This is a genomic window from Paenibacillus xanthanilyticus (genome assembly GCF_042682185.1).
GTDB lineage: Bacteria > Bacillota > Bacilli > Paenibacillales > Paenibacillaceae > Paenibacillus_Z > Paenibacillus_Z xanthanilyticus.
In genome coordinates, this window is the sequence record NZ_JBHUHA010000001.1 from 1,205,632 (window position 1) to 1,263,302 (window position 57,671).

General features: G+C 58.9%; 49 protein-coding genes (2 of these 49 only partly in view). 16 read left to right on the forward strand and 33 right to left on the reverse strand.

Going from position 1 to position 57,671, the window contains the following annotated elements; translation table 11 throughout:
- The 4 genes in view from ACFSKT_RS04995 to ACFSKT_RS05010 are tightly spaced (at most 31 nt apart) and all read left to right on the forward strand, a layout consistent with a single transcriptional unit that may run on beyond the window.
- A protein-coding gene (locus ACFSKT_RS04995) for a glycosyltransferase (RefSeq protein ID WP_377718955.1) crosses the window boundary here: on the forward strand, nucleotides 1–1,482 show its 3' portion. The gene continues 546 nt to the left of window position 1, outside the view; 1,482 of the gene's 2,028 nt are visible here — the last part of the coding sequence; its start codon lies off the left edge, out of view; its stop codon occupies nucleotides 1,480–1,482.
- Nucleotides 1,439–3,247, forward strand: coding sequence for a glycosyltransferase (locus ACFSKT_RS05000; protein WP_377718956.1), 1,809 nt, complete (start codon nucleotides 1,439–1,441; stop codon nucleotides 3,245–3,247). The genes ACFSKT_RS04995 and ACFSKT_RS05000 overlap by 44 nt, the downstream gene beginning before the upstream one ends.
- 31 nt (nucleotides 3,248–3,278) lie before the next feature.
- Nucleotides 3,279–5,153 (forward strand): tetratricopeptide repeat protein, encoded by a 1,875-nt coding sequence (locus tag ACFSKT_RS05005; protein ID WP_377718957.1) that lies wholly within the window; start codon nucleotides 3,279–3,281, stop codon nucleotides 5,151–5,153.
- 27 nt (nucleotides 5,154–5,180) lie between these two features.
- Nucleotides 5,181–6,221: a glycosyltransferase gene (locus ACFSKT_RS05010; protein ID WP_377718958.1), complete on the forward strand. Its 1,041-nt coding sequence runs from the start codon at nucleotides 5,181–5,183 to the stop codon at nucleotides 6,219–6,221.
- Between the two features lie 69 nt (nucleotides 6,222–6,290).
- On the opposite strand, the gene ACFSKT_RS05015 is transcribed toward ACFSKT_RS05010, so the two are convergent.
- From ACFSKT_RS05015 to ACFSKT_RS05045, 7 genes are all read right to left on the reverse strand, one after another.
- Nucleotides 6,291–7,028 carry a class I SAM-dependent methyltransferase gene (locus ACFSKT_RS05015; RefSeq protein ID WP_377718959.1) on the reverse strand — a complete coding sequence of 246 codons (738 nt, stop codon included), beginning with the start codon at nucleotides 7,026–7,028 and terminating at the stop codon, nucleotides 6,291–6,293.
- A gap of 91 nt (nucleotides 7,029–7,119) precedes the next feature.
- On the reverse strand, nucleotides 7,120–7,245 hold the full coding sequence (locus ACFSKT_RS05020; RefSeq protein ID WP_377718960.1) for a hypothetical protein: 126 nt from the start codon (nucleotides 7,243–7,245) through the stop codon (nucleotides 7,120–7,122).
- A 24-nt stretch (nucleotides 7,246–7,269) separates the two neighbouring features.
- Nucleotides 7,270–8,394, reverse strand: coding sequence for a glycosyltransferase family 4 protein (locus tag ACFSKT_RS05025; RefSeq protein ID WP_377718961.1), 1,125 nt, complete (start codon nucleotides 8,392–8,394; stop codon nucleotides 7,270–7,272).
- A complete protein-coding gene (locus tag ACFSKT_RS05030; protein ID WP_377718962.1) occupies nucleotides 8,391–9,119 on the reverse strand; it encodes a glycosyltransferase family 2 protein in 729 nt (242 codons plus the stop codon). The genes ACFSKT_RS05025 and ACFSKT_RS05030 overlap by 4 nt, the downstream gene beginning before the upstream one ends.
- A gap of 31 nt (nucleotides 9,120–9,150) precedes the next feature.
- Nucleotides 9,151–10,347 (reverse strand): tetratricopeptide repeat protein, encoded by a 1,197-nt coding sequence (locus tag ACFSKT_RS05035; RefSeq protein ID WP_377718963.1) that lies wholly within the window; start codon nucleotides 10,345–10,347, stop codon nucleotides 9,151–9,153.
- A 186-nt stretch (nucleotides 10,348–10,533) separates the two neighbouring features.
- On the reverse strand, nucleotides 10,534–12,027 hold the full coding sequence (locus ACFSKT_RS05040) for a UxaA family hydrolase (RefSeq protein ID WP_377718964.1): 1,494 nt from the start codon (nucleotides 12,025–12,027) through the stop codon (nucleotides 10,534–10,536).
- The gene (locus ACFSKT_RS05045; protein ID WP_377718965.1) at nucleotides 12,020–13,516 is read right to left on the reverse strand and encodes a tagaturonate reductase; all 1,497 of its coding nucleotides are present in this window, start codon (nucleotides 13,514–13,516) and stop codon (nucleotides 12,020–12,022) included. Before ACFSKT_RS05045 ends, ACFSKT_RS05040 begins: the two co-directional genes overlap by 8 nt.
- A 215-nt stretch (nucleotides 13,517–13,731) precedes the next feature.
- Here ACFSKT_RS05045 and ACFSKT_RS05050 point away from each other — a divergent pair, with 215 nt between their 5' ends.
- Nucleotides 13,732–14,577 (forward strand): helix-turn-helix transcriptional regulator, encoded by an 846-nt coding sequence (locus ACFSKT_RS05050; protein ID WP_377718966.1) that lies wholly within the window; start codon nucleotides 13,732–13,734, stop codon nucleotides 14,575–14,577.
- A gap of 13 nt (nucleotides 14,578–14,590) precedes the next feature.
- On the opposite strand, the gene ACFSKT_RS05055 is transcribed toward ACFSKT_RS05050, so the two are convergent.
- Entirely contained in the window at nucleotides 14,591–14,737 is a 147-nt protein-coding gene (locus ACFSKT_RS05055) for a hypothetical protein (RefSeq protein ID WP_377718967.1), read from the reverse strand.
- A 255-nt stretch (nucleotides 14,738–14,992) separates the two neighbouring features.
- Here ACFSKT_RS05055 and ACFSKT_RS05060 point away from each other — a divergent pair, with 255 nt between their 5' ends.
- On the forward strand, nucleotides 14,993–15,208 hold the full coding sequence (locus tag ACFSKT_RS05060; protein ID WP_377718968.1) for a hypothetical protein: 216 nt from the start codon (nucleotides 14,993–14,995) through the stop codon (nucleotides 15,206–15,208).
- Between the two features lie 186 nt (nucleotides 15,209–15,394).
- On the opposite strand, the gene ACFSKT_RS05065 is transcribed toward ACFSKT_RS05060, so the two are convergent.
- From ACFSKT_RS05065 to ACFSKT_RS05080, 4 genes are all read right to left on the reverse strand, one after another.
- A complete protein-coding gene (locus tag ACFSKT_RS05065) occupies nucleotides 15,395–16,294 on the reverse strand; it encodes a hypothetical protein (protein WP_377718969.1) in 900 nt (299 codons plus the stop codon).
- A 584-nt stretch (nucleotides 16,295–16,878) separates the two neighbouring features.
- Entirely contained in the window at nucleotides 16,879–17,700 is an 822-nt protein-coding gene (locus ACFSKT_RS05070; RefSeq protein WP_377718970.1) for a phosphatase PAP2 family protein, read from the reverse strand.
- 141 nt (nucleotides 17,701–17,841) lie between these two features.
- Complete coding sequence (locus ACFSKT_RS05075) at nucleotides 17,842–21,660, reverse strand: fibronectin type III domain-containing protein (RefSeq protein ID WP_377718971.1); 3,819 nt, start codon at nucleotides 21,658–21,660, stop codon at nucleotides 17,842–17,844.
- Nucleotides 21,661–21,891: 231 nt separating this feature from the next.
- The gene (locus ACFSKT_RS05080; protein WP_377718972.1) at nucleotides 21,892–25,695 is read right to left on the reverse strand and encodes a fibronectin type III domain-containing protein; all 3,804 of its coding nucleotides are present in this window, start codon (nucleotides 25,693–25,695) and stop codon (nucleotides 21,892–21,894) included.
- A gap of 252 nt (nucleotides 25,696–25,947) precedes the next feature.
- On the opposite strand from ACFSKT_RS05080, the gene ACFSKT_RS05085 reads away from it, so the two are divergent.
- On the forward strand, nucleotides 25,948–26,115 hold the full coding sequence (locus tag ACFSKT_RS05085) for a hypothetical protein (protein ID WP_377718973.1): 168 nt from the start codon (nucleotides 25,948–25,950) through the stop codon (nucleotides 26,113–26,115).
- A 13-nt stretch (nucleotides 26,116–26,128) separates the two neighbouring features.
- On the opposite strand, the gene ACFSKT_RS05090 is transcribed toward ACFSKT_RS05085, so the two are convergent.
- Nucleotides 26,129–26,329 carry a hypothetical protein gene (locus ACFSKT_RS05090; RefSeq protein WP_377718974.1) on the reverse strand — a complete coding sequence of 67 codons (201 nt, stop codon included), beginning with the start codon at nucleotides 26,327–26,329 and terminating at the stop codon, nucleotides 26,129–26,131.
- A gap of 334 nt (nucleotides 26,330–26,663) precedes the next feature.
- Between ACFSKT_RS05090 and ACFSKT_RS05095 the strand changes: the two genes are divergently transcribed.
- The 4 genes from ACFSKT_RS05095 (at nucleotide 26,664) to ACFSKT_RS05110 (ending at nucleotide 29,796) form a co-directional block, all read left to right on the forward strand.
- The gene (locus tag ACFSKT_RS05095) at nucleotides 26,664–27,677 is read left to right on the forward strand and encodes a phosphodiester glycosidase family protein (RefSeq protein ID WP_377718975.1); all 1,014 of its coding nucleotides are present in this window, start codon (nucleotides 26,664–26,666) and stop codon (nucleotides 27,675–27,677) included.
- 35 nt (nucleotides 27,678–27,712) lie between these two features.
- The gene (locus ACFSKT_RS05100) at nucleotides 27,713–28,786 is read left to right on the forward strand and encodes a GtrA family protein (RefSeq protein WP_377718976.1); all 1,074 of its coding nucleotides are present in this window, start codon (nucleotides 27,713–27,715) and stop codon (nucleotides 28,784–28,786) included.
- A gap of 169 nt (nucleotides 28,787–28,955) precedes the next feature.
- Nucleotides 28,956–29,324, forward strand: a complete 369-nt coding sequence (locus ACFSKT_RS05105) for a hypothetical protein (protein ID WP_377718977.1) — start codon at nucleotides 28,956–28,958, stop codon at nucleotides 29,322–29,324.
- Nucleotides 29,305–29,796 carry a nitroreductase family protein gene (locus ACFSKT_RS05110; protein WP_377718978.1) on the forward strand — a complete coding sequence of 164 codons (492 nt, stop codon included), beginning with the start codon at nucleotides 29,305–29,307 and terminating at the stop codon, nucleotides 29,794–29,796. The genes ACFSKT_RS05105 and ACFSKT_RS05110 overlap by 20 nt, the downstream gene beginning before the upstream one ends.
- A gap of 570 nt (nucleotides 29,797–30,366) precedes the next feature.
- Here the strand turns inward: ACFSKT_RS05110 and ACFSKT_RS05115 are convergent.
- The 3 genes from ACFSKT_RS05115 to ACFSKT_RS05125 form a co-directional block, all read right to left on the reverse strand.
- Nucleotides 30,367–32,436 carry a carbohydrate-binding domain-containing protein gene (locus ACFSKT_RS05115; protein ID WP_377718979.1) on the reverse strand — a complete coding sequence of 690 codons (2,070 nt, stop codon included), beginning with the start codon at nucleotides 32,434–32,436 and terminating at the stop codon, nucleotides 30,367–30,369.
- 68 nt (nucleotides 32,437–32,504) lie between these two features.
- Entirely contained in the window at nucleotides 32,505–33,188 is a 684-nt protein-coding gene (locus tag ACFSKT_RS05120; RefSeq protein WP_377718980.1) for a DUF4956 domain-containing protein, read from the reverse strand.
- Nucleotides 33,182–34,024 (reverse strand): polyphosphate polymerase domain-containing protein, encoded by an 843-nt coding sequence (locus ACFSKT_RS05125; protein WP_377718981.1) that lies wholly within the window; start codon nucleotides 34,022–34,024, stop codon nucleotides 33,182–33,184. Before ACFSKT_RS05125 ends, ACFSKT_RS05120 begins: the two co-directional genes overlap by 7 nt.
- A gap of 294 nt (nucleotides 34,025–34,318) precedes the next feature.
- Here ACFSKT_RS05125 and ACFSKT_RS05130 point away from each other — a divergent pair, with 294 nt between their 5' ends.
- Both ACFSKT_RS05130 and ACFSKT_RS05135 read left to right on the forward strand, forming a co-directional pair.
- Nucleotides 34,319–34,999 carry a response regulator transcription factor gene (locus tag ACFSKT_RS05130; RefSeq protein ID WP_377718982.1) on the forward strand — a complete coding sequence of 227 codons (681 nt, stop codon included), beginning with the start codon at nucleotides 34,319–34,321 and terminating at the stop codon, nucleotides 34,997–34,999.
- Nucleotides 34,999–36,270 carry a sensor histidine kinase gene (locus ACFSKT_RS05135; protein WP_377718983.1) on the forward strand — a complete coding sequence of 424 codons (1,272 nt, stop codon included), beginning with the start codon at nucleotides 34,999–35,001 and terminating at the stop codon, nucleotides 36,268–36,270. Before ACFSKT_RS05130 ends, ACFSKT_RS05135 begins: the two co-directional genes overlap by 1 nt.
- A gap of 72 nt (nucleotides 36,271–36,342) precedes the next feature.
- Here the strand turns inward: ACFSKT_RS05135 and ACFSKT_RS05140 are convergent, their stop codons facing one another.
- The gene (locus tag ACFSKT_RS05140; protein ID WP_377718984.1) at nucleotides 36,343–36,948 is read right to left on the reverse strand and encodes a GNAT family N-acetyltransferase; all 606 of its coding nucleotides are present in this window, start codon (nucleotides 36,946–36,948) and stop codon (nucleotides 36,343–36,345) included.
- Nucleotides 36,949–37,178: 230 nt separating this feature from the next.
- Here ACFSKT_RS05140 and ACFSKT_RS05145 point away from each other — a divergent pair, with 230 nt between their 5' ends.
- Nucleotides 37,179–37,628 carry an SRPBCC family protein gene (locus ACFSKT_RS05145; protein ID WP_377718985.1) on the forward strand — a complete coding sequence of 150 codons (450 nt, stop codon included), beginning with the start codon at nucleotides 37,179–37,181 and terminating at the stop codon, nucleotides 37,626–37,628.
- Between the two features lie 234 nt (nucleotides 37,629–37,862).
- Here ACFSKT_RS05145 and glpX read toward each other — a convergent pair whose 3' ends face one another.
- The 4 genes from glpX to ACFSKT_RS05165 are packed head-to-tail and all read right to left on the reverse strand — an operon-like array spanning nucleotide 37,863 to nucleotide 43,776.
- Nucleotides 37,863–38,864 carry a class II fructose-bisphosphatase gene (glpX, locus tag ACFSKT_RS05150; RefSeq protein WP_377718986.1) on the reverse strand — a complete coding sequence of 334 codons (1,002 nt, stop codon included), beginning with the start codon at nucleotides 38,862–38,864 and terminating at the stop codon, nucleotides 37,863–37,865.
- Between the two features lie 54 nt (nucleotides 38,865–38,918).
- The gene (locus ACFSKT_RS05155; RefSeq protein WP_377718987.1) at nucleotides 38,919–40,394 is read right to left on the reverse strand and encodes a rhamnulokinase; all 1,476 of its coding nucleotides are present in this window, start codon (nucleotides 40,392–40,394) and stop codon (nucleotides 38,919–38,921) included.
- 24 nt (nucleotides 40,395–40,418) lie between these two features.
- A complete protein-coding gene (gene rhaA / locus ACFSKT_RS05160; protein WP_377718988.1) occupies nucleotides 40,419–41,681 on the reverse strand; it encodes an L-rhamnose isomerase in 1,263 nt (420 codons plus the stop codon).
- A 25-nt stretch (nucleotides 41,682–41,706) separates the two neighbouring features.
- Complete coding sequence (locus tag ACFSKT_RS05165) at nucleotides 41,707–43,776, reverse strand: bifunctional aldolase/short-chain dehydrogenase (RefSeq protein ID WP_377718989.1); 2,070 nt, start codon at nucleotides 43,774–43,776, stop codon at nucleotides 41,707–41,709.
- Between the two features lie 246 nt (nucleotides 43,777–44,022).
- Between ACFSKT_RS05165 and ACFSKT_RS05170 the strand changes: the two genes are divergently transcribed.
- Entirely contained in the window at nucleotides 44,023–44,490 is a 468-nt protein-coding gene (locus ACFSKT_RS05170; RefSeq protein WP_377718990.1) for a GNAT family N-acetyltransferase, read from the forward strand.
- A gap of 120 nt (nucleotides 44,491–44,610) precedes the next feature.
- On the opposite strand, the gene ACFSKT_RS05175 is transcribed toward ACFSKT_RS05170, so the two are convergent.
- Together ACFSKT_RS05175 and ACFSKT_RS05180 are read right to left on the reverse strand one after the other, a co-directional pair.
- Complete coding sequence (locus ACFSKT_RS05175; RefSeq protein ID WP_377718991.1) at nucleotides 44,611–46,053, reverse strand: M20 family metallopeptidase; 1,443 nt, start codon at nucleotides 46,051–46,053, stop codon at nucleotides 44,611–44,613.
- Nucleotides 46,050–47,285, reverse strand: a complete 1,236-nt coding sequence (locus tag ACFSKT_RS05180; RefSeq protein ID WP_377718992.1) for an MFS transporter — start codon at nucleotides 47,283–47,285, stop codon at nucleotides 46,050–46,052. The genes ACFSKT_RS05175 and ACFSKT_RS05180 overlap by 4 nt, the downstream gene beginning before the upstream one ends.
- 134 nt (nucleotides 47,286–47,419) lie before the next feature.
- Here ACFSKT_RS05180 and ACFSKT_RS05185 point away from each other — a divergent pair, with 134 nt between their 5' ends.
- The gene (locus ACFSKT_RS05185) at nucleotides 47,420–49,456 is read left to right on the forward strand and encodes a helix-turn-helix domain-containing protein (protein ID WP_377718993.1); all 2,037 of its coding nucleotides are present in this window, start codon (nucleotides 47,420–47,422) and stop codon (nucleotides 49,454–49,456) included.
- 159 nt (nucleotides 49,457–49,615) lie between these two features.
- On the opposite strand, the gene ACFSKT_RS05190 is transcribed toward ACFSKT_RS05185, so the two are convergent.
- From ACFSKT_RS05190 to ACFSKT_RS05235, 10 genes are all read right to left on the reverse strand, one after another.
- Nucleotides 49,616–50,485: an SDR family oxidoreductase gene (locus ACFSKT_RS05190; RefSeq protein WP_377718994.1), complete on the reverse strand. Its 870-nt coding sequence runs from the start codon at nucleotides 50,483–50,485 to the stop codon at nucleotides 49,616–49,618.
- A 375-nt stretch (nucleotides 50,486–50,860) separates the two neighbouring features.
- Nucleotides 50,861–52,453, reverse strand: coding sequence for an ABC transporter substrate-binding protein (locus ACFSKT_RS05195; protein WP_377718995.1), 1,593 nt, complete (start codon nucleotides 52,451–52,453; stop codon nucleotides 50,861–50,863).
- A 238-nt stretch (nucleotides 52,454–52,691) separates the two neighbouring features.
- Nucleotides 52,692–53,852, reverse strand: coding sequence for a serine hydrolase domain-containing protein (locus ACFSKT_RS05200; protein ID WP_377718996.1), 1,161 nt, complete (start codon nucleotides 53,850–53,852; stop codon nucleotides 52,692–52,694).
- A gap of 50 nt (nucleotides 53,853–53,902) precedes the next feature.
- Nucleotides 53,903–54,406, reverse strand: a complete 504-nt coding sequence (locus ACFSKT_RS05205; RefSeq protein ID WP_377718997.1) for a hypothetical protein — start codon at nucleotides 54,404–54,406, stop codon at nucleotides 53,903–53,905.
- A 189-nt stretch (nucleotides 54,407–54,595) separates the two neighbouring features.
- On the reverse strand, nucleotides 54,596–54,895 hold the full coding sequence (locus tag ACFSKT_RS05210) for a spore coat protein (protein ID WP_377718998.1): 300 nt from the start codon (nucleotides 54,893–54,895) through the stop codon (nucleotides 54,596–54,598).
- 10 nt (nucleotides 54,896–54,905) lie between these two features.
- Nucleotides 54,906–55,100: a hypothetical protein gene (locus tag ACFSKT_RS05215; RefSeq protein WP_377718999.1), complete on the reverse strand. Its 195-nt coding sequence runs from the start codon at nucleotides 55,098–55,100 to the stop codon at nucleotides 54,906–54,908.
- Nucleotides 55,101–55,133: 33 nt separating this feature from the next.
- Complete coding sequence (locus ACFSKT_RS05220) at nucleotides 55,134–56,270, reverse strand: zinc-dependent alcohol dehydrogenase (protein ID WP_377719000.1); 1,137 nt, start codon at nucleotides 56,268–56,270, stop codon at nucleotides 55,134–55,136.
- Complete coding sequence (locus ACFSKT_RS05225) at nucleotides 56,267–56,653, reverse strand: spore coat protein (RefSeq protein WP_377719016.1); 387 nt, start codon at nucleotides 56,651–56,653, stop codon at nucleotides 56,267–56,269. Before ACFSKT_RS05225 ends, ACFSKT_RS05220 begins: the two co-directional genes overlap by 4 nt.
- A gap of 48 nt (nucleotides 56,654–56,701) precedes the next feature.
- Nucleotides 56,702–56,950: a spore gernimation protein GerQ gene (locus ACFSKT_RS05230; protein WP_377719001.1), complete on the reverse strand. Its 249-nt coding sequence runs from the start codon at nucleotides 56,948–56,950 to the stop codon at nucleotides 56,702–56,704.
- Nucleotides 56,951–57,045: 95 nt separating this feature from the next.
- Nucleotides 57,046–57,671: the 3' end of an EAL domain-containing protein gene (locus ACFSKT_RS05235; RefSeq protein ID WP_377719002.1), read on the reverse strand. Its footprint extends 1,591 nt past the window's final position; only the last 626 of its 2,217 coding nucleotides appear in the window; its start codon lies beyond the right edge, outside the window; it ends in the stop codon at nucleotides 57,046–57,048.

The window sequence follows — 57,671 nt, forward strand, 5'->3', positions numbered from 1 at the left end:
AAACAAGCGCGCAACGAACGAATTCTCTCCCTCATGCTCGCGGAATCGCCGGATGATCCGTTCGCCTTGTATAACTGGGGCGTCGCCAAAGCTCAAGGCGGAGACCAAGAACAAGCGCTTCAAGCGATGTTGACCGCCAAGATGCTCGCCCCGGCCGCCGTCGCCTATCGCCCCGGACTCGTTCGGGATATCGCCCGGCTGCTGCTCGCGCAGGACCAGCCGAATGAAGCTGCCTCATTGCTCGTCGAAGAGAGCGGCAATTACCCGGATTATCCGGACCTCCATTACCTGCTTGGGGAGGCGTACCAATCGCAAGGTCTGCTGCCGGAAGCGCTGCAGGCGCTGCGGCAGGCCGCCGCTTGCCCGCCCGATCCGGCGCTGTATCCCGTCGAAGCCGGCTGCTCGACCTTTCGTGCGCAGACTGCCATCGGCGATGTGTTGACCAAACTCGGGCAGCTGGAGGAGGCCAAATCCGCCTACGAGCAAGCGTTGACCAGCCACGCGGCCTACAAGCCGGCTATTCTCGGATGGGGCGCTTCCATGGAAGCGCTCGGCATCCCGGGTGCCGACATTGCCGATCGGATTCTGCAGCTGGTCCGCGTCCTGCCGGGCGGTCTCCTGCTATTCGCCGAAGCGATGCTCCATATCGGCCTATATCGGGAGCTGCTGGACGCCTTTGACGATCCCGCCTTGCCTCCGCAGGAGCCCGCCCTTGAGCCGCTTCTAGCGCGCGCAGAGCTGCAGCTCGGCCAATATGATCAGGCGATTGCGCGGCTGCAGCTGCTTCTCGCGAATGAGCAAGCCGGCAGCACCGCGGAGACCGTTCGGTTGCTGGCCTTGGCAGCATGGAGCGGCGGGTCGGCGGTCAAAGAGGAATGGTTGTGGATGCTCTCTCGCGATGAGCGCCGGCAATTGCTGAACATGGAGCGCAGACTGTGGCAGCGTCCGCAGCCCGCGGCGGCTGAACATCCGGAGGTCGTCCGATCTTGGATCGACCACGCGGTGCAGGCCGGCTTGCTGGACGTCGCGAAGCGGATGGCCGGTTCGGATGAGACGCTGCGTCCGTTTGTGGCCCGATGTCTTTACCGTGCCGGATACATCCACCTCGCCTCCGGGCTGCTGCTGATCCTGTTGGAGGAGGGACGTCTGGACGGTCAGTCGGCCGCCGATTTAGCGGAAATCTTATATGACCGAGGACATTACAGCGAGGCAGCCCCCCTATTCGAGCAAGCCTTGCCCGAAGCCTCCGATCGCGCCAGGGTCGGCGCCGCCCTCTGTTATTTGCACAATGCCCGCAGCGTCTTGCACGACGCATTATGCCAGCACCCCGACTCCCCGCTATTGCGCGGAGACTTACATAAAACCGCGGCAAGCATCGATTTACTCGGCAAGCTGGATTGGCATACGCCGTGGACTCCGGCTCAAAGGAGGAATGCGGATGTCCGCACCCCTGATTTCCTTGTGCATGATCGCGAAAGATGAAGCCGATGTCATCGCGCGCTGCCTTCGAAGCGTGGCCTCGGCCGTCGACGAGATCATCGTCGTCGACACTGGTTCGACGGACGGAACGCCCGAGATCGCGCGCGGTCTAGGCGCCAACGTCTATGCCATCCCGTGGCAGGACGATTTCGCGCTCGCCCGCAACGCCACGCTGGAGCATGCGCGCGGCCAATGGATTCTCATCCTCGACGCGGATGAGGAATTAGATCCGGCTTCGGTACCGAAGCTGCGCCAACTGGCCGCAAGCGGTGGCGTAGAAGGCTTCTTCGTGCACGTGTACAACTTCGCAGGTGATCGCGAGGACAGCCCCGCGGTCATTAATCCGACGATTCGCCTGTTCCGCAACGACCCGCAGCATCGGTTCGCCGGACGCATTCACGAGCAAATTACGCCCAGCATTCAAGCCCGGAACCCCGCCGCGGCGTTCATGCTATCCGACGTGCGGGTGAACCACTACGGGTACCGCGAAGAGGTTATTCGGCGGAAGAACAAGACCGAACGCAATTTGCTGCTGCTGCAGGAGACGCTGAAGGAAAACCCGAACGATCCGTTCCATTTGTACAACATCGCCGTGGAATGGATGAGGCTTGGACGTGTGCAGGAAGCGCTGGAAGCGTTCCGTACGTCCCGGATGACGACCGACCCGAAGACGAGCTACGCGCATCTATTGTACAAATGCGAAGCCAAATGCCATCTCGCGCTCCGGCAGTTCGACCAAGGCGCGGCCATCTGCGAGCAAGGCGCAGCCATCTATCCCGGCTACTCGGATCTGTATCATTATGCGGGTATTTTCCACATGAACCGCGGCGACCTGACGGCCGCCAAAGAGGCGTTCGCGAGAGCGGTGAAAGCCGGCCCGCCGCCGCCCGGCTACCATACCGAGGAAGGCATGGGCGCGCATCTGTCGGCGTACCAGCTCGGGCTCTTGCAAGAAGCGGCGCTGGATAACCAAGCCGCCGTAGACAGCTACCTGCACGCCCTTCGCTGCCGAAGCGCATTCGCGCCGCCGCTTTATCGGCTCTGTCATCTGCTGCGGCTTATCGGCAGAGAGGCCGATATCGTCCCGCTCCTGCTGGAGCGCATGCGGGTGGACGAGGTCGAAGCGGCAACCGTCATCATGGACGTCATGATCGCAACCGGTTGTTCTCGCGCCGCGCTCGCGTGGATGGAACGGACGGCGCACCTGCTGGACCCGGATGATCTGGCTCGTCGCGCCGCGATTGCCGAGCTCCTGTCCGGCAACAGCGACAACGCGAAGCTCAAGCTCAGCCGGCTGTCGCGTCACGCCGCGCCGGACGTTTACGCTGACGCTCTGCGCCTTCGCATCTTAATTTGCAGCATGGACAGCCAGCACGCGGAGGCAAGTCAACATTGGCAGCAGCTGACCCGGCGGCATGCAAGCGAACGCGACGCTCCCTACGCGGAGATCGTCGGCGATCGCTCCGAGCCGGCAGCGGACATGGAATCGGGCATGTCCAAAGCGGAACGAGGCGAATGGCGCAATGTCCTGACAGCCGCCCATGCGAACGCCAAGCATACGGCGGCAAGCCGCATAGCCGAAGCGTGGAAGGTGAGAATTGCCCGCATTGCCCCCTCCGGCCGGATCGAAGCCGCGGCCGCATGCGCCCGCGCGATATCCGGTCTTGCGGACGCGCATCTGGAGCAGCTTGCCCGCTGCCGCAGGACGCAGGAGCTTGCCGGAGCCGTCCGCTTCGTACTCCCATTCGAAGACGGCTCGCTGGCGTAAGCAGCGGATGACGAGCGAGATTTCATTATGCATGATTGTCAGAGACGAAGAGCTGCGGCTCCCCGCCTGCTTGTCCTCCGTCCGGGCACTCGTCGACGAAATCATCATCGTGGATACGGGTTCGTTGGATCATACGGTCCGCATCGCCCTTGGCTACGGGGCTCGCGTTGTGCATGTCCCATGGGAGAACGACTTCGCCCGTGCGCGCAACCGGGCGCTGGCGCTGGCGTCGAAGCCGTGGATTCTGTGCCTGGATGCCGACGAGCGGCTAGCGCCGGAGCAAGCCGATTGCTTGAAGGCGCTGACTTCGCGTACCGACGTGCACGGGTACACGATCCAAATTCGAAGCTTCATCGGCGACGACCCCGGCGGGGAATCGATGACGGACGAGGCGTGCCGCCTGTTTCGTAATGATCCTCGCATCCGGTTCGACCGGCCGATTCACGAGCAAACGCTGACCTCCATCCTGCCCTTGCCGGATGCGCGAGTGCTGAGATCGCCGCTGCTCGTCCTGCACGAGGGCTATCTGAATCCGGTACTCCGGGAGAAAAACAAAACGCAGCGCAACATGGCGATCATTCGCGAAGCGCTCCCCAAGGCGCCCGAGGATCCGGAGCTGCGTTATGCCTATGCCGTAGAGCTGTACCAGCAGCGACAGTACGCGGACGCGCTTAGTCTGCTGCTGCCTCTGCTCGACGAGCTGCAAGCCGCGGGGCAGCGCAAGCCCAGCCCGGCCCTTCCCATGGCGGATTTGACGATCAAAGCCGCATACGCGCTGAAGCAGACTGGCCGGACGAACGAAGCCCTCCCGCTGCTGGACCAGGCGCTGGCGAGCGAACCGAACCATCCCGAGCTGCTCGATTTCTCGGCAGGCGAATGGATCGAACGCCGTCAGCCCGAGCAAGCGCTGCTGCTGCTGAACCGGTCATGGAAGCGAAGCGGTCAGCGCCAGCCGCCTTACTCGTTATCCGGCTCGGGCACCTACCGCAGCGCGCACCTCGCCGGCATGGCGCAGGAACTGCTCCGAAACTATGCCGAGGCTGCTTCCCAGTACGCCGCAGCCCTGATGCAGCGGCCGGATTACGCGCCGGCTTGGTCGCGGCTTTCCTTGCTTGCCGTCATCCTCGATCAGGAACAGCCGCTCCTGGAGCTGCTTGCGGCACGAAGCGCATTCATTCCGCCGCGCCAATGGCTCGCGCTTCTGCAAGAGACGCTATATGCACGCGGCGATGGTCTGGCCGAACGGATGTGGGAGCTGGCACCGGATGAAGTGCGTTCCAGACATGCCGTCATCCGGTCGGCCATGATGGTTGCTCGCCAAGATGCGGATTTAGCCGGAATCGAGCTTGCTCATGCGCCTAACCTGACGGAACGGCTGTGGGTCGACTGGGGATTGCGCGCCAAACGCATGTCCGCCGAACCGAACGCGCGCATCGAACCTCCGGATTTTGCCGGGACGCTCACGGAGCCGGTCTATCGTCGCTGCCAAGACGTGCTCCTGCAAATGCGGGCATGGGAGGCGCTGGCGATCTGGATGGAGGCGTTTGCGCCGGATTCGGGTTTTCCTCAAGTGCCCGTTCATCGGCTCTATGCCTGCTTAGACGCCCCGGCGCACTTCATTCGTTCACTTCTGCATCGCGCTCAACTAACACAGCTGCCGACCAGCATGGAAGCCTCCCTCGGCGCGCTTGCCGCGCATGCCGGCCTTTACAAGGAGGGGGCCGCATGGCTTGAGCGAGCGAACGTGGCCTATGAACCCGCGCCCGACATTGCGGCTGCTTTAGCGCTCACGAATTCGCTGCTTGCCCGGCATCTGCTGCCGCCGCATTTGGCGAATACCATTCCACATATCGACCAGAACGGTGCGCGCCGGCTATATCGGAGTCTAACGATTCCGTTGTTCTGAACCCATCCGAGGAAAGGAATGACGCACATGACCGACCCGATTCTGTATTTGCCCTGCTTCGATTTCCTCCCGCATCGCCAGCGTCCGCAGCATTTGCTCTACCAGCTCAGCCTGCTTGGCTTCGACGTCGTGTATTGCAACGTGACGCAGAATAAAGAACGGCCTTTTATCCGGCTCAACGATCATTTCGTCATCTGCCAAGATATTCAGGCGCTGCCGCAGCGTACGTATACGATGTGGGTATCTCACGGCCCTTATCTGGATGAGCTGCACCGCTTCTCGCATTCCCTGCTCGTCTGCGACCTCGCCGATGCGACCGTCGGTCCCTTCGCGATATTCGAGCCTTGGCAGGAACGCAAAATCAAAGAAGCGGATCTCGTCTTATGCGCCTCGGAGCTGCTGTTCGCGGAAGCCTCCATCCTCACCGACCGCGCGCTGCTCGTGCGCAACGGGGCGGAGACGGAGCTGTTCAAGCCAGCGGCGGACAAACTCGGCCCCACGCTGTTCAAGGAAGAGGAGGCCGTCTATCTCGCCGGCTCCACCGCACCGGTCATCGGCTTCTGGGGAGCCGTGGCGGGCTGGCTGGACTTTGAGCTCCTTCTATATCTCGCGCAGAACCGGCCGCACTATCTGTTCGTGTTCATCGGCGCCATCAGCTACCCGATCCCCGACGCGCTCGCGGCGATGCCGAACGTCCGTTGGCTGGGCGACAAGGAATACGAATCACTGCCGGCATTCGCAAGACAGTTCGATGCGGCGATCATTCCCTTCGTGAAGAACGAGCTGACCGAACACGCTAATCCGATCAAGATGTATGAATATTTGGCGGCCGGCCTGCCCGTGGTATCGACGGATCTCCGCGAAGTCCTCGCGCACGGGGACGTCGTGCGAGTCGCCCCCTCCGGCAAACACGCCGCCTTCGCCGCGCAGCTTGACGAAGCGCTCGTGACCGACCGATCCTCGTCATCCGTGTCCGCCAGGCAGGAAGCGGCAGCCGGCCATAGCTGGGCGCAGCGGGCGCGCGCCGTTGCGGAGGCGATCCGGCAGCGGAGCCGCATCCCGGGATAACGCCCCCCATAAGTCGGGCGAACGTCAAGAGGCTCCGCGGGCGCGGAGCCTCTTGACGTATCGATGAACTTACCGCTCTTGCACCCTGCCGGATGCGACGATCAGATAGCCCGGGAACGCCGCACGCTCTGCTTCCGAGAGCCCTTGCGCCCACTCCCGCATCGCGGCCTTCAACGTTTCCCGTTCCGGTAGAAAATCCAAAAAATCCAGCCCCGTCTCGAACGCCAGCGTAGACTCCTCGATTCCCGCTAGCCCCGCCTCTTCGAACTCCTCCCGCAGCGACTCCAGCGGGATTTCCAACCCATATCCCCATGCGCCGGTCTGCTCGGCGTAAGCTTTGCCCATCCGATACGGCAGGCAGCGGGCATTCGGTACGAACGCGACGACGCGCCCCCCGGGACGCGTGACCCTTGCCATCTCCGCGACGATCCGAATGCGATCCTCCCGCTCGTAGTGCTCCAGCACGCCCGCGTTCCAGCACAGCTCCACCTCGCCGTCGGCCAGGGACAGCTGCCGAATATCTTCCCGCAGGAACGTCGCCGTCCTCCCCTTCCGGCGGAACGCGAGGCTGCTCTGGCTGAGCGCCAGCTCCGAGTAATCCGCGAGCACCGCATCCGCGCCGTCCATCGCGAGGCAGAGCGAAATTTTGCCCGAGCCCGAACCTGCCTCCAACACGCGTTTCCCCTTAAGCTCGCCGGAACGCTTGCGCAGCTCATTATAGATGGACAGACTCAGCGCGTCCCAGTGATACGAAGGCTCCGCAGACCAAATCTTATCCCATACCTGCGTTTGATCGTTGTTCTGCAATGAAGGCCACTCCCCGATTAAGTTTCAATCCAGCTGACCGAAGACGACGTTTGCGCGTTCTGCAAAGTAACAATGAACCGGTTGCCCGTCTTCACTGCGATTCGGCCTTCTCCCCGTTCGCCTCCGCATCCTCAGCCTGCATGACCGTCACAAGCATGAGAATATCCAGCACCGGGTTCTCGGTCGATACATTGTGGGTGAGCAGGACAAGGTCCACCCCAGCTATCGGGTGGATTCCCGTCTACACCGCGACGTGCGAACGGGCAAGAAACGTCGTCAGCACGGCCTTCCACTTCGCTCGCCATTCGGTCTGCCCGAAGGCGAGGGCGGTTTCCCTTGCTCGCGCCCCCATTCGAAGACGCAGATCCGCATCTTCGATCAGCCGTCCGATCGCCCCCGCCAGCTCCTGTTCGCTCGGATGAACGAGCAGGCCATTGTAGCCGTTCAAGATCAAATCGTTCAACCCGCCTACTTGGCTCGCCACGACCGGTATGCCGCTGCTGAGCGCTTCAAGGCAGGCATACGACGTCCCTTCGGAGAAGACGCTCGGAATGACCGCGATATCCGCCTGCCGATAGGCCTCCGCGACTTGGCCGAAAGGATACACCCGATGCAGCAGCCGTTCCTGCTCCGGGTGCCGATCCAGCCAGATGCGAAAGGCTTCGCACAGCGGATCGCCGGCAATCGTCTCGCCCGCGAATTCGAACGTCGCCTGCGGATAGGCTTCCAGCAGCCGATCGGCCGCCAGCATCATCGGTACAATGCCGCGCTCCACGCTGATCCGCCGCGGGAACAACACGCGCAGCTCGCCCGAATTCGCGCGTTCGCCGGCCGGGTAGAAAACCTCCGTATCCACGGCGTTCGGAATGAGGCGCACCTTCTCCCGGTCGTCGTACCTGCACGCGGAACGGCAATAGGTGAGAAAGTGGGAATCGACCGTCACGATCATCGCCAGCTCGTTTAACGCGTGCTGGATCGCTTGGCGAACCGCTTCCTTCGGCGCCCCATCGATCCGCGGTTCGTCCCAGTTGATGCCATGGCAAATGCCAAGGCTGCCCGGCTGATAGTCCAGCATCGTCCACATCTGGCTCGAATAGATAAGCCGGCCTTCCGCTTCCCGGCTCATGCGGCCGAACGCCTCGCGGACCGATGGCGCGCATGCATAGCCTCTGACGCGAATGCCTTCGACCGTCCGGTCGAAATCGCCTTGAAAGGACAGCTGATGCACCTCCGGCTCCGCGCCCATCTCACGAATGACGCCGCACAAATTGAAGATGTACCGCTCCAGACCGCCGCCGAATATTCGGTCTAGCCGGCCATTGTACGCATCGGCGAAGCTGTGGGTCAAGATGCCGACCTTGCTCACCGTTCCTCCTCCTTCCATTCGACCAGCCGCGGATTCGGATCCAGAATCGAAGCATACTGCGCGGCATTGCCCAGCTTGCCGTCCGGATCGTGCGCGAGATAGCGCTCATATTTGCCATGCCGCTCCGCTTCGTCGCCCGCCCAGCCGTAATGCTTGATCCGGATGTCGGACAAATACCCGGGAAGCGCCCCGTACGTGATCGGAATGCGGGGGGCATGATGATTCCGCGACGGGTAGAAATAAAAATACCCCGGCAAATACCGGACGAGCGCGGCGGTATGGCGATGATGAAGGCGCCACAAGTCGTCTTCGCGGTAATGGGTCTCGCTCCCCCAGAAGTCGTACATGCGAAAGCCAACCCAGTCGTAGCGGTCCTGATCGACCAATGCCCGCGCTTCCGCTTTCATCCGGTCTTCGAACACTTCGTCAGCGTCAATGGCGAGCAGCCAATCCGGGCTATCCGCGCATGCCGCCTTCCACAGCCGCACCTTCAGCTCCGATTCCCGGCCGAAATGCGATTCCGTCATCTCCACGATCCGCGCGACCTTCGGAAAGGATCGGCACAGCTTCACCGTATCATCGGTGCTGGCATCGTCGACGATGACGATATCGTCCACGAATGCCGATAGCTCGCGGAGGACTAGCTCCAAATAACGGTCCGCTTCGTTGCGCACCTGCATGTAGGCGCGGATGCGATTGCCGGCGCCGCGTCGTATGTTGTTCACCGATCGTCCCCCCTTCCCACATGCGCCGCCATTAGACGAGCGCCTTGACCGCGGGATGCACGCGAGCAAGCTCCCTGTCGATATCCCCAAGCTCCAACAGATCCCGATAGGAGCCGGTATGCGCTGCCGCGCGCCAGAACGAACGCATCGCGCCTCTGCGGTCGCCTTCCGTTAACGTGAGCTGCCCGAGCAGCAGTTCCCGTTCCGCGAGTTCCCGCCAATTCGCCGCTTCGATCGGGTCTTCTCCGTATGTCCCGAGTATCGCACGCAGATCGCCTGCCGAGGCGGCGGCCGATCGCAGCTGCCGCCGCGCATCCGGATGGGCGCTCGCCGCGAGCAGCCTTCTGGCCGATCGCGCATCGCCGACATTTAGCAGCAGCTCGCCCCTGACCAGAGCCTTCTCGCCCTGTCCATATAGCCTCAAAAGCCGTTCATAACGGGCGCGGTCCTCCTCGGTCGTGCAGGTAATGCCATATGCGTCGAGCGCCTGCTCCAGCTCGCCGCCGCGCAGCCGGATCGCCGCCAAGAATCGAAATCGCGAGGCGAGCGCATCCGGCTTGGACGCCAGGAGACAAGCCGCGTAGCATTGCTGCAGGCTGGCGGCCGCTTCATCCGTTTCCCCCAACAAATACCGATAGAAGGACTGCAGATACCAAACAAGCTCCTGCGAATCGTCGAGTCCCGCTAACCGCTCATAATAGCGCAGCTGCTCATCCCACTGCCGCCGCATGACGAAATCGATCGCTTTTCCATCGCGGCACAGCGCAAGCGCGTCCAGCAGCGCTTCTCCGTCTCGAGCTGGCCACGCTGCGTCCGTCGATTCCCGCGGCGAGCCGATGATCAGCACCGATTCGTACTGAAACAGCAATTCCGCATAGACGCGTTCCGAATCGGTGATGATGAAGTCCGCCTCGGCCTTCAGCCGCTTGGCGTGCTCGTACCATCGCGCGGATGCCCCCTCCGGCGCCTCGACATGCAGCGCGACCGTGATCGGATAGCGGAAGATCGAGACGACGGTAGGCGCGTACGGATGCGCGACGAAAGCGGCGCTATCTTCGGCGGCCATTTCCGCCGCTTCGCGGTAGCTTATGATCCGGACGTTGTCCGCCGGGGCGGTCCCTCCGGCCGGATATGCCGCATAGACGGCGCCGAGAGGAGCAAGCCAATTCGCCATATGCCGGTGCGCGAACGATTCCCAGGGCTGATCGGGAAAAAACACGATATTCATGCGGATCGTAAGCCTCCTTCTCCCCGGCCGTTGGCCTGGCACGGTCCTCTCTAAATATATCGGCAAAGCTGCCAAATCATGCCGTTATACACAAAACAGGCATGCTCCCCTGATAAGGGGAACATGCCTGCCTGCGTTGAGTTATAAAGGTTGTTCAGCGGAATGGTCGACTTGTTGAACTCGTGCTTATAGAATGACGCCGTCCTTGAAAATCGCGATCTCGCGAAAGCCATTGCGCTCATTGTGCGTCTTGTACCTGCCGGAGGCCAGGTCAAGCAGCTGCGCCCACAGCTCATCCGTCATCTCGGGCATCGCCTTGTCTTCGAGCAGCCGCCCCGCGTTGTAATCGATCCAATTCTTCTTGTGGCGCGCCAGATCCGAGTTGGTCGCGATCTTCACCGTCGGCACCGGACCGCCGAACGGCGTGCCGCGACCCGTCGTGAACAGAACGGCATGCGCGCCCGAAGCCGCCAGCGCGGTGACGGAGACGAGATCGTTCCCCGGCGCTTCGAGCAGCTGAAGGCCGTTCCCCCGCGTCCGCTGGCCATAGGGCACGACGCCGCGGACGATCGCGCGGCCGCCTTTCTGCGTGCAGCCGAGCGACTTCTCTTCCAGCGTGCTGATGCCGCCCGCCTTGTTCCCCGGCGACGGATTCTCGTAGATTTCCTGACCGTGCCGGACGAAATACTGCTTGAAATCGTTCACGAGCGTCACGATATCGTGGAACACCGCCTCATCCGCTGCGCGGTTCATCAGAATCGTCTCCGCCCCGAACATCTCCGGCACCTCGGTCAGGATCGCCGTGCCGCCGGCCGCCGTCAGCCGGTCGGCGATCGTGCCGACGAGCGGATTCGCCGTAATGCCGGAGAACCCGTCCGATCCGCCGCATTTCAGACCCAGCTTCAATCGGGACACCGGAACGGGCTCCCGCTCGAACGTGCCGGCATACGCGAGAAGCTCATCGATTAGCGCGAGCCCCTGCTCCAGCTCATCCTCTTCCTCTTGGGCGCTCATGAACTTCACGCGGCGCGGATCGTAATCGCCGATCGCCTCTTTGAATAAGCCGATGCCGTTGTTCTCGCAGCCGAGTCCCACGACGAGCACGCCCGCCGCATTCGGATGATTCACCAGCGAGGCGAGCAGCCGCTGCGTGTACTTCAAATCGTCGCCGAGCTGGGAGCAGCCGAACGGATGGGCGAAATGGAACACCCCGTCCACCGGCGCTTCGGCTCGGGCGTCGCCGCGTTTGGCTAGAATTTCGCACGTCTTGTTAATGCAGCCGACCGTATTAATGATCCAAATTTCGTTGCGAATGCCAACTTCGCCATTCGGACGCACGTAGCCTTGGAAGGTCGCCTCCGGCTCCGCCGGGATCTGCTTCTCGTCAAGCGCCGGTTCGTAGCTATAGTCGAGAATGGCGCCAAGCCCCGTCCTTAAGTTATGGGTATGCACCCATGCGCCGGGCTCAATGTCGGACTTGGCTTTTCCGATCGAATAACCGAATTTGAAGACATCCGCGCCTTCCGCTACGGCTTCGGTCAGCACCTTGTGGCCTTTGGGAATATCTTCTCTCGCGACGAGAATCCTGCCATTCTCCAGCTCAAGCTGTTCGCCGGCTGCGATCGGACGCAGTGCGATGACGACCTGATCCCGGCTGGATAACCGCACCCAATCAGACATCGCGGTCACCTCGCTCCATACGTTCAATCTCTCGCGATACCGATCCGCTCAAGTCATGCCAGACGGACATGTTCGTCCCCCACAGCTCGGCATCCGCGAGCAGGCCGCTGACGATGTCGCCCAGCTCCCGCTGCTCCGAATCCTGCCGCTCCCAATGTCCCGCCATCCGGTCCAGCAGCCGCGCGTCATCGCGCACCGCGTACGGAACGCCGCTCAACGAACGGCCCGCATAAGAACCGTCCGCCTGCTTCTCGATCCGGTAATAGCGGAGCAGTCCGGCCAAGCTTAATACAAGTCCTTGCGGAATCGGTCGGCCGGACTCCCCATAGTCGCGGATCGACGGCAGGAGGCGCGCGTTGAATTTGCTGATCGAATTCATCGCGATGTCCGCCAGCCGGTGGCGAATATACGGATTGCCGAACCGGTCGAACACGCTGGCCGCATAGCCGCGCAGCTCATCGGCATCGTAAGGGAGTGATGGCACAATCTCCTCCAGCACCGTCCGCCGCACCTCCGCGCCGAGCACAGGGTGCTCAAGCAGCTCGCGGACATGTTCCACGCCGTGCAAAATCCCGATCGGCGACATCCAGGTGTGGGCGCCGTTCAGAATCCGCACTTTCCGCTGCTGGTAGGGCTTCAGATCGTCCGTCCAGTGGACGTTCAGCCCCGCCTTGCGTAACGGCAGCAGCGCCTCCATCTCCGGCTCGGCCTCTATCGCCCACAGGTGATACGGCTCCGCCGTGCACAGCATCGCGTCCCGGTAGCCCCACTCGGCGAACCAAGCCTCGGCCCGGGCTTCATCCGGGTACCCCGTCACGATGCGGTCGACCAGCGAATTCAGAAACCGGTTATGCGCAACGACCCACGTCTTGAACGCCTCCGGGAATTGCCAGTCCTCGGCATATCGCAGCACCGCCTCCTTCAGCGCGTCGCCGTTGCGCTCCAGCAGCTCGCAGGGCAGCAGCACGAGCCCTTTGCCCGGATCGCCTTGGAACGCGTGGAATCGTTCGTGCAGCAAATAGGCGAGCTTGCCGGGATAAGAGAGAATCGGACCGTCGGTCAGCTCCTCCGGCCGATAAACGAGCCCCGCCTCCGTCGTGTTGGAGACGACGACTTGGAGGTCGGGGCTGATGGCGATCTCGCGCAGCCGTTCCCACTCCGAATACGGATCGAAGACGGTGGAGAACACCTGGATCGTCTCCTTGCGCGACACCTCCGCGCCGTTCTCGAGACCTTGCGTCACTAAGGTATAGACGCCATCTTGCATCGCCAGCTGGTCGATTTTCGCTTTGCCCGCCGGTCTCGGCTGCGTGACCGCGATACTGCCCTCGTATAAGCCCTGCGCCCGGCAAGCGTGGATCATCCAATCCACGAAGCCGCGGAGGAAATTTCCTTCGCCGATCTGCAGAATCGTCACCGGCGCTTGCTTCAACGCTTCCCGTGTTTCGCGCGCCGCCGAGCCCAGCGTCCGTTCGCTTAACGTGTTCATCTCGCCATTCCCCTTTGCAATCGCTTTCGTTATATGCTACCTCCATTATAAATAATCAAAAATGCGAATCATATTGCGTCTGATTGCATAATTGTACTGTATTTTGATATTCTGGAGGTAGAAAATTGAGGGGAAGGAGTTGACCAAAGCTGGAGCCTTTCCGCAGACCTTTTTTCGGTGATCCGCTGTTCCCTTTCCATATCATTCACCGAGCTGTGAAGCATCCGCAGCACGAACTTCCCGATCATCTGCACGACCGCTTCGAGCTGGTCTACGTCCATCAAGGCAGCGGCACGTTCTTCATCGATAAGACGCTCTACGATAAGAAGCCCGGCGACCTGTTCCTCATCCCGGGCAACACGGTTCACCGGGCGTTCCCGGAAGAAGCCGATCCGATCGTCTCGACGGCGGTCTTCTTCGCGCCCGCACTGATGGAAGGCGGCCCCTATGACGACGGGCGGTCGCTGCTGCAAGGCTTCGATCTCGCCCGCCGGCAAAGCCGTCATCGGTTCGAGCTTCCGGAAGACCTTCGCCAGGCGATCGAGTCGGGCTTGGATACCATCCAGGCGGAGCATGAGAGCCGCGAAGCCGGCTATCGCGCGGCTATTCGGCTGGAGCTCGGGAGGCTGCTGCTTCGGCTTGGCCGTTACTTGAACCGGCAGTTCGCCGACCGACCGGCTGATAGCCTGCACGGCCCTTCGTGGATTCGGAGCGCGCTCCATGCGATCGACGCGGCGCCGGAGCAGCCGCACAGCTTGACCGCCTTCGCCGACGCGGCAGCGGTATCGGCCTCGCATTTCTCGCGGACGTTCAAGCAATTCACCGGCATGAATGTGACCGACTACGTCAATGCGAAACGCATCATCCGGGCGAAGGAGCTGCTATCCGGCTCCGACGGCACGATCGCGGACATCGCGGATCGGTGCGGGTTTGCGAGTATTCCCCATTTTCACCGAGTGTTCAAGGCGTTGACGGACACGACGCCCTCATCGTACCGGCGAGGCCATGCCGCCGCGGACGATACGAATGAAAGAAGGGAACTACCGCCGCCAAGGCGCTAGTTCCCTTCTCTTCTTACCTCCCTTTCTTCTTCCATTCCTCCCGCATCTGCAGAGCCGGACCTACCTGCTTCGACATCACCTTTAAGTCCGCCACCATCTTCTTCATGCCTTTATTCTCCGACATGAACGTCAGCACGCGCGCCAATTGCGACAGCTTCATCCGCTTCCCTCCCGTTCCCTTGGTCTCGACTGTTCCGTTGCCGCAGATTATGCGGGAAGATAAGCGCCCGTCGCGGCGCTAGCCGGTTATGTTAGAGCAGTTGTTCAAAAGTCGACTTAGGGGCCTCTCACTTAAAGACTATCTAAAGAGTGCAAAATCAGTTGGTTTTGTATCGTTCGCTACAGAAAATACGATTTCGGCCGTGCTATGATACAAACACCTCGTAACAAAACCCCCGAAATGGAGTGACACGTTTTGACCACCGAATTGATCCACAAACAGCTTGCTTCCCTCAACGAAAGCACGCGCGACCTCGAATGCTGCGTGGAGCTGCTCTGCACGCTCCAGCGCAGCCGCGGCCCCGTCGTCGAGACGGTCCTCGCCATCAAGGCCGCCAAACCAAAGCTGCATACGATGCTGAAACGACGTCTGATCAATAATCCCGGCTTATCGCTCGCCATGCAGCTTTAACCCTCGCTCGACCCTCCCGCGCTCTTCCGATTCGCATGCGTTCCTTCCTCTGCTTATCACGACAAAGCGCCGCAGGCGCAACGCCTGCGGTTCAGGCGCAACGCCTGCGGTTCAGGCGAAATGCTTGCGGTTTCAGGCGCAATGTCTGCGGCGCTAGTCGATCCACCCACGCTCTATCTATTCTCTCTACTCCCCCTTGCGAAACTGCAGCTGCAGTTTGGCGGCGAGCTCCTCCGTGTCCGACCAGCGGATCGGGCGCGCTTGCCCCGGCGGGACGCTTACCCCTTCCGCCTGCTCCTGCCTCACCGTCCAGATCACCGGGATGCGATTGCCCTGCGCAAAACCTGCCGCGTAGAACACGGACGGCGATTGTCCGGTTGCGTCCGCGATCGCGAATTTGCACCCGGCAAGCATCGTCGCCGCATCCTCCTGCCCGCTCCGCTGTTCTCCCCATGTGTCCAACATGGGCTGATACCCGATGCGCTCGAGTCCCGGAATGATATCGTCGATCCACGCTTGGCGCAGCTCCTCGTCGCGAGGCAGCAGTACGGCGCACCGTTTGGCTCCCTGCTTCCCTTCGGCTTCGGCCGCCTTCGCCCATCCCTCCGCGGTCAGCTTAACGGACGAGCCGCTTCGTTCGAGCATTCCCTCTTGCCGCAAGCAATCGATTATATAAATAAATTCCTGCAAATTGGGCGAATAGGTTAGGTTGTACCGCTCCGTCAAACGATGGATAAACACCGGGATGTCCGGCCCCTCCGCGTTCCGGTACAAATAACGAATTAGGCGGACCGCCTTCTCTTCGATCGAACCGGGCACATCCGGCGACGTGCGGATCGACGCAATCGTCTCCTCCGTTAACGCGACGGCTTCCTCATATTCCGTCCGTTCGCGGATATAGCCTGACACGAGCGGGAATAATTCCGACTTTGCCCGAAACCCGGCATCCTGTCCGGCCGCGTAATAATCGTGCTGCAATCGGTACTGGCCATTAGGCGCGCAGAAGCAGCCCTCGAACAGCAATTCCTCGCCTACCAGCCGCGCCGGCACGATTTGCTCGCAAAATAAACAACGTTTCGTTTCCATCTCAATCGCTCCCCTCGCTTAGGAGGTTCGAGGGTGATTCCCGGTTCAAGGGGGTGCGAAAGATTAAAAGATTATCATTAAAGCTGATTGGTTTGCGTGCTCAATCCAAAGATTGAGCATGCAGCATTCAGCCAAAGCTGATTGGTTTGCGTGCTCAATCCAAAGATTGAGCATGCAGCATTCAGCCAAAGCTGATTGGTTTGCGTTCACAATCCAAAGATTGGGAATGCAGCATTCAGCTACAGCTGATTGGTTTGCGTGCTCAATCCAAAGATTGGGCATGCAGCATTCAGCCAAAGCTGATTGGTTTGCGTGCTCAATCCAAAGATTGGGCATGCAGCATTCAGCTACAGCTGATTGGTTTGCGTGCTCAATCCAAAGATTGGGCATGCAGCATTCAGCCAAAGCTGATTGGTTTGCGTGCTCAATCCAAAGATTGGGCATGCAGCATTCAGCTACAGCTGATTGGTTTGCGTTCTTTTTGCGTTCACAATCGGCCCCCTCCTCTTAGTTTCAAAAACAAAAAGACCATTTTCGGAGTTCTCCGAAATGGCCTTTTTTCGTTCATGCCCCGCAATATGATTTTACTTTGCGAGCGTTGTCTCGGTCTTTCCCGCCGATCGCCGCTTGGCTGCCGCATGTTCCGCCCATGCCATCAGCTTGTCCACCGCGAACACCGTGAACGCGCCCAACGCCAACCCGCCGATCACGTCCAACACCCAATGGATCGTGAGATAGAGCGTCGAGTAAATTACGAGCGAACAGTACGTGACCATGATCCATTTGAACAGCCTGCCCCGTTCGCGAAGCGCCAGCAGCAGGACGGCGAACGATACGGACGTATGCATGCTCGGGAAGCAGTTGCGCACCGTGCTCAGCAGCTCGGCGCCCGCCAAACTCCGCGCCATGCCGTCCGGCTCGCCCAGGACGAACCAGACTTCGTTCAGCAGGATCGTCATGTAGAACGGCACGATGAACGGAAGCTGCAGCATGTGGCTCGACAGCGTGTAGCGGATCATTTTGAGCGCGTCCTTCGCCAGGAAGCTGCGCAGCAGCGCGGCGCCCCACGCCATAATGAAGCCGTAGTCGTAGATCCATCGCATGAACCACGTGAAGCTCTCCGGCTGAACGGCCCGGAAGATCGCGCCGTCGTTGAACGGAATGGCCCGGAACGCGTCGTCCCAATGCCACAGATGCCCGTCGGCCAACCAATGGGCCACGAACCAGTACCAGAACGGCGCCGCATATTGAAACAACAGGCCAATCACGACGAGCAGCGGCAGACCAAGCGGCAAGAACCGCTTCCAGGTCGACTCGTTCCGATCGCGACGGTAATCCGAGATGACCACCGCCAGAAAAACGATATTCATCATCCAGTAAATTGTCTTGGTGTCCAGCTTATTCAACCCCGCATTTCTCTCTTGTCAACCGATTTACCGTAAAGGTTCTCGTTTGCCCCTATTCTATCACGGAACCCGACATGACGAACAAGCTATCATAAAAAAAGCAAAGGCCCTTGAGTAGGACCTTTGCTAGCTGGAACGGAATCAACTTGCTATTGGCAGCGTTTTTACCGTAATGGAGGGGCCAGTCGTCGACCAATTGCCTGCCGCATCGCGCGCTTCAATCTTTAGGGTATATTCGGTATTCGATCTCAACCCCTCAATGCCTTTCGTGCGCGTGGTTGCGTCTACCTCCGCAACCACCTTCTCGCCGCTCGTAATCCGGTAGCCCGTCACGCCGACGTTATCTACTGCCGGCGTCCAACTAATCAAAGCAATGTGCGGCGTCGTGCCGCCGGAGGTCGCCTTGCTGCCCGGCGCCCACGTCGGCGCTTCCGTATCCGGTGCCGGCGCGTCCTTCGGCAGCGTCTTCACCGTGACGGACGGTCCGTCCGTCGACCAGTTCCCCGCCGCGTCCTTCGCTTCCACCGTAAGCGTGTATTCCGTGTTCGGCGTGAGACCTTCGATTCCCCTCGTCCGGGTATTTCCGTCCACTTCCGCCAATACGGTCGTACCGTTCATAATCCGATAGCCCGTCACGCCGACATTGTCCGCTGCCGGTGTCCAGCTGATCAAGGCGATGTAAGGCGTCGTGCCGCCAGAAGTGACTTTGCTGCCCATCGGCCACGTCGGCGGCGCCTTGTCTCCTTCCGGTTCGGCTGCTTGCGTCTTGAACGATACCGTCAAGCCGTCCGCCGACCAATTGCCCGCCGCGTCGTCCGCTTCGATCGTCAGCGCATAGTCCGTGGCCGGCTTCAAATTCGCCAGCGCTCGCGTTACCGCCGGCCCGTTCGTCTCCGCCAGCACCGTCTCCCCCTGCTTGATCCGGTACCCGGCTACCGCCACATTATCCGTCGCCGCCGTCCACTTCAGCACCGCGCTCGTCGCGGTCACCGACTCCGCCGAAGCTTCGCTGCCTTCCGGCCACGCCGGCGCCTGCGCGTCCGCCTCGCCCGTCGTGCGGATCCAGACGGTCGGGCCGTTCGTCGACCAATTCCCCGCCTCGTCCCGCGCTTCGATCTTCAGCTCGTAGTCCGTCTTCGGCGTAAGCCCCGTCACCGTCCACGCGAGCGTCGCGCCATCCGGCGTCTCGCCTACTGTGGCCGTTCCGCTCGTGATCCGGTAGCTCGTCACCGCTTCGTTATCCAGCGCCGCCGTCCACTCCAGCGAGACCGATCCTCCCGTCAGCCCCGTCACGATCGCGTGACTGCCCGCCGGCCAATTCGGCTTCAAGTTATCCGTCGGCACGCTTGCCGTCTTGAACGTTAACGTCGGCCCTTTGGTCCAATTGCCCGCCGCGTCGCCTGCGGCGACGGCGAACGTATACGTCGTGTTCGGCGCAAGCGTCGTCAACGTCGTCGACAGCTGCGGCGAGGTCACGGTTGCAATCACGTTCGCTCCGTTCAAGATCCGATAGCCGGTAACCGCCACGTTGTCGGTCGCAGAATTCCACGTCAGCTTCGCGCCGTTCGGCGTAATGTCGGCTGCTTGCAGCTTGCTGCCGGACGGCCAAGCCGGCGCGGTCGTATCTGCTTCATTCGGCGTGCGTATGGTTGTTTTCAATTCGTCCGACCAGTTGTTCTTCTTGTCGCCAGCCGTAACCCGGAATGTATAAGACGTATTTGGCTTCAGATCGTCGATGCCATACGTATGCTCGGAAGCCGGGACCTCGGCAACCAAATACGGACCCTTATACACGCGGTAGGCCGTCACGCCCTCGGGGTCCGTGGCCGTCGGCCAAGACAGCTCGGTCGATCGGGTCGTCGTTTGACTTGCCGTAAGCGCGCTTCCCGCCGGCCACTTCGGTCTGGTAATATCGCGCGTCCAACTCAAAGCAGGTCCCGCCAGCTCGGCGGCATTGCCGTAAGGGTCGATCGCCATGATCTTGAATGTGCTCGAATTGAAATAGAGCCGTTTGTCAAAAGTATAACGCCTCGTTGCGGCCGGCACGCGATCGATTAATCCTTGCTGGGTAAAAATTTGGTATCCCGCGATTTCCGAATCGTCATAAGCCGCATTCCAGGCCAGTTCGATGGACGTGCTGTCTTCGTTGACGATCTCGATTTTGCTGCCGGCCGGCCATACCGGCGCATTCAGCTCTTGCGGCGGCACTAACTTGAACAAAGCCCCGCCTTCCCAGGCATGCCAGCCGCCGTCCGTCCAACGGACATCGGCCCGGTGAGAGACCATCGGCACGAGCTCGCGCTTGCCGTTCAACACGTAACTCAAGTAATGGCTGCCCCCCAGCGGATACCCTGGTAGGGTCATGAGCTGCCCATTGTCCGATACGGCCTCGATGCCGGCCAACTGCGGGTAGATTCGTTCCTTGTCTCCCGATGGCGCGATCACATAAGTATAATCCGCCCCTTCGTTGTCGGTCGCATTGTAATAAATCCAACCGTTCTTGATAAAGATCGAATCGAATTTATCGAAGACCGTGCTGCTTTCGATTGTCGTCTTGCCTCCGTTCGGCTGGATCGCGAAGAGCTCCGCTCTATCTGCCGTTTTTCGCTCATAGACGATTGTGTCGCCTTCGATATCTCCCTTGTTCGTCGAAGCGGCGGCTCCCCCGGGCTGGGCCGTTCCGTCGGCCACGATCGTTCTTGTCCCGTTCTTGTATTGTTTGAGCGAACCGTCGGTGGAAGTATAAAGAACGGCCCCGTTCTCCGATACCGAAATCGATTTACTATCGAAACCCGCCGTCTCAATTAGATCCACTTGTCCGGTCGAAACGCGCGTCACCCGGAGTTCAGTCCGGTACGGCGTATTCGTAGTTTGGGTGCAGAATGCGATGTAGTCGCCTTCGAAGTCTAGGCAATTCGAATCACCGAATCCATAAGTCACTACCTTGTTGGTCGCCCATGACCATACGCTTAATTTGCCGTAATCGTAATACGCAACGCCCTGATCAAGAAGATATCCGGTCGTATAATTTACGCTCGCTGGAGGCGATGTGATTTCTCCGGAGTTTAAATCTTTAATCTTGCCCGAGCTCAAAAGCAGTTTTCCGGACTCCAAATCGGCGTCAATCAACCGCTCGTTATTTAAATCGAACACTTTGTCGGCGTTCGGGTTCGCTTGGACCCCAATCGCCCTCGACTGCGTGGTCACTTGACCCAACGAATCGATCGCCGTAAATTCCAGAACAATCGTTTCGAACTCCTGCATGTATTGATTGAAATAGCGATCCAAATGAATGTCTTGATCGATCGAAGATTGAAAGTCAGTGACCTGGAAGCCTTCGCCGCTGCTGCCGTACGCGATTTTGAGCTTGATTTTGCAGTCATAGCCCCTGCCGTCTTCGCAGCTCGCTTTCACATGTAAGCTAGGGTCGGCAACAAGGTACGTCGAAGGAGACTCGATATTGAAGTAGGCTTTATTGTGATGGATGATGGAGAAGGCCTGTTCATACGTTCCGGACGCCGTCGCCACGGCGATGACGGCTTGTTTCTCGCCTCCCGGTTGGGCAGCGATGTCAACGGCGGCTTCATACGTTTCGCAAGGGGACGTACAATTCGGGTAGCCCGGCACCATGTTTGTTTTCTTGCCGTTGATGGTGATACTGACGCTATCGACCACTAATGCGGTGTTCACATTGACCCTGGCAATAAAATTGCCGTCGACGACATGCGTTCCGTTCACCACGCTTGTTTTGTTGGTTGAGAATGCGAAAATCTGGACAGGCGAATCACTATTCGCCGCGTTCATAACTAGTTGCTGTTCAAATGGCGTTGGGGTTTGCTCGGCTCCCGCCAAGGATGGCGCCGACTGGACAGAAGCTGCCTCCTCGGCGAACGCTGCCGGCGGCACGACGATGGCCAGAACAAGGATCAGGCTGAGCAGCGTGCGAAGTTTCGACAACATAATGTAACCTAACCTCCTTCATTATTTCATGATACATTTTGTATCATTCAGATCATACCATACCGACTAAACCCCATCCACTTCCATTAGTGGTTATATTTTGATTAAATTTCGTTTAATTTTTTGGTATGAAAGCGCAAAAAAAAAGCAGATTCCGCTCGCAGGCCTACTGGCCGGCCTCGGAATCTGCCGTGTTCTAGCTTTCTAAACTTTTCGTGCTGCCTGGACGAACTAAGGCAGCGTCGTCACCGTCACCGACGGTCCGCCCGTCGACCAGTTCGCCGCCGCATCCCGCGCTTCCACCTTCAGGGTATACGTCGTGCCGCGCGTAAGTCCTTCAATGCCTTTCGTACGCGTACTCCCATCCACCTCGGCTAGTACCGTATTGCCGCTCGTTATCCGGTACCCCGTCACGCCGACGTTATCGGCTGCCGGCGTCCAGCTGATTAGCGCGATTTGCGTTGTCGTCCCGCCGGAGGTCACCTTGCTGCCCGGCGCCCATGACGGCGCTTCCGTATCGGGGGCCGGCGCGTCCTTCGGCAGCGTCTTCACCGTGATCGCCGGTCCGTTCGTTGACCAGTTCCCCGCGGCGTCTTTCGCTTCTACTTTCAGTGTGTATTCCGTGTTCGGCGTAAGACCTTCGATTCCCCTCGTCCGGGTATTCCCGTCTACTTCCGCCAATACGGTCGCACCGTTCATAATCCGGTAGCCCGTCACGCCGACATTGTCCGCTGCCGGCGTCCAGCTAATCAACGCGATGTATGGCGTCGTGCCGCCGGATGTCACCTTGCTGCCCGACGGCCACGTCGGCGGCGCCTTGTCTCCTTCCGGTTCGGCTGCTTGCGTCTTGAACGATACCGTCAAGCCGTCCGCCGACCAATTGCCCGCCGCGTCGACCGCTTCGATTGTCAGCGCATAGTCCGTGGCCGGCTGCAAATTCGTCAGCGTACGAGTCATTGTCGGCCCGTTCGTCTCCGCCAGCACCGTCTCCCCTTGCTTGATCCGATACCCGGCTACCGCCACATTATCCGTCGCCGCCGTCCACTTCAGCACCGCGCTCGTCGCGGTCACCGTCTCCGCCGAAGCTTCGCTGCCTTCCGGCCACGTCGGCGCCAGCGCGTCCGCCTCGCCCGTCGTGCGGATCCAGACGGTCGGTCCGTTCGTTGACCAGTTGCCCGCCTCATCGCGCGCTTCGATCTTCAGCTCGTAGTCCGTCTTCGGCGTAAGCCCCGTCACCGTCCACGCACGCGTCGCGCCATCCGGCGTCTCGCCTACCGCGGCCGTTCCGCTCGTGATCCGGTAGCCCGTCACCGCTTCGTTATCCAATGCCGCCGTCCACTCCAGCGAGACCGATCCAGCCGTCAGCCCCGTGACGATCGCGTGGCTGCCCGCCGGCCAATTCGGCTTCAAGTTATCTGTCGCCACGCTTGCCGTCTTGAATGTTACCGATGGCCCTTTGGTCCAATTGCCCGCCGCATCGCCAGCAGCGACGGCCAGCGTATACGTCGTATCCGGCGCAAGCGACGTTAGTGTCGTCGTCAGGTTGGGGGCCGCCACGTTCGCGATCACGGTCGCGCCGTTTAGAATCCGATAGGCGGTGACCGCCACGTTGTCGGTCGCAGAATTCCACGTCAGCTTCGCGCCGTCCACCGCAATATCGGCTGCCTGCAGCTTACTGCCCGACGGCCATGCCGGTGCGGTCGTGTCCGCCTCGTTCGGCGTGCGTATCGTTGTCTTCAGCTCGGCCGACCAGTTGTTATTCCCATCGCCAGCCGTAACCCGGAACGTATACGACGTATTCGGAATCAGATCGTCGATGCGGTGCGCGCGCTGTGAAGCCGGCACCTCGGCAACCAAATAAGGGCCATTGTACACGCGGTAGGCCGTCACGCCCTCGCTGTCCGTTGCGCCCGACCAAGACAGTTCGGTCGATCGGGTCGTCGTTTGATTTGCCTTCAGTACGCTCCCCGTCGGCCACTCCGGCTTGGACGTATCCGGCGTCCAGGTCAACGTCGGTGCTACAAGCTCTGCGGCATTGCCGTACGGGTCAACCGCCTTGATTTTGAACGTGCTCGAACCGCTGTACAGCCGTTTGTCCAGCGTATATCGTCTCGTTGCGGCCGGCACGCGGTCGATTAGACCTTGCTGGGTAAAAATTTGATAGCCTGCGACTTCCGAGTCGTCATAAGCCGCATTCCATGCGAGTTCGATCGACATGCTGTTTTCCTGAGCGACCTCGATTTTGCTGCCGGCCGGCCAGACCGGCGCGTTCAGCTCTTGCGGCGGTACTAATTTGAACAAAGCCCCGCCTACCCAAGCATGCCAATCATCTCCCGTCCAGCGGACTTGAGCGCGGTGAGAGACGATCGGCACGAGCTCGCGTTTGCCGTTCAGCACGTAACTCATGTAGTGGCTGCCTGACGTGTACCCCGGAAGCGTTACGAGTCGGCCATCGTCCGATACCGCCTTAATGCCGGTCAGCTGCGGGTAGATTTGCTCCTTATCCCCCGATGGCGCGACCGCATACGTATAATCCGCTCCTTCGTTATCGGTCGCATTGTAATAAATCCAGCCGTTGTTGATAAAGATCGAATCGAATTTATCGAAGACCGTGCTGCTCTCGAGTCTCGTCTTGCTGCCGTTCGGCTGGACCGCAAAAAGCTCCGTCCGCGAAGCCGTCTTCCGTTCGTAGACGATCGTGTCGCCTTCGATTTCCCCAAGGTTCGTCGATGCGGCGGCTCCGCCGGGCTGCGCCGTACCGTCGGCAACAACCGTTCTGACCCCGTTCTTGTATTGTCTGAGCGAACCGTCGTACGTCGTATATAGAACGGCTCCCGTCTCCGATAAAGCAATGGAGTTCGTATTGAAACCCGACGTCTCGATCAGGTCTATTTGCCCGGTCGAAACGCGCATCACCCGAAGCTCAGCTCTGTAAGGGGTAGTCGCAGTTTCCGTGCAAAACGTGATGTAATCGCCTTTGAAGTTCTGACATTCCTGGTATGTGAATCTGTGTTCTGTGAGCGAGTTGGTCGCCCAGTTCCATACGCTTATTTTCCCGGAATACACATAAGCGACGCCTTGATCAAGAAGATGACCAGAGGTCAATGCAAAGTCCCTGGCAGGCGACGTAATTTCTCCGGTTGTCAAATCTTTGACTTTGCCCGAACTCAAAAGCAGTTTACCGGCGTCCAAATCGACCTCGCTTAACATATCGTTTTGCAGATCGAACACTTTGTCGGCGTTCGGATTGCTCTCGACCCCTACTGTTTTCGTCCGGTAGGTCACTTGACCCAACGAATCGATCGCCATAACTTCCAAAACGATCGACGCCGCGTCCCGTATGTATTGATCGTAATAGCGGTCGAAATGAATCTCTTGATCAATTAAAGGCTGATAGCCGGTGACTTGGAAGCCTCCGCCGCTGCTGCCGAACGCGACTCTGAGCTTGACTTTGCAGTCATAGCCCCTGCCGTCGGTGCAGCTTGCCTTGACATGCAGGGTAGGATCGGCCACCAGGTAGGTCGAAGGTGCTTCGATGTTGATGGTGGCTTTATTGTGATGAATGATCGAAAAGGCCTGTTCATACGTTCCGGATGCCGTGGCCACGCTGATGATGGCTTGCTTCGGACCTCCCGGCTGAGAAGCAATGTTAACGGCGGCTTCGTACGTTTTGCACGGCGACGCGCAATTCGGCGATCCGAGCACCATGTTCGTCTTCTTGCCGTTAATGGTAATGCTGACGCTGTCGACCACAAGAGTGGTTGTCACATTGACCTTGGCGGTAAAATTGCCGTGGACGACATGCGTGCCATTCACTACGCTTGTTTTGTCGGTGGAGAATGCGGAAATTTGGACAGGCGAATCGCTGTCCGCCGCGTTAGTAACCAGTGTCTGCTCTTCTGCTTGGGTTTGCTCGACTGGTGCTGGGGCTTGCTCGGCTCCCGTCGCGTCCGCTGCTTCGGCGAACGCTGCCGGCGGCACGATTATCGCCAGAACAAGCATCAAGACGAGCAGCGTGCGTAGTTTCGACAACATAAAAAACATAACCTCCTCGTATTTTTTGATACATACCGTATCGATGAAAGCTTACTACATTTTTCTCCTCCTATCTACTTCCATTAGTGTTAATTTCATGTTGGAAACTGTCCATAGAAAAAGAAGCAGATTCCTCGCAAAGGCCTGCTGGCCAACCTCGGAATCTGCTGTTTGGAAACTCAGTACCTCTATGGTTCTATGCTGCTTCGACTTACTAAGGCAGCGTCGTCACCGTCACCGAAGGTCCATTCGATGACCAATTGCCCGCTGCATCCCGCGCTTCTACTGCTGCCCGGCGCCCACGTCGGCGCTTCCGTTTCCGGTGCCGGCGCGTCCTTCGGCAGCGTCTTCACCGTGACGGACGGTCCGTCCGACGACCAGTTCCCCGCCGCGTCCCTCGCTTCCACCTTCAGCGCATAGTCCGTGTTCGGCGTCAGATCTTCGATCCCCTCGTCCGGGTATTCCCGTCTACTTCCGTCAATACGGTCGTACCGTTCATAATCCGATAGCGCGTGACACCGACATTGTCCGCGGCCGGCGTCCAGCTGATCAATGCGATGTACGCGTCGTGCCGCCGGAGGTTACTTTGCTGCCCGACGGCCACGTCGGCGGCGCCTTGTCGTTTGGTTGACATGGAAGGCCTCCTAGAGATAGCTGTATTGACTCATCGGTTTAATCGAATTAATGGCGGCGGATAAGCATCCGAGCCAATAAAAAAGACTCACGCGCAAGGCCGCAAGCGGCAGCGGTGAATCTCTGGAGGTCCAGTCAATTCGGTTATTCGCGCACAAGCTGAACCGTTCATCAGTTTGTGCGTTGCCCAGATGTTACACCCTGGCCGGAACCCCTGTCAATTTCGATTTTGCAAGCCTCCTCCTTCTTCCTCAGAGCTATTCATTTAAGCTGCATTTAAGTTACCTCGCCTAATGTGTATCTATCGACAGAAACACTAGCGAGGAGAGATCACGATGAACAATTCCAATAGAAAACCGAAACGAAAGCTTGCGATCGGCTTGACCGTCTCCGTCCTTACCGTCGGCGGCATCCTTTACGGACTGGCAGACCGCTATCTCATCGAGCATGTGGAAGTGGTCGTCGCCCAGCCGACGGTCGCCGCCGCCAGCACGACCGTGGCCGCCAACGCCGGCGCATCCGGCTCGACGACGCAGACCGCCGCATCGGCGACCTCGACGGCGGAAGCCGAGCAGTCCACCGCCGCAACAGCGGCAACCGCGGACGATTGGAACTATACCAGCGACACCATGAGCATCGCCATCCAGAAGGTCGAGACCGGCTCAGGTGAAGACAAGGTCACCTACTACGTCGCCGACGTGCAGCTCAAGAGCGCGGCCAATCTGCTGACCGCTTTCGCGGATAACGCATTCGGCCGCAATATTATCGCCAATACATCCGATATCGCTTCCGCAAACAACGCCATATTCGCGATCAACGGCGATTACTACGGATTCCGCGACAACGGCGTTATCATCCGCAATGGCACCTTGTACCGGGATGAACCCGCCCGCACCGGCCTGGCGATGTATAGCGACGGGACGATGGCGTCTTATAACGAAGAAGACATTTCGGCCGAAGAACTGCTGGCGCAAGGCGTCACCAACACGTTCTCGTTCGGTCCGGTCCTCGTGCAGGACGGTACGGCTGCGACGGATCTGGACGATGTGAAAATCGACAACAACTTCGGCAACCGCACCATCGACGGCGCCAATCCGAGAACGGGCGTCGGCATCATCTCGCCGAACCACTATGTGTTCGTCGTCGTCGACGGCCGCCAAGCGAACTACAGCCGCGGCATGACGCTGAACGAACTCGCGCAGCTCTTCGAAGATCTGGGCGCGACGGAAGCCTACAATCTCGACGGCGGCGGTTCCTCCACAATGTATTTCAACGGACGCGTCGTGAACAGCCCGGGAAGACAAGGCGAGGAACGCGGCGTCAGCGATATTATTTATCTCGCCGAATAACAGGCGAACGACCATTATGAAGGAGGCTGATTACGATGACGATTCTAATACCCGCTTATGAACCGGACCAACGATTGCTTTCCCTTGTCGATAAATTGAAAGAGGCCTACTGGCACCGTATTGTCATCGTGGACGACGGCAGCGGGCCTGCCTACCGTCACATTTTCGATGCGGCTCGCGACGCCGGCTGCACCGTGCTCGCGCATGCTGATAACCTCGGCAAAGGCCGGGCGCTGAAGACCGGCTTCGGTTATTTGAAAGAAATCGGCGAAACGGAGGGCGTCATCTGCGCGGACAGCGACGGGCAGCATCTACCGGCCGATATTATGCGGATCGCCGACGCGCTTGCAAGCCAGCGCAGCGGCATCGTGCTTGGCTGCCGCCGTTTTACCGGCAGGGTGCCGCTGCGCAGCCGGTTCGGCAACAGCGCGACCCGTCTCGTCTACGCGCTGACGACCGGCAACCGCATTCAGGACACGCAGACCGGATTGCGCGGCTTCCCCGCCTCCATGCTGGACTGGCTGTGCGAGCTTCCGGGCGAGCGCTTCGAATACGAAATGAACATGCTGCTGAAAGCGCAGGAGGACGGTTATCCGATGCGCGAGGTGACGATCGAAACCATCTATTTGGAGAACAACAAGTCTTCGCATTTTCGCCCAATCGCCGATTCCGCGAAGGTATATGCGCCAATTCTGACATTCTGCTCGTCTTCGCTCATGTCGGCCCTGCTTGATTTCGGCCTGCTTATGCTGCTCCAGCTGTTAACCGGCAAGCTCCTCTTCTCGGTCATCGGCGCTCGGACAGTCAGCTCGATGTTCAACTACGCGATGAATCGCCGGTTCGTCTTTGACAAGAACAAGAAGTCGGCGCTCGTCGCATCCATGCCGAAATATTTCGCGCTCGTCGTGCTCATCATGGTGCTCAATTACGGCCTGCTGCATTTGTTCCACGAGAGTTGGGGCATTCCGCTCGTCTTCGCCAAGCTGTTGACCGAAGGCGCCTTGTTCTTGTTCAGCTACTGGTCGCAGCGCAAATTCGTCTTCTCCGAGCCCAACGAGATCGTCGTCAAAAGCTGCTCGGTTCCGCTGGAACACGTGAAACAGGTGTAAGGCTCAAAACAATGGAGGCTATCCCGTCCGTCATGGATTGACGCGGGATAGCCTCTTTTGGGCTGGCGCGAAGCAAGTGCTTGCTTGACATGAAGGGCACGCATCGTATACATTTGTATACATAACAAATTCGTATACAAATGTATACACATTAACAGGAGGAATCCGCATGAAAGAAGGAAGGCACGGACATCATCGAGGCGGACACGGGCATCATGGTCACGGAGAAGGAAGAGGCGGTCGAGGACACGGCGAGCATCGGCACATGAAGAGCGCCCAGACATTCCGCCGCGGCCGGGCGGTCGCGTTCCTGGATAAGCTTCAGCTTCGGCGCACGACGTTGGCGCTGCAGCTGCAGCAACCGGAATTCGATTCGATCAAGCAAGTCATCAGCGGCGAATTGAAAGCCGTCGATGCCATTATTCAAGAGTTCATTCATACGTTCGAGCTTCACGAAGGACAACCCGAAGCCGCGGACGAAGCAGACGGGAACGTATCTGAAAGCGAGGCGAACGAAGATGACGACGCCAATCCTTGAGACGATTCGCACTCGCCGAACGATCAAGCAGTTCGACGACCGTCCGATCCCGGAACAAGAGTGGACCGCATGGCTGGAAACCGCCAGCTACGCCCCTAACCACCGCATGAACGAGCCCTGGGACATCCTAGTGATTGGCCCCGAGACGCGCGCGAAGCTTCGTCATAAGACGGATTTCGGCGGCGCGCCGGTCGTACTCGCCCTTCTCTCCAAACCCGCCGCTACGCAGTTCGAGCGCGACGAGAACGTGATGGCGGTCTCCTGCTTCGCGCAGAACTTCCTGCTGGCTGCTCACGAAGCCGGCGTCGGCGCTTATTGGGCTTCCATGGGCGCGCTGCCGCACAACCGCGCCATCCTCGGCGTACAGGAAGGCTACGACGTCATCGGCATCTTCGGGATCGGCTATCCGGCGGACACCCCCGCGGCCAAGCCGCGAACGCCGATCGCCGCGAAGATTTCGCGTTTGCCTTAAGCCGAGCGCGGAGATCATGAAGTTCCGCAAACCAAAAAGTCCGACTCCACTTCCCCCAACGTAAGCTTTGTCCCCAAGGACAAAAGCATGCCTAACTCGAAATTACCCGCCGTCCACTACCCTACATGCCAGCACGACAGAGGGAGTCCAGAGGGCAAAGCCCTTTGGACTCCCCTGGGCGGAGGAAGGTCAATGCTGTCAGGTTAAGGAAAAAACGTCCACTGAAACCACTTGTGGCCGATAGTTGATGGGCTTGTGTCTTAGGACGGACTTCAACACCCACTGAAGCTTTGTCCGCTAGGACAAAAGCGCGCCAATCTCTAACCGCCCCGCCAACCGCGACCCAACTCGCCAGCACGAAAAGGGAGTCCAGAGGGCGAAGCCCTTTGGTTCCCCTCAGCGGAGGGGGAAGGGGGAGGGAGTAATAAAACTCGGGTTAAAGGGGCGGAGCCCTCTTAACCTGACAGCATTGGGAGGGGGTTTGGAGGCGGATTTCTTTGAAAGAATTTTTATTTATATTTTTGATCAACGCAAAAGCGGCTCCACTAAGGAAGCCGCTTTATATCCCTGTTATCCGTTCGCCTGATCGTCAGCCGACGCATCCGTCGGCAATGTGTCCGCCGGCGGCGTACCGCCGTTGGGCATATCCGTCGGCGGCGTGCCGCGCATGCCGCCGCGTCCGCCACCCATGCCGCGCCCGCCGCCTCCGCCCATTCCGCCATGGCTGCTAGCCGCAGTCGTGAGGCCGGATTCGTTTACGTACGTGACCTTCTCCCCCATCTCGAAGGTGACGACCTTCGTGCTGCCGCTAACCGCGCCGGATTCGTAGAGACCATCCGTCGCATTGCCGCTGGACGTGCCGCCTGTCGAGATCGTGTACGATTCGCCGCTGGCCAGCGCCGCCGAGGAGAGAACGAAGCTGCCGAACGTCTTCGTCGGCTGGAACGCCGCGATCGTTTGGCCTGCGCTGTCCGTGACCGATACGAGCGTACCCGCTTCCAGCGTGCTCGGGAATGTCATCATCAACGCGAGCTGCTTCGACGTATCGGAAGGCGCTTGGGCCATGCCCGCGCTGCCGGCCGCGACCAATGTGCCGCCGGATTGCTCGAACGTGCCGTTGTAGTCCAGCGGCGCGTTGCCGTTCATCGTCGGGCCGTTCACGACCGCCGTGCCGCCCGTCATGACGACATTGCCGTTCGAGTCGAGACCGTCTCCTTCGGAATCGACGTACACGTAGCCGCCGCTAATATTCAGCACGCCGCCCGTGGAGGCGAACATGTCGCCGCCAGTCGCGCCGGAGCCGTCGTTGCCGCCGCCGACGTTCACGCCGTCGTCGCTTGCCGTCACATGGATTTCGCCGCCGGAGATGGCGATATCCGCGCTTTCGATGCCTTCATAGCTCTTGGTGATCGCAATCGTGCCGCTTGCGATCGCAAGTGCGGTATCCGCATGAATCCCGTCGTCTCCTGAGGCTATACTATACTGACCGCCGGAGATGGCGATGTTCGCATTACTATGGATTGCGTCGTCGGCTGCGTCGATCGTGAAGCTGCCGCCCGCGATCGCCACGTTGGCCGTCCCCTTAAGTCCCTTGGCGCTTGCGGATTCGGTCTCTTCCGTCGCCTGCGTGGTATCAGTCTGCGTTTGCGCTTGATCCTGGAAGCCGCGACCGCCGAATTGTTCTTCATGCGTCTTCGTCGATTTCGCGTTGCCCCCGCCCGAGACGATGTCGAAAGCGCCGTCCGCGATGAGGATGGAGGATGCCGCTTGGATGCCGTCATGTTGGGACGTGATATGGAAGGTACCGCCCGTAATCGCCACGTATCCTTTATCCGCATCGGTCTCGTTCGTCGTCTTCACGCCGTCGCCGCCGGCTTCCACCGTAATCGTGCCATCCTTGACCGCGACCAGGTCTTTGCCGACTACACCGTCGTCGCTCGCTTTGACCGTAATCATCCCGCTCATGATCTTCAGATCGTCTTTGCTCGTCATACCATCTTTCGCGTTGCCCGTAACCGTAAGCTTACCGGTACCGTTGATCGTGACATCGCCTTTACTGAACAAGGTCGCCGTCGGCGCCTCTTCGGACGTATCCGCATAGGTTGCGCCATCGGACAAGCTGTTATCTGTGCCTTCCTGAAGCGTGATGATCGCTTTGCCGGCTTCCTTCACGTGGACGGCAGGACCGTCGTTATTCGTAATCTGCGTGCCATTCAAAACAAGATGCACGTCCGCATCCTCCGGCGCATCGACCACGAGTTGACCGTCCGCGATCGTGCCGCTGACGACGTACGTGCCGGCCGTGCTGATCGTCACGACGCCGCCTTCGGCCTTCGCTCCGCTGCCGGTCACGGTCGCGACGGATCCGCTGAACGCGATCGTCGTGGCGCTATCCGCACGCCAAATCGTCAACGAGTCATTCTCGTCGAAATCCGCTTGGTCGGCGGCGCTTGCGCTGGCCAATTCAACCGCTGCGGCAGCCGCGCCTGTCGTCTGGTCCACGGCAGCCGTCGACTCGGAGGTAGCATTGGTTGTGGTTGTACTGCTCGATGTGTTCGCGGCATTGGAGCTGCAGCCTGCGGTAAGCATGGCGCCTAGCAGCAGAATGGACAGCAGCTTCATAGTATGGGATCGTTTCATATCGAATCAGCCTCTCTTCTATAAAGTGTGCGAGTTGTGATCAACTAGCGGTTTATTGAACGAATTTCTTAGTATTCCTGCACGGCGGCAGGGCTCATCGTCAGCGTAATATCCAGGTTGCCGTTGCGGGTGCGGACGGCGTCGAGCAGCTCCTTCTGGTTCAAATCAGGCTTGAGTTTCACCGCATATACGACTTCGTACAAGCTGCCTAGCTCGGTGGTGCGCACTTTCTTGAGTTCGTATTCCACGCCGAATTTACGGAAGATTTCATCGAATGCTTCTTCGTAGCCAAGGCTCTCCGGTATCGTCACTTTCAGCGTCTTGACCGCGTCTTTGCTCATGCCGAATTTCATCGCTTTCAGCACCAGCATCAGCATGCACAGCAGCACCGTGAACAGCACCGCGTAGCCGTAAGCGCCGACGCCGCAGGCAAGACCGGCCGCCATCGAGAACAGCACGTACGAGATGTCTTTCGAATCGCCCGGCGCGCTGCGGAACCGGATGATCGAGAACGCGCCGGCCAAACTAAAGGCGCGGGCGATGTTACTGCCGATGAGCAGGATGATGATCGCGACGATCGTCGGCAGCACCATCATCGTCAAGGTAAAGCTCGGGGAATGCGCCGTCTGCGTCTTCATGTACGTCCAGCTAATGACCCCGCCGAGCAGAATGGCAATGGCAAAGGTTAATAATGCGTGGGTAAATGTCAATTCGGTTACGGTCGTGCTGGATGCGAAAATGGATTCTAGCATGATACGATACGCTCCTCTTCAGTTGTCATAGTAGATGAAGTAGATGATGGTAAGATTTCAGGTACAACGAATGCCGGTGTGTAGGTTTCCGTCGCCGGGGGTTCTATTTCCGAGAGCGTGCGGTTCGCGTGACGAATCGATTTTTTGTATTCATTGCCGTACTTCGAGAAGCTCGTCCGGTACATCTGGTGTTCCGCGAGCAGCTTGGCCAGCCAGACGGGTACCGTCTTCTCCGCCTTGACCTCCATCAGCCACTGTCCGCTTTCCATCAGCTGCTCGCCGTGGTCGCCCAGCTCGAGCCCCAGATCGTGACGCCTCGACCGGATGTTCGTGTCGAAGGTAATTCGCAAATCCCGGTTGCCTTTGCAGAACATCGCGATTCGGTCGTAAGCCAGATACGTCATCGGCTTCAGCTCGTACCGCGACAGGAAATATTCGATCTCCGCGATCACCTGCCGGTTCATCCCTTCCCGGTATGCGGGCGGCTTGCCCGTCCGGACGAATTCGTACGCCTCGTGCAGCTTCAGCGCCGTCCGTCGTTTGTTGACGAGACCGAACACTTTCTTCTTCAGCTCCAGGTACACTTTCGCGTCCCCTTCCGGCACGCCGTAAGCGCGAACCCGCAGCTTCTCTCTATACTTGGGCTTCGAGAGACTCGTTCGGATCAGTGAATGATGCTCGGTGTCGTAGTACAGATTGCTGATGGAGTAGAACTGGTTGTTTTTGTTGTACGCATCGAGCTCCATATAATCCATCAATCGGTCATGCAGCTTATGAAAGGCTGTCGTGTCCATCAGATATTTATTCTCGTATCGGTTGAATACTTCGATCGCCATGTTTCAGCGCCCCTCTCTTCGTGCTCGCCGGCGCCAACGCCGTCCTGCTATACCTGTATCTTAGGGCGCCAACCTTTAACGAATCTTAAATTGTTAACGGCTCGTAAATTTTCTCGAAAACCCGCATTGGAAGCGGACAAACGGTTCTTTGTAGTGCGAGTGCAATCTGCTTCGTGATCAATTGGCGGCTTTTTAAACAACCTATTATAATGAAGCGATTCTGATCCTTCGCTTAAGGTTCATTAAAGGTTCCCGCCCTACACTGAGGACAGGACGACATAAGGGGTTGTAGCCATGCGAATATTAATCGTAGAGGACGAGGCCAATCTGGCCGAGGCGCTCTCGCAGATATTAAAGAAAGAAAATTATACAGTCGATATGGTGCATGACGGGGAAGAAGGATTGGATTACGCGCTGAGCGATATTTATGATCTGCTGCTCCTCGATATCATGCTTCCGGGAATGGACGGCATCTCGATCCTGAAGCGACTGCGCGCAAAAGGAATCGCGACGCCGGTCATCATGCTGACGGCGAAAGGCGAGATTCCGGACAAAATCGCGGGACTTGATTACGGCGCCGACGACTACATCGCCAAGCCGTTCAATACCGGCGAGCTGCTCGCGCGCATCCGCGCGGCGCTGCGGCGCAAAGGCGAGGTCGTGCCGGAGGACGGGCTGCGGTTCGGGGACATCGAGCTGAACACCGCGTACTTGAAAATCACCTGCAAGGGCAAGGAGCTGAAGCTCATCTTGAAGGAAAGCCAGCTGCTCGAGCTCATGATGACGCGCAAGCAAGCGGTCACCTCCAAGGAGCAGATCATTGAGAAGCTGTGGGGCTTCGATTCGGACGCCGAGCACAATAACGTCGAAGTCTACATCTCCTTCCTGCGCAAGAAGCTGACGTTCCTACAATCTGCGGTGCGCATCAATACGATCCGCGGCGTCGGCTACGTGCTGGAAGAGGTGAACGGCTGATGTTCAATCGATTGCGCAACCGATTCCTGCTCATGAATATGATCATCATTACGTTCATCATGTTCGTGGCCTTCGGTACGATTTATACGATCACCTACCGGAACGTGCAGAACGACATTCGGATGGATTTGCACCGGATGGCGGATTCGAGCCGCAAAATGGACGGTCTAGGTCAAGGACAAGGGCAGGGCGGACCTCCTAAACAGGAAGGCGATTTCCAGGGCGGCGAGTTTCAAGGCGGCAACGGCGGCCCCCGCTTCGTCGCGTTCGAAGCGAAGACCGACGCGGATTGGCGCATTACGGAGAAAAGCTCGCGCTTCGAGCTCGACGACAGCTTGTACGCCGAAGCGGTTGAGCATGCGGCCGCTAGCCGCGACGACGAAGGCCAGTTCACGATCGACGGAACCCGGTGGGCCTACAGCGTCATGGCGATTCCGACGGGCTACAGCATCTTTTGCATGGATGTCACGCCGCAGCAGAACATTTTGACTAATTTGATTTATACGTTCTCCGCCGTCGCGCTCGTCATGCTCGGGGTCATCTACCTCGCCTCCCGTTATTTCGCCGGCCGCTCCATCGCGCCGGTCAAGGAAGCGTTCGAGAAGCAGAAGCAATTCATCGCCGACGCCTCTCACGAATTGAAGACGCCGCTGGCCGTCATCAACACGAACGCGGACGTGCTCCTCGCCAATGGCGAGGACACGATTAATGATCAGGCCAAATGGCTGCATCACATCAAGTCGGAGACAGAGCGAATGAAGACGCTCACGAACGATCTGCTCTACCTGACGCAGATGGACGACGCGCGCGCAAGCATGATCCATGTCCCGTTCGATCTGAGCGACGCGGTGGACGGCGTTATTCTGACGATGGAAGCCGTGTTCTTCGAGAAGGAGCTCACGCTCGAATACGAAATCGAGCCAGGCCTAACGGTGACCGGCAGCAGCGAACAGATGAAGCAGGTCGTCATGATCCTGCTGGACAATGCGCTCAAATACACGAATCCCCACGGCTCCATTCAGCTGTCATTGAAGCGCCATCACGGGCATATTCAATTAGCGGTGTCCAATTCGGGACCCGGCATCGCGTCAGAGCATCTGGACCGCATCTTCGACCGCTTCTACCGGGCGGATGCATCCCGCGCCCGTCAACTCGGCGGCTACGGACTCGGCCTGGCGATCGCCAAATCGATCGTCGAACAGCACCGCGGCAAGATTACCGCCAAGAGCGTGCCGAACGAACTCACGACGTTCACGGTGCAGTTGGATTAGATAGCGGAGAAAATGAAAAAACGAACTGCCATGGGGTATAACTCCCCTTGCAGTTCGTTTTTTGGTTGACGATCAAACGTATTGCTTGCCCAGCAACCCGTCGATCCGCGCCCGTACGACTGGCCATTCGCCGTCCACGATGCCGTAGAGAACCACGTCGTGAATCGAGCCGTCCGGCTTCACTCTCGCCCGGCGCAGGACGCCTTCCCGCACGGCGCCGATGCGCTCGACCGCGCGCTGCGAGCGTTCGTTGAAGTGACTGACCGAGAACTGGACGCGCAGCGCGTTCAGCTCCTCGAAGCAATAAGCGAGCAGCAGCCGCTTGCACTCCGTGTTCACGGATGTTCGCCAGACGCTAGGCGTCAGCCAGGAATAGCCGATTTCCGCGTGCCGATGTACCGTGCTCATGTCCGCGATGCGCGTCGTGCCGACAATGCGTCCGCTTCGTTTATCGATAACGGCGAACGGCAGCTGCTTACCCGCGGACCGCGCCAGCAGCGCTTCGTCCACGAGCGCCTCGGCCTCTTCCAGGCAGGTTACCGTCCTCCACGTAAATTGCCAAATCGCCGGATCGTTCAAAAGCTCGGCCAGTGCCGTCCGGTGCCCAGGTTCGAGCGGCTCCAGCATGACCGTATCCCCTTCCAACCCCGTATTCGCCGTTAATAGATTCACGCTCATGATGCCGCGCCGCCTTTCGTTTTTTCTCTATCATAACGGATGCGGGACGAGTCCCCTAATTAATTTATGGCAAAGAAGGCTGCGGCTGGCTGCGAAGCTATCTGCTGCTGCATTCCCGGAGCAGCCTAGCAGGCGACTGTGCATGCATAAAGAGGACGAAACCTGGGCAGGTTAGCCGTTTGAATACCATACATTCGTCCGCCACTCTATTCGAAAAGGAAGTACGTTCCATGGTTGATGTCAGAACACAAATCATGATCGGCACGCCGGTCGAGCAGACCGCCGCCTATGCCGCGAATCCGATTCACGCGCCCGAATGGTACGTCAATATCGACTCGGCGGAATGGGTACGCGGCCATCAGGTGGAAATTGGCGCGCAAGCCGCATTCCGCGCACGGTTCCTCGGCAAACCGTTGTCGTACGTCTACGAAATTGCGGCGTACGAGCCCGGGAAGCTTCTGGTCATGCGTACCGCCAACGGTCCTTTCCCAATGGAGACCACGTACACATGGGAAGCCGCTGGCGATCACGCCACCCGCATGACGCTGCGCAACCGTGGGACGCCGCGCGGCTTCTCTGCGCTCGTCTCCCCGCTCATGGGCTTCATGATGCGCAGGGCGAACATCAACGACCTGCGCACGCTGAAGAAGCTGCTGGAGCAGCCGACGCTGCATAAATAACCAGATTTTACACACCCTTATGTTGATGTCGAGTTGTATCTACAACTGATCCGTCGGGTGAAGCCGTCCGTCTCCTTCTGCCGACCTGGCTTAGCATGCTCTTGACCTTCTCGATTACGCACGCTTATTATGCTTGGTTCAGCAAACGAAGCTTGGCCGGCGCATAGCCAAGAAGACCGCCCCTCAAGGCGGTCTTCTTGGTCGAACGTATGTCGTTGTAGATAAGCCCCAACGCTACCCGATGCTCTCCGCTTGCGCCTTCGGCGCGCGGACGGCTTGCAAATACGGCTTGTTGGGCAGAAAATGCGTCGCCTTTACGTGCCGCACCGTCTGCGTCTTGGCCCGCATAACGATGGAGTGCGTCTCGGCGCGCTGGTCGGACAGATAACGGACGCCGCCGAGAAATTCGCCCGGCGTCACGCCGGTCGCCGCGAAGATGACGTCGCCGGTGCCGACCATGTCATCCATGAAGAGCACCTTGCGCGGATCGGCGATGCCCATCTCGATGCAGCGGCTCAATTCCGCCTCGTCAGCGGGCATGAGACGTCCCTGAAGCTCGCCTTCCAGGCACTTCAGCGCGGCAGCGGCGAGCACGCCCTCCGGCGCGCCGCCCGAACCCATATACAGATCGATGCCAGTCTCCGGGAACGATGGCGAGATCGCGCCGACGACGTCGCCATCCGACAGGAACTTGATGCGGACGCCGATGGAACGAAGCGTGCCGATCAGCTCCCGGTGACGGTCGCGGTCGAGAATCATGACGGTCAAGTCCGACACCGGCTTGCCGAGCGCCTTCGCCGCCTTCTCGATCGTCACTTCCGGCGGGTCGGTGATGCTCAGCTTCCCGCGCAGCTGCGGGCCGACCGCCAGCTTCTCCATATACATGTCCGGCGCGTGCAGCAGCTGTCCCTTAGGCGCAATAGCCAACACGGACAGCGCGTTGTTCAGTCCCTTGGAGACGATCTCGGTCCCTTCGAGCGGATCGACGGCCACGTCGACCTCCGGCCCGTCGAGCGTCCCGACGCGCTCTCCGATATACAACATCGGCGCTTCATCCATCTCGCCTTCCCCGATGACGACGGTGCCGCAGATCGACACGGAATCGAACATCAGTCGCATGGCCGATGTCGCCGCCCCGTCCGCTTCGTTCTTGTTGCCGCGTCCCATCCAAGGCGCGGATGCGAGCGCCGCCGCCTCCGTGACGCGCACGATCTCCAGCGCTAGCTCTCTCTCCATGTTACGTCTCCCCCAAACGTCATTTGCCGTCCCGCCATAAGTGGAGGCGATCGATTAACGATCGAGCCCCGTCACGTGCGAGAATTGCTCGTATGCCGCTTCCCAGGCTTGGCTGGCTCCGGGTTCATAGGTGGTAACCGGGAACGACTCCCGGATGACGCTTCTGGCTTCCCATATATCCTTAAAGTCTCCGCGGGCGATCCACTGGACCGCGAGGTTGCCGATGGCGCTGCCCTCGGAAGGTCCCGCCCATACCGGCTTGCCGATCGCGTCGGCCGTCCACTGGCAGAGCAGCGTATTGTGAATGCCGCCGCCCACCATATGAAGCCCGCCGAACCGCTGGCAGGACAACCGTTCCGTCAGCTCGAGCACATACCGGTACTTCATCGCCAGACTTTCCAAAATGCAGCGTACGATCGCGCCCGGCGACTGCGGCGCTTCTTGTCCGGTCCGCTCGCAGTATTGGCGGATGCGCGCAGGCATATCGCCCGGCGCCATGAAGCTCGGATCGTCCGGATCGACGAACGCGGCGAACGCCGGCGCCTCGCCGGCTAGCTGCACAAGCTCAGGGAACGTGAACTGCTTGCCTTCTCGCTCCCATGCCCGCCGGCTCTCCTGCAAAATCCACAACCCCATGATGTTCTTCAACAGCCGGTACGTGTCGCCGAAGCCGCCTTCGTTAGTGAAGTTGAGCTTGCGCGCTTCGTCCGTCATAACCGGACGATCGATCTCCGTGCCGAGCAGCGACCAGGTGCCGCAGCTTAAGTAGGCGAACGACCGCTCCAGAGCAGGCACCGCCACGACGGCCGACGCCGTATCGTGCTCGGCGATCGCATAGACGGGAATCGGCCCAATCCCGAGCTCCTCCCGAACCGACGGCTGCACGACCCCCGCGATAGCGCCAGGCTTCAGCACCGGGCTGAACAGCGTCTCGGACACCCCGATATGGCCGAGCAGCGCGCCGTCCCATTGCGCCGAGACTGGGTTATACAGCTGGGTCGTCGTCGCGTTGGAGAATTCATGGTATCGCTCGCCGGTCAGGAAGTAGCGCAGCAAATCCGGGATCATGAGCAGATGCGAAGCTGACTCCAGCAGCGGCGAACCGGCGCGCGACTGTGCGGCTAATTGGTAGATGGTGTTGAAGGGCAGGAACTGAATCCCCGTGCGAGCGAAGATCTCCGCTTCGCCAAGCTCCTCCCCCAGCTTCTCCATCATCCCTTCGGAAGCGCGGTCCCGGTAATGATTCGGATTGCCGAGCAGGCTGCCGTCGCGGGCAAGCAAGCCGTAATCGACGGCCCACGAATCGATGCCGATGCTCGCCGGCTCTACGCCGGCATGCTTCGCTTTCAGCAGCCCCTGCTTGATTTCGTGATACAGCCGGAGCAGGTCCCATTGAAGACGCTCTCCGACCTGGACGGGATCGTTCGGGAAACGGTGCAGCTCCTCCGTCACGATCTTCCCGTCCTGCAGCCGACCGAGAATCGCCCTGCCGCTGCTCGCGCCGAGATCGAATGCCAATGCGTTAGACATGCGCGTATCCTCCCTTAGGTCCGATTAGCCGCGCGCCAGCAGCACGTCCCGCTCATAGGCTTTGACCTGCTGAATCCATTGTTCGCGAACCGGTACGCCCTTCGACGCGCAGTAATGATCCCACACGGCGCCGAATGGATACGACTTGAATTCCTCGGTCAGCGCGAGACGCGTCGTATAATCGCCTTCCAGCTCCGCCTGCTTCAGCGCCTCGACCGGCTCCAGCATCGCGCGCAGCAGCGCCTTGATCGTATTGCGCGTCCCGACGACCCATGCCGCCACGCGGTTGATGCTCGCGTCGAAGAAGTCGAGGCCGATATGGGTAATGCCGAGCAGATCGTGGCGGACCAGCTCCCGGCCGATCTCGAGCAGCTCGTCGTCCATGATGACGACGTGATCGCTGTCCCAGCGCATCGGACGGCTGACGTGAAGCAGGATGCCGCTCGTGAACAGCGCGAGCGAGGATAATTTGTTCGAGATTACTTCCGTCGGATGGAAGTGGCCTGCGTCCAGACAGATGAGCTTATCGTTCTGCAGCCCATAACCCATATAGAATTCATGCGAGCCGACGACATAGGCCTCCGAGCCGAGTCCGAACAGCTTGCTCTCGACGGCGTCGAGGTTGTAGCGCGGGTCGATCGGCTCCGCGAACACCTCGTCCAGCGATGCCTTCAGCCGCTTGCGCGGGGACATCCGGTCGACCGGATTGTCCTTGAAGCCGTCCGGCACCCAGACGTTCGTCACGCACGTCTGGCCGAGCTGCTCGCCGAAGTAAGCGCCGATCTGACGGGAAGCTTTGCAGTGGTCGATCCAGAACCGGCGGATGTTCTCGTCCGGGTGGCTGAGGGTAAAGCCGTCCTTCGAGTTCTCGTGCGAGAAACAGGTCGGATTGAAATCCAATCCCAGCCCCTGCTCCTTCGCCCATGCTACCCAACGCTCGTAATGCTTCGGCTCGAGCTTGTCGAGCTCCACGTGCTCGTCGGTATCGGCATAGATAGCGTGGAGATTGACTTTGTGCTTGCCCGGAATGAGCGCGAACGCCTGCTCCAGATCCCGCCGAAGCTCTTCGGGCGTCCGGGCCGCGCCCGGATAACTGCCCGTAACCGAGATGCCGCCGGTCAGCTCCTGGCCGCGGTTCAGGAAGCCCCGCACGTCGTCGCCCTGCCAGCAATGCATCGAAATTTTGATCGTTTCCAATTTCTTGAGCACATCATCCGTGTCAATGCCATGCTGTGCATACAGCGCTTTGGCCGCCTCGTAGGCTTGTTGAATCGCCGGTTCCGTCATCGGATTCTCCTCCTTATTGGCGCGATTAGCGCGTGAACGCCGCCGGCACGCCGCCGTCGATCGTCAGCATGCAGCCGGTCGTCTTGTCGGACTTCGACGAGGCGAAGAACGCGATCCCTTCGGCGATGTCCTTCGGATAAATATTGACGAGCAGCGTCGTGCGTTTGCGGTAGTATTCTTCGAGTTGATCCGGCTCGATGCCGTACGCGGCCGCGCGCTCGTTGCGCCACGAGCCGTTCCAGATCGCCGATCCTTGCAGGATCGCGTCCGGCAAAATCGTGTTGACGCGAATGCCGAACTCGCCGCCTTCCGCCGCAATGCAGCGCGCCAGATGGGCTTCGAGCGCCTTCGCCGCGCTGTAGGCCGTCGCGTTCTTGCCCGCGTAGACCGAGTTCTTCGAGCCGATGAACACCATGTTGCCGCCGATGCCCTGCTCCTTCATTAGTTTAAACGCCTCGCGCGCCACGAGGAAGTAGCCCGTGCCGAGCACGTTCATGTTCAGGTTCCATTCCTTGAGCGACGTCTCGTCGAACGGGCTGGACGTGGCCAGACCGGCGTTGTTGACGATGATATCGACGCCGCCGTAGACGAGCGCGACTTCCGCGTAAGCAGCTTGGACGGCCGCCTCGTCCGTGACGTCCATCTTCACCGCAAATGCGCGATTCTCGCCGTACTTGTCGTTGATCTCCTGCGCGACCTTCTGCGCGCCTTCGAGGTTCAGATCCGCCAATACGACGTGCGCGCCTTCGGATGCAAGGCGGCGCGCCGTCTCGCTGCCGATGCCGCCCGCGCCGCCGGTAATGAACGCCACCTTGCGGGAGAACTCGGCTTCGGCCGGCGCGAGCGACAGCTTATACAGCTCGAGCGGCCAATATTCCACATTGTACGATTCGTTCTCGCTGAGCGAGACGAATTGGCCCAGCGCCGTGGCGCCGCGCATAACCGCGATCGCGCGGTGGTACAGCGCGCCGCTCACTTGCGAGAGCGCCCAGCTTTTGCCCGTGTTCACCATGCCGATGCCCGGAATCAGGATGACGCGCGGCGCGGCTTCGAACATAACGTCTCCTTCGTTCTTGTTGCGCTCGAAGTAGGCTTTGTACTGCTCCTTGTAGGCGGCGACGCCCTCGACGAGCTTCGCCTTCAGACCCGCGACGTCGTCAACGTTCGGCGTCCAATCGATGAACAGCGGCACGACCTTCGTGTGCACCAGATGGTCCGGACAAGCGGCGCCGACCTGCGACAGCTGAGGCGCGTCGTTGCCGCCCACGAACGCGAGCACGTCGTCCTGATCGTCGAAAGAAAGGATCATCTTCTTGCTATCCGATACGGCGCCGCGGATCGTCGGCATCACTTGCGACGCGATCTGGCGGCGAATGTCCGCCGGCAGCGCTTCGTGCTTCCGACCGCCGAACAGGCGAGCGTCGTTCACGCGCGCTTCGATGAACGCTTCCGCTTCGTTGATGATTTTGATCGTCTGCGCGTAGCACGCTTCGCTCGTCTCGCCCCATGTGACCAAGCCGTGCTTCTCCATCAACACCAGCTCGGCGTTCGGATTCGCGAACACGCCCTCGGCGATCATCTTCGACAGCGTGAAGCCGGGACGCACGTACGGTACCCAGACGAAGCGGTCGCCGAAAATCTCGCGCGCCAGCTCCTTGCCGTTATCCGCGCAGCACAGGCTAATGATGGCATCCGGATGCGTATGGTCCACATGCTTGAACGGCAGGAACGCGTGCAGCAGCGTCTCGATCGAGGCGCGCGGATGCTTGGCGTCGATCATGCAGTGGCCGAGGTAAGCGACCATCTCTTCGTCGGACATCGATTCCCGCTCGATCAGCGGACGGATGTCGTCCATGCGAAGCCCGGTGAAATTTCCCGCCTTCATCGACCCAAGATCGGAGCCACTTCCCTTCACGTACATCACTTCGATATCACGCCCGCGAAAATCCTGCACGGTCGTCTTGCTCGACGTATTGCCGCCGAAAATATTACAAACCCGGCGATCGGCGCCGATCAGGTTGGACCGGTACACCAGCTGATCAAGTCCGTTCGTATGTTGGGACGCTTCCGACGCATTCCACAAGCTTTGTACCATTTTGTTTACCTCCGAATGTATGGGATTAGTTCTATAATCGGATAGTAACATGTTTGTTTTGTTTTGAAAACAGAAATTTTGTTAAAAAACAAAAGAAAACAAAAACGAAAACCGATTTCCAAAGAGAAACATCCCCGAAATAGTAGCGAGTCATGCGCAAAGGCTGCTTAGACGATGCGGCCATCCCGCTTTTCGTGTATCATGTCAACAGATCGCGAAGTTTCGTAATTTAAGGAGAGATCCCGCATGACATGGACATTCAAAACATTCGACCAACTGACGACGCTGGAGCTATATCGGATTTTGCAGGAACGCACGCAAGTATTCGTCGTGGAACAACGATGCCCGTATCCCGAGGTGGACGGCAAGGATTTGGAGTCGGTTCATCTGTACCGAATGGATGACGAGGGAAACATCATGGCTTATTTGCGCCTATTGCCCGCGGGACTTGCCTATAAGGAAGCTTCCATCGGCAGAGTGCTGGTCAATCAGGCTTATCGGGGAAAGGGCATCGCCGCCGAGCTGGTGCAGCGAGGATTGGACTACATACGCCAGGAATGGCGGGAGGCCGAGGTCAAGATTCAAGCGCAGGCTTATTTGGAGAAATTCTATCATTCGTTCGGCTTCGTCAAGGTGTCGGAGACGTATTTGGAGGATGACATCCCGCATATCGATATGAAAATGCGTTTCGAATCTCGAACCGCTCAATCGTAATAACGCGCTGCCTAACGATGCAAACAAGGGCCTCTTACCGTCATCCGAGATGACGATGAGAGGCCCTTCGATTATCGATAATTGCAATGAAAACGACGACGACGCACGCGCCTCGACCGGCTAGCTCGCTGTCTGCGACGACCGCCTAGCCGGTTGCACGTCGTCCGGAATCGGACATACATAGGCCTCGCCGGCCAGCCGCTCCGCCAGCTCGGCCTTCGCCCGCGCGAGCAGCTCGCCGTCGGTCAACGCCGCGATCGCCGTGCAAGCCATCGTTTTGCCCGCGAACAGCATGCCTTTATGCGCATACGCGCTTTGGCCTTGCGCGACCGTCTGCCACGCGTGAAGCGGCGTGGCATACGCCCAAGTCACCGCCGCGCATTGCGCCGTCGGCACGTTCCAGCTGACGTCGCCGACGTCCGACGATGCCGGCATCATCATTAATTGCTCCCTGTACGGCGCAACGAACCGGGCAAGCGGCTGCTTCTCCAAGTAGGAGGCCGCTTCTTTGCCGACTTGCATGGCCGCGCTTTGCTTATCGCTATCGGACAGAGTGGCGAAGATCGCTTGCGCAAAGGTCAAATCGTCCTCCGAATATAGAGGGAGTTCCAGCTCCTGCATGAAGCCTTGCATGGCGCGCTCGAGCGCGGCGTTCGGAATCAGATCGGAGGCGCCCCCCTCGATACGGAAAGACATCGTCGTCCCCGTCATCAGCGCCGCGCCGCGTGCCACATCCTTCACGCGCTCGTACAGTTCCAGCACCTGCGAAGCCTTCGGCGCGCGGATCAAGTAATCGACCGCCGCATCCGCCTGCACGACGTTCGGCGCCGATCCCCCGGCGTTCGTCACGGCATAGTGAATGCGGGCTTGGTCGATCATATGCTCCCGCAGGTAGTTCACGCCGACATTCATCAGCTCGACCGCGTCGAGCGCGCTTCGGCCCAGATGCGGCGCGGCAGCCGCGTGCGCGCTTTTGCCCCGAAAAGCAAAATGCACATGCAGATTCGCCAGCGTCGACATGTGCGGCACCGCGTTCACGCCTGCCGGATGCCAACAGAACGCCGCGTCGACGTCGCCGAACAAACCGGCCCGGGCCATGTAAGCTTTGCCCGAGCCGCTCTCCTCCGCCGGGCAGCCGTAGTATCGGATCGTGCCGGAGATGCCGTGCCGCTCGATATAATCCTTGACCGCGACGGCGGCGGCAAGCGAGCCCGCGCCGAGCAGATTGTGGCCGCAGCCGTGGCCGTTCGCGCCCGGTTCGACGGGATTATAGGCCGCTTCGTTCGACCGTTGGCTCAAACTCGCCAACGCGTCGAATTCGCCCAAGATGGCGATGACGGGCGCGCCGCTCCCGAAGCTCGCGACGAATGCCGTCTCCAGGCCGGCTGCTTCGCGCTCCACCCGAAACCCTTCCTGTTCGAGCGTTCGGCACAGCAGCTCGGCCGATTTGAACTCCTCGAACCGGATTTCGGCATATTCCCAAATTTGGTCGCTAACGCCGATGAACAAGTTTTGCTTCCGATCGATCAAGTCGGAAATTTCGATCGCGATCGGATTGGTCATAAGAACACCTCTTTCTTGGCTTCTGCCTCTACCTGCGAATCGCCGGCGCCCCTAAAGCTCATCATGCCAAACGCGACGGCTCCCAGCACCGCGCAGCACGCCATAAGAAGAAATGCCGTCCAATACGAACCGTTGAAACCGTCGATAAATAAGCCGATCGCCGTCGGTGCGGCAAATCCGGCCAACTGCCCGCCCGTGCCGACGAATCCGGTGACGAAGCCCGCGTCCTCGGGCGTCGATTTCTTCAAGACGATCGAAGGCAGCAGGACGAAGACGAACGTCAGCAGCAGGACAATGACCGTTTGATACGCGAAGAACAGCGCGACGGACGGCGCGATGTACATGAGCGGCAGCAGAACCGCGGACAACAGGATGAACCCGATCGCTACCAGCCTGCTCTTCTCTACGCTAAGCTTGTCCTGGATGAAGCCGCTCGCGTAGAAGCCGGCGATGGCCCCGAAACCCGGAATGATCGACATGACGCCGATCGCCGTCATGTCCATGCCCCGCACGGTTTTCAAATAAGTCGGCATCCAGGAGGAGAGCCCCCAGTTGATGAAATAGAGCAGGAAATAGGCCGCAAACAACTTCCACAAGAGCGGCGACCGGAGCAGTCGTTTCAGCGGCATTTTCGGCTTCGGCCCATTCTCCAGCGGCTGCCGAGCGTACGCATTCGGCGTCATTTTTAATTGGAAATAATAAACCGCCGATAGCAAGATACCGATAACCCCCGCGCCGACGAACAGCAGCCGCCACCCGATCGAATCCAGCAGCAGCCCCGCGGCAAGCGCCGTAATAATGCTCATAATGCCCGCGGAAGATAGGATCACGGCAAGCGCCTTGCTCCGCTCCTGCTCCGGAAACGAGACGGAGATGATTTTGGAGGCCGTCGGGAAGAAGCTGCCTTCGCCGAGTCCAAACAGGAACCGAATCATCAGCAAGGCCGTCAACGACCAGGCAACGGCCGTCAGCGTCGTGAACAAGGATAACGCCAATATCGTCCCGATCATGACGTAACGCGGATTCCACCGGTCCGCCAGCATGCCCCCCGGAATTTGCATGATCGCATAGCCGAGGAAAAAGCTGCTGAGCACGAGTCCGGTGGCCGTGGCGCTGAGCTGAAGATCCTCGCCCATATAGACGATCGCGTAATTGATGACATAGCGGTCGAAGTTGCCTATCGACCATCCGAGAAACAGCAGCGCCAATAGCCGGTTTCGTTGCTTTCTCACACTTCCTCCTGTCATGTTTTCTCCCTCCCTGATGTCATTGTTATCGGATTGGATTTAGAATATAAAATTCGGCTTGCTTATACAATGTGGACATCTCTATAATTTTACGTATCCGACTATGGATACCCACATGAATGAAGGTGAAGACGATCGATACGGAAGCTTCGATAGCCGAATATATGACACACCATTTTCCATCCCGCGATTACCAAATTCATTTCGCGCCCAACGGTTACGACCGTCGCCTCGTATGCGCCGCCGGATCGGAGGAATCCGACGCTCGTACGCCCTTTGCGGAGTTGACCTTGGATTACGAGGACGAATGCAAGATCGTCGTCCGTTTCTTCGGGGCAGACGGCGCATGGACCGCTTCGCAGGCCAAGGAACTGCATTGGCGGCTCTACCCTGTCTATGCGGAATGGAGGATGGAACGCCAGCAGTATATCCTAAGACAGGTCATCGCCAGCATCCGGAGCATGACATCCATGCTCGACGTGGACGTTCTCCTCAACAATATTCTTGAGCAAGCGATGATGGTTATTCCGTGGAAGGTGCTCGGCACGCTGTGGATGTACGACGGGGACGTGCAAGCGCTGAAGGCGAAGGCATCCGTCGGCAAGCATCGGGATGCGGTTAGCGGCATGATGCTGCAAATCGGGGAAGGAATCGTCGGGAAGACGTTTCGGGACGGGCAGGCCCGATGGCTGCGAACCGCCAAAGACGTGTACGAGGAAGCCGTCGCCAGCACATCGGACCAAAATTTGCATCGCATGTATTACTCCGGCGGCTTCCACGATACCCAATCCGTCATCTCCGTTCCGGTCTTCGTCGATCGAGAGCCGGCTTGCGTCCTTATTTTCAATCAATACGGCGATCGGCCGCAATTCACGTCCATGGATTTCCAGCTGCTGCAAAGCTTCGCCGACCAACTGTCCATCGTGCTCATGAACGCCAGGCTGTTCCGGGACTTGAACAATCAGAACGCGCTGCTGGTCAAACGCGACCAAATCCATGCCTCGCTCATGAAGCTGTCGCTTCAAAGCAAAGGCTCTGAACGAATCGTGCAGGAGATGGGCAAGCTGACCGGACTTCCGCTGCTGTTCATCGACTCGCTGGATAACAAAAAGCATGCGTCCCGCGGTTCCGGTCCGTTCCGCCGGCTCGATCTCGAACGGCTCCACAAGCAATTCGATGCCGATCAAACCCCCGGCCCCTACTCGCAAGGCGGCTTGGACGAAGACGGCGCGTTCTACATCCAGCCGATCGTCTCGGCCGAGGCTGTCTTGGGCTTCATTATCGCGGACATGAACCGCGACTTGACGCCCCTCGATCATATCGTGCTCGAACAAGGAAGCTCCATCCTCGCATTGGAAATGGTGCTCAAGCAGTCTTTCACCGACTCGCGTTACAAACGCACGAGCGACATGTTCAACGAAATGCTGTTACAGAACGATTTGACCGTCATCGGACAGCGGGGGAAGGAGCTTGGATTAGAGGAGCATATGCCGTACTTGGCAGCCTTGATCGTCCTGAAACAACAATCCGGATTGCAGATGCAGGCGAGCGGAAACCGGCTCGTCGAGCTGCTGCGCAAGGCGTTCGTCGGCCAATTGCCCGTCGTGTTCGTCTCGAACAACAAAGTCACGGCGCTATTGGCCATCGCAGAACAAGACCAAGGACAAGCGAAGACGCGGCTCGAAGCCGTCCTTCAAGAAGCAGGCGTCCGGGTAGAGGAGGAAGCGGCCGTCGCCGGCATGGGCTCCGTCTATCGCGGCTTGCTATCCATCCAGAAAAGCTATACCGAAGCCGGAAAAGCCCTCGGCTACTTGGAATCCCGCAAGCAAAAGGGCGTCATCCGGTATGTGGAAATCGGCGTCAACCGCCTGTTTCTGCAGCAGCCGCCCGAACAGCTGGAAGCGTACGTTCAAGAAGTGTTCGAGCCCCTCCGCGGCACGAAGGCCGACGCTAGCCATCTGGAGGAAACCCTGCTGATGTACATCGCATGCAGCCGCTCGACGAATCAAACGGCGGCCAGGCTGCACATCCATGTCAACACGCTTTATCTGCGGCTGAAACGCATCGAGGAGCTGCTCGAGCTGTCGTTCCACAACCCCGAGCATCTGCTGCGCCTGGAGCTGGCTTGGTATTTGCGCGGATCGCCGTATGCGTAAAACCGCCACGGAAGCGCGTAGCGCCGGATGGCGGTCAAACGAAAAATGGTTAACAAAGCGCAGGGGCCGTTCCAGACGTCATCTAGATGACGATCGGAACGGCCCCTCGCGGTTATCGGCAATTATGCCCTCATATTGACCTCTTTCGTTACCGTGCGATTAAGCGGACGGCAGCTCCTTCACGAGCGCCGCCAATGCTTGTTCGAGCGGCGTCACCGGACGGCCGAGCAGCTGCTCGAGATCGCCGCTGGCCACTTCGAGCGCGCCTTCGCGGATGCCCTTCTGAATGCCGACCAAGATCGGCACGACGAAATCGGGTACGCCAGCGCCCGCCATGATCGACGCATACTCGGTATCGTCGACCTGGTGAACCGGAATGTCGCGGCCGATGACCGCGCTAACCGCGGCGGCCAGTTCTTCTTGGGTACGGAGCGGACCGCCCAGCTCGTAGACGGCGTTCTCTCGACCATCTCCCGCAAGTACGGCCGCCGCCGCTTCCGCATACTCTTGGCGCAGCGCCCAGCCCGCCTTGCCGCTGCCTGCCGACGTCAGCCACGGCTGACCGGCCAGCGCGCCTTGAATGCTGCCGACCTCGTTCTCCAAGTACCAGTTGTTGCGCAGGAACGCATACGGGATGCCCGTCGCGATGATCGCTTCTTCCGTGACGCGGTGCACCTCGGCCAGGAACAGCGAGCTCTCGCGCGCGTTCGTCGCGCTCGTGTACGCGATAAAGCCGACGTTCGCCCGCTTCGCCGCCGTAACCGCATCCGTATGCTGGCGAATGCGTGTCTCGGTATCGCCGTCAGCCGAGATGATCAGCAGCCGGTCGATGCCCGCGAAGGCCGAATTCAGCGTCTCCGGACGGTCGAAGTCCCCGTGCCGCACCTCGACGCCTTGCGCCTTCAGCGCCGCCGCTTTCTCCGGATTGCGCACGCTGACTGCCAGCTGGCTCGCCGGAACTTTCTTCAATAGCGCTTCGACCACCTTCGAGCCCAATTGGCCTGTCGCGCCAGTAACTAATAGTTTCATATTGTTAGCCTCCACTCGTTATCGTTCATCCAACCTGTAACCATTATAGTTACATGTATGACTTATTGTCAATAACGGAAATATTGAGCGCTTCATCTCCCTATTATCTCCAATGTCACGACAAGCAATTATCTATCATGATCACGGGTGGCAATTATGGACTGCGATCAGAGGTTGCGATCACGGGTTGCGATCACGGGTTGCGATTTCGGACTATGATCACGGGTGGCAATTATGGACTGCGACCACGGGTTGCAGTCAGCCGAGTCTCGTCTCCTTCCCTCGCACGAAAAAACCCAGGTTCGCGTTGTCGCAAACCTGGGTTGTGGCGTTTTCCTCTATTAGCGTCTCCGCCGTGCTTTTCGAATAAACTGCTTATTGCTGCTTCGCCAAGAAAGCGTCAATTTGCGCTTGCAGCTCTTGCTGTACTTTTTCGACGCCCGCGGCTTCGAGCTGTTCGTTCAGCTGCGCGAGCCCTTTGTCGATGTCCTTCACGACGCCGTATTCAAGCGGAAGCGCGTAACGCAGCATCACATTGCCGATGTTCGCGAGCTCCGTCTTCACTTTAGTGTTGTCGAACACGAACGTTTCCAGCGGATAGTGGTAGACGCCGCTTTCCCACTTGGCGACAAGCTCGGACGCTTCTTTCGGGAATGCTTCGTTGTCCCGGTTGAGCGGGGAATTGAAACTCCAGTTGGAGAAGCCCGTGAAGTTCGCATTTTTGTCCGTCGCCTTGAAGACCGTGTCGCCGACCGGCTCGTAATGCACGCCTTGAACGCCGTACATGATCAGATCATGAATTTCCTTGTCGTTCTGCATCAGATCGATGAGCATCAAAGCGCGCTCCGGATGCTTGCTCGTCGCATGGATCGACGTGCCGTTCTGCGTCGAGATCGCGATCGATTTCGCTTTGTCCGGCGTCACGTCCGCCAGCGCGACTTCATACGGCGAATTCTCTTGTTTCATTTGGGTCATCAGATTGCCGAGCGTGCCGTTATTATGCGTAATCGACGCCGTCAAGCCTTGCTTGAATTTTTGTTGGTGGTCATCCTTGCTGTTGAGTACGTTTTTCGCCCAAGCGTTGTTATCCGCCAGGTCCTTGTAGTACGTCAGCAAATCTTTGAATTCCTGCGTTTGGTACACGTTGAACACTTGGCCCTTCGCATCGGACAGCTTGAACGCAAATGGCATATCCAGGTCGAACATGTTCCACTCGTTCTGCTGCTTCAGCAGGACGCGGTCGAGATTGTGGTATTTCCAGTCGCCCGTCTCCGGCGTGAACGGCGTAACGCCCTTCTCCTTCTCGGCTACCGTCTTCAGGTACGTAGCGTAGGCTTCCGGGCTGTCGATCGCCGGCAGGTTGTATTTCTTGCGCAGATCTTCGCGGTACAGAATCAGCTTCTCCACCGACTCGCCGCGGTTCTGCGGCACCATGTACAGCTTGCCGTTCACCTTGGCTTGGTCCCAGCTCACCTGCGGCATCGCTTCCAGCGTCTTCGGCAAGTACTTGGCGATCATGTCCTCGGTGATCTCCAGGAAGCCGCCCTTCAGCGCCTGGTCATGATAGCCGGCCCAGTTCGCGGAGTAGATCAGGTCGAAGTCCTCGTTCGCGGCGAGCTTAAGCGGATATTTTTGCGCCCAATCGGACCAGTCCAAGAATTCGCCTTCCAGCGTCGCGTTGATTCTCTCCTTCAGCTTCTTGTTCAGCTCCGCGAACACGACGTCGTAGTCGGCCGGCTTCGGCCCGACGAAAATCATCTTCAACTGGACTTCCTCGGATGTATCGGCGGCACCGCTCGCGTTATCCCCGGATGTCGCTTCGGAGCCTTCCGTCGCCTGCGTGTTGGCAGGCTTCGTATTGCTTCCATTGCCTCCGTTGCTCCCGCCATTGTTACCCGAACATGCGCTGAGCACCATGACGAGCGTAAGGAGCACAGCCATTATTACCGTTCTTTGTTTGTGCAGCATCCCCCGAGTTCCCCCTTCGTATAGCCGTTCAAATTTGATATGGTAACGCTTACAATTCTAATTATAGATGGTGAAAGCGTTTTTCTTAATTGCGCGGAACAACGAAATGTAATACGAAATCAATGATCGACGAAAAAAATGACCGCCCGGCCGAACCGCTTTCGAGCGCCCCGATTCGCTTACGGCAAAAAGCCGATCGCCGGACATCCGGCAATCGGCTTTCTCATTGGTATCGACGTTATTCGAGCGCGCCGTAAATCACATTGCGCAGGCGCGGCTGATGAATCGCCTCGAGGTTCGGCAGCATCTGCTGCATGTAGACCGCCGCCAGCTTTTCCTTCGGATCAATCATCGTCCACGTGCCGGCAAGCCCGCTCCAGCCGAACTCCCCGATCGAAGCGCCGCTGCCCGCAGCCGCCGGATCCACCATCGTTCGGACGCCGAGCCCGTACCCGTAACCGGCCAGATATGACCAGTTATAATCCGCCAACTGCTGTGCGGACAGCTGATTGGCCGCCATCTGCGCCACGGTACGGGGGCCCAGAATGCGCACGCCGTCCAGCTCTCCGCCTTGCGCCAGCATGGCGGCGAATCGGCCATAGTCCGCGAGCGTGGACAACAAGCCTGCCCCGCCGCTCTCGAACGTTGCATCCGGCTGGTAGTTCGCGTCGAAATCGTCGCTTGGCGAACGGACGCCCGCTTCGTCGCGGATATACATGGTGGCCACCCGATCGCGTTTATTGGCCGGAACCCGGAAGGAGGTATCGTTCATCCCGAGCGGATCGAAGAGCTCGTCTTGCATGAATTGTCCGAGCGTCTTGCCCGACAGCACTTCGATCAGCGCGCCGAGCACGTCATGGCTGTAACCGTACTGCCAGCGCATTCCCGGTTCGAACGCCAGCGGAATCGCAGCGAGTCCCCGGGCGAGCGAACGGTTGTCGAAGCGCCCGCTGCTTTTCAGCTCGTCTTCAAGCCGTTTCGTCGCCAGCTCCGTCTTGCCATCCCCCCACGAGTAGGTGAGCCCGGACGACATCGTGAAGAGATCCTTCACTCGAATCGGTCTTGTCGAAGGCACCACCTTCCATTCCCCATGCTCTTCTCGATAGACGTGCGGCTGTTTGAATTCCGGCAAGTATTCCTCCAACGGGTCGTTCAGCAAGTACGATCCGCGTTCATGCAGGATCAGCGCCGCCGCGCACGTGACGACCTTCGTATTCGAGAAAATGCGGAATATCGTATCCGGGCCGACGAGCCGCGCGCTTCCTTCGTCGGCATAGCCGACATAATCCTCGAACACAACATTACCGTTATGTACGACCAAGCAGGAGCATCCTGCCGGCCCCTGTTCGACGAAGCGGCGCAGCAGCGGACGCAAGCGTTCTAACCGTTCCATATTCATTTTGTACGGCACCTCCGGAGGTTTAAGGAATTTCCCTTCGCTTGAGTCTTCTACTTGAACCGGCCGAATACCTCCCGAGCCTCGTCCAAACTTTGGCGCGCTCGAAGATTAAGCGACTTTTTGTCTGTCAACCCATAGTCCCTCAGCGCTCGACCCGGATCCAGGACGAGCGGCTTCGCGATGACGTCTTCCAGCAAGTCCGTCGTGACTTGCAGCGACTGGTAGTGTGTTTCTTTGGATGGCGCCTGCCGCATCAGCTTGAACAATCGTACAATCGTCTCGGCATAGCTCAGCCTCACGAGACTATCCGCGCTCATGACCTGCTTCGACGCGAATTTCAGAATGCTTTCGTAGATACCCGGCTGCTGGCCGATCTTATAGATCGCCTCCAGCTCCTCGAGCGCGTCCGTATTAAGAATCGATAATGCCTTGATTAATTCGTCGATTAGTTCCGCCGTCCACGCCGCTTCCGTTTCCTTCGGCACGTCGTAGGATTTATAAGCTTGAAGCACGCCTTCCTTGTGCATGCGGATCATATTCCCGCGATGGCGCATGAATAGCTCCCTTGCCTGATTAAAATCACCCTGTTCCATCCGTTTCACCAACTTTTCTCGTTTAGATCCACCCCATATATTCTACTTTTATCTCCATTCCCCTTCGTTCGGAGTCGCAATTCGCCGCAAAGCAAACAAGCAGATACCAAGATGGCATCTGCTCTACTGTGCGAATCATGCTCCTACCGATTACAGCATCGGCGCTTTCAATGCGGTGTCGATGTTCATCAGATCCAGGCGGATCTGATCCGCGGTGTTCCACGGGTGATACCAGCCCCGCTCGATCATGTAGGCCATGATCCTCTCGTGCGTATCGATCGCTTCCTCCAGATGCTTCGTCAGTACGGCCTTCACTTCCGGCGTGCCGGCTTCCGTAACGGCCATCGCGTAATTGCGGACGCCGCTTTTGGCATTGATCAGGAAGTTGGTCGCGACCACTTGATCCGTTAGCGTGTTCAAGCCGGTTAAATGTTCCACGATCGTATTCATCGTTTCGCTCCTATTGGATGGCTTTCGTTAACAGCGTCCCGAGCTCCTGCAGCTGTACATGCGTCGTTTCCACATCCTGCTGCAAAATATCCTTGAGCTGCGGGTCCGAAACGAGGCCACGCATCGTTTTGGCTGTCGTCAGACAGATGGTTTTGAACGCCGCCAGTTCATGAACCTCCAGCGTTTCGTGCAAAGCGAAATCCATGTTTACGCCTCCTCTCGGCCGCCTCGTCGCCAATCAAGGCTTCAAGACCACCTTAATGCAGTTGTCCTGTCTCGTATCGAAAAGTTCATAGCCGCGCTTCGCTTCGCTAAGCGGGATCACGTGCGTGATGACGTCGCTCGGATCGACTTTGCCCGTATCGATCAGCTCGTACATATACGGCATATAGTGGATGACTGGCGCTTGACCCGTGCGGAGATTGACGTTCCGCTGGAAAATATCGCCGAGCGGGAACGCATTGTAACGGCCTCCGTAGACGCCCGTGACTTGAATCGTGCCGCCTTTGCGAACGGCTTGCGATGCAATAACGATGCCGCCCATCGCGCCGCCATGCAATTTCAACCCCGAGGCAAGCGACTCCATCGGCGTCATTTTGCCGCTCATGCCCGAACAGTCGATGACGACGTCCGCCCCGCCCTTGGTCATCTCCTTCAGGTCGTTGCCGACATTCTCGAACGCGCCGGCGTTGACGGTCTCGACGCGGTTCGTCCGCTTCGCGTGCTCCAGCCGGTAATCCAAATAATCGACCGCGATGACGCGGCCCGCGCCTTTGAACCAGGCGAACTTCTGGGCGAGCAAGCCGACCGGACCGCAGCCGATGACGATGACGGTATCGCCGGCTTTCACCCCCGCGTTATCCACGCTCCAGAATGCGGTCGTCATCGCGTCCGCGATCAGGCACAGCGTTTCATCAGGATGCTCGCAGCTTTCTGGGATTTTGAAGTGGGTGAAGTTCGCGAACGGTACCCGAAGAAACTCCGCCTGTCCGCCCGGATGGCCCCCGGTCGTGCCGGAATAGCCGAAGTAGCCCCCCATATCGCCGTTATCGTTCGAATGATCGCATTGGCTTTCCAGTTGATTTTTGCAATAGAAGCATTCGCCGCAGGCGATGTTGAACGGAATGATGACGCGGTCGCCCTTCTTCAGGTTCTTCACGTCAGGACCGACCTCTTCGACGATTCCCATCGGTTCGTGGCCGATGACGTAGTCCTCTTGCAGATTCGGAATCATCCCGTGAATGAGATGAAGATCCGATCCGCAAATGGCCGTCGTCGTCAGCCTAACGATCATATCGTTGGATTTCTCGATTTTCGGATCCGGGACTTCCTTTACGACGACGTTCTTGATCCCTTGATAAGTTACGGCTTTCATGCCTCGCTGCCTCCCATATGCTCGTCCGGCGTCCGGTCGAACATGCCCTTGCGCGACGTATCGTCCGGGAACAATTTCTGCTTGCTGATTTCCAGCGTATTCGTAAGCGACAGCACGTCCAGCTTGAACTGCTCCTGCAGCTCGTAAGGATGGAACCATTTCTTCCTGACCATCAGTTCCGTAATTTCTTGATGAAGGGCGATCCCTTGCCGCAGCTGTTCGCGGAGCAGCGCTCTCGCCTGAGGGGACACGGTTTCCGTTAGAGCGACGGCGATATTGCGCACGCCTTCTTTGGCTCGCATTAAAAAATCCATCGCAAACGTCATGTCCGCCATCTCTGGCATATTAAGCGCGTTCGCCGGGTCCAGCGCATCCATCTTGATCGGGCCGTCTTGCTGAACGTTCATCGTTGTACGTCTCCTTTGCCTTCCTTAATTCAATATCGGCGTCGGGCGGAACTCCGGAACCGGGGCCTCGAACGGCGACTCCGCATATACGGCTTGCAGCTGGGCGATCGCCTGCTGCGTCTGCTGCACGTCCTTTTCCATGAGCTGCCGGAGTTCTCGATCGAACACCAGACCTTGCATCAACTTCGACTTGGCCAAGCCAAGCGTCTTGAAATTGATGATCTCATGCAGATCAAGCGCTTCATGAGCGGCCAGCCGCTTTTCGTTGATCATCTCAATCCCTCCAAGTCATGGCTACTAACGAGCTTAAATAAGTTTGTCCACTCTTGCGCGATATATGTTGAATTTGAACCCTATTTTCTCCGAAGCTAGCCGCTTTGCCCATCATCGTCCATGCTCGATGCCAACCTCAGCATCTGATCGGTGAGCAGCCGGTATTTTTCTTCGCTTTGCATGAGCGCGAGCTCCATGTTCCGCCGGACGGTAATATCCACGCTCGTCCCGATGATCTCCACGATTTCGCCGCCTTTGCGAATGGCCCGCAAGGAGGTCAAGTAGTAGATGCCGTTTAATTCCGATTCATAGCTCACCATCTCTTCGCCTTGCCACGCTCTCCGGTAGCAAGCTTCCTTACGGTGCGCGTCCGCAAGGGTCAGAAATTCCTTCGCTTCCTTCCCGACGATTTGCTCCGGCACCAGTCCCATTCGAAATAGCAGCTTCCCTTCGCAGAAGGTATGGATAAGCTTCCCATCGCGTTCGGCTACTTTGAAAATAAACCCTTCCTGCAGGCGAATGATCTCTTGCAGCGCTTCGCGGTCCATGCGCAGCCCTTCCTCCAGCCAAAAGCGGTTAGACGGCAAGCCGCTCAGCCCGAGCCTCTGCCCGAACGATTGGAGCTCATGGAACTTCTCGGTGAACGCGCGCCCCGGAAGCGGCTTCTGGAACAGAAAGCCCTGAGCGCCGTCGCAGACGTGTTGGGTGAGAAACGTCAGCT

Bases quoted from the DNA above. Each gene is read 5' to 3' on its own strand.
- ACFSKT_RS05000 (WP_377718956.1), top strand. From the start codon at position 1,439: ATGTCCGCACCCCTGATTTCCTTGTGCATGATCGCGAAAGATGAAGCC.
- ACFSKT_RS05005 (WP_377718957.1), top strand. From the start codon at position 3,279: ATGATTGTCAGAGACGAAGAGCTGCGGCTCCCCGCCTGCTTGTCCTCC.
- ACFSKT_RS05010 (WP_377718958.1), top strand. From the start codon at position 5,181: ATGACCGACCCGATTCTGTATTTGCCCTGCTTCGATTTCCTCCCGCAT.
- ACFSKT_RS05035 (WP_377718963.1), bottom strand. From the start codon at position 10,347: ATGAATATCGTGTTTTTTCCCGATCAGCCCTGGGAATCGTTCGCGCAC.
- ACFSKT_RS05040 (WP_377718964.1), bottom strand. From the start codon at position 12,027: ATGTCTGATTGGGTGCGGTTATCCAGCCGGGATCAGGTCGTCATCGCA.
- ACFSKT_RS05045 (WP_377718965.1), bottom strand. From the start codon at position 13,516: ATGAACACGTTAAGCGAACGGACGCTGGGCTCGGCGGCGCGCGAAACA.
- ACFSKT_RS05055 (WP_377718967.1), bottom strand. From the start codon at position 14,737: ATGAAGCTGTCGCAATTGGCGCGCGTGCTGACGTTCATGTCGGAGAAT.
- ACFSKT_RS05065 (WP_377718969.1), bottom strand. From the start codon at position 16,294: ATGGAAACGAAACGTTGTTTATTTTGCGAGCAAATCGTGCCGGCGCGG.
- ACFSKT_RS05075 (WP_377718971.1), bottom strand. From the start codon at position 21,660: ATGTTGTCGAAACTTCGCACGCTGCTCAGCCTGATCCTTGTTCTGGCC.
- ACFSKT_RS05080 (WP_377718972.1), bottom strand. From the start codon at position 25,695: ATGTTGTCGAAACTACGCACGCTGCTCGTCTTGATGCTTGTTCTGGCG.
- ACFSKT_RS05085 (WP_377718973.1), top strand. From the start codon at position 25,948: ATGACCAATTGCCCGCTGCATCCCGCGCTTCTACTGCTGCCCGGCGCC.
- ACFSKT_RS05090 (WP_377718974.1), bottom strand. From the start codon at position 26,329: ATGTCAACCAAACGACAAGGCGCCGCCGACGTGGCCGTCGGGCAGCAA.
- ACFSKT_RS05095 (WP_377718975.1), top strand. From the start codon at position 26,664: ATGAACAATTCCAATAGAAAACCGAAACGAAAGCTTGCGATCGGCTTG.
- ACFSKT_RS05100 (WP_377718976.1), top strand. From the start codon at position 27,713: ATGACGATTCTAATACCCGCTTATGAACCGGACCAACGATTGCTTTCC.
- ACFSKT_RS05105 (WP_377718977.1), top strand. From the start codon at position 28,956: ATGAAAGAAGGAAGGCACGGACATCATCGAGGCGGACACGGGCATCAT.
- ACFSKT_RS05110 (WP_377718978.1), top strand. From the start codon at position 29,305: ATGACGACGCCAATCCTTGAGACGATTCGCACTCGCCGAACGATCAAG.
- ACFSKT_RS05115 (WP_377718979.1), bottom strand. From the start codon at position 32,436: ATGAAACGATCCCATACTATGAAGCTGCTGTCCATTCTGCTGCTAGGC.
- ACFSKT_RS05120 (WP_377718980.1), bottom strand. From the start codon at position 33,188: ATGCTAGAATCCATTTTCGCATCCAGCACGACCGTAACCGAATTGACA.
- ACFSKT_RS05125 (WP_377718981.1), bottom strand. From the start codon at position 34,024: ATGGCGATCGAAGTATTCAACCGATACGAGAATAAATATCTGATGGAC.
- ACFSKT_RS05130 (WP_377718982.1), top strand. From the start codon at position 34,319: ATGCGAATATTAATCGTAGAGGACGAGGCCAATCTGGCCGAGGCGCTC.
- ACFSKT_RS05135 (WP_377718983.1), top strand. From the start codon at position 34,999: ATGTTCAATCGATTGCGCAACCGATTCCTGCTCATGAATATGATCATC.
- ACFSKT_RS05140 (WP_377718984.1), bottom strand. From the start codon at position 36,948: ATGAGCGTGAATCTATTAACGGCGAATACGGGGTTGGAAGGGGATACG.
- ACFSKT_RS05145 (WP_377718985.1), top strand. From the start codon at position 37,179: ATGGTTGATGTCAGAACACAAATCATGATCGGCACGCCGGTCGAGCAG.
- glpX (WP_377718986.1), bottom strand. From the start codon at position 38,864: ATGGAGAGAGAGCTAGCGCTGGAGATCGTGCGCGTCACGGAGGCGGCG.
- ACFSKT_RS05155 (WP_377718987.1), bottom strand. From the start codon at position 40,394: ATGTCTAACGCATTGGCATTCGATCTCGGCGCGAGCAGCGGCAGGGCG.
- rhaA (WP_377718988.1), bottom strand. From the start codon at position 41,681: ATGACGGAACCGGCGATTCAACAAGCCTACGAGGCGGCCAAAGCGCTG.
- ACFSKT_RS05165 (WP_377718989.1), bottom strand. From the start codon at position 43,776: ATGGTACAAAGCTTGTGGAATGCGTCGGAAGCGTCCCAACATACGAAC.
- ACFSKT_RS05170 (WP_377718990.1), top strand. From the start codon at position 44,023: ATGACATGGACATTCAAAACATTCGACCAACTGACGACGCTGGAGCTA.
- ACFSKT_RS05175 (WP_377718991.1), bottom strand. From the start codon at position 46,053: ATGACCAATCCGATCGCGATCGAAATTTCCGACTTGATCGATCGGAAG.
- ACFSKT_RS05185 (WP_377718993.1), top strand. From the start codon at position 47,420: ATGAAGGTGAAGACGATCGATACGGAAGCTTCGATAGCCGAATATATG.
- ACFSKT_RS05190 (WP_377718994.1), bottom strand. From the start codon at position 50,485: ATGAAACTATTAGTTACTGGCGCGACAGGCCAATTGGGCTCGAAGGTG.
- ACFSKT_RS05195 (WP_377718995.1), bottom strand. From the start codon at position 52,453: ATGCTGCACAAACAAAGAACGGTAATAATGGCTGTGCTCCTTACGCTC.
- ACFSKT_RS05200 (WP_377718996.1), bottom strand. From the start codon at position 53,852: ATGAATATGGAACGGTTAGAACGCTTGCGTCCGCTGCTGCGCCGCTTC.
- ACFSKT_RS05205 (WP_377718997.1), bottom strand. From the start codon at position 54,406: ATGCGCCATCGCGGGAATATGATCCGCATGCACAAGGAAGGCGTGCTT.
- ACFSKT_RS05210 (WP_377718998.1), bottom strand. From the start codon at position 54,895: ATGAATACGATCGTGGAACATTTAACCGGCTTGAACACGCTAACGGAT.
- ACFSKT_RS05215 (WP_377718999.1), bottom strand. From the start codon at position 55,100: ATGGATTTCGCTTTGCACGAAACGCTGGAGGTTCATGAACTGGCGGCG.
- ACFSKT_RS05220 (WP_377719000.1), bottom strand. From the start codon at position 56,270: ATGAAAGCCGTAACTTATCAAGGGATCAAGAACGTCGTCGTAAAGGAA.
- ACFSKT_RS05230 (WP_377719001.1), bottom strand. From the start codon at position 56,950: ATGATCAACGAAAAGCGGCTGGCCGCTCATGAAGCGCTTGATCTGCAT.